This window comes from Streptomyces antnestii, assembly GCF_004005495.1.
Lineage (GTDB): Bacteria > Actinomycetota > Actinomycetes > Streptomycetales > Streptomycetaceae > Streptomyces > Streptomyces antnestii.
Genome location: NZ_RZYA01000020.1, coordinates 1 through 57671, shown reverse-complemented (window position 1 = coordinate 57671; position 57671 = coordinate 1). Strand labels below are relative to the sequence as shown.

Annotated in this window: 49 protein-coding genes; 31 read left to right on the top strand and 18 right to left on the bottom strand. The window is 71.2% G+C overall.

Going from position 1 to position 57671, the window contains the following annotated elements; translation table 11 throughout:
• Window positions 1-44 precede the first annotated feature (44 nt).
• On the top strand, window positions 45-590 hold the full coding sequence (locus EOT10_RS31565) for a VOC family protein (RefSeq protein ID WP_189492314.1): 546 nt from the start codon (window positions 45-47) through the stop codon (window positions 588-590).
• Window positions 591-610: 20 nt separating this feature from the next.
• Entirely contained in the window at window positions 611-1672 is a 1062-nt protein-coding gene (locus EOT10_RS31560) for a 2,3-butanediol dehydrogenase (protein ID WP_127831799.1), read from the top strand.
• 590 nt (window positions 1673-2262) lie between these two features.
• Here EOT10_RS31560 and EOT10_RS31555 read toward each other — a convergent pair.
• The 4 genes from EOT10_RS31555 to EOT10_RS31540 all read right to left on the bottom strand — a co-directional run bounded on the left by EOT10_RS31555 (window position 2263) and on the right by EOT10_RS31540 (window position 4382).
• Window positions 2263-2643: a PIN domain-containing protein gene (locus EOT10_RS31555; RefSeq protein WP_189492311.1), complete on the bottom strand. Its 381-nt coding sequence runs from the start codon at window positions 2641-2643 to the stop codon at window positions 2263-2265.
• Window positions 2640-2897 (bottom strand): hypothetical protein, encoded by a 258-nt coding sequence (locus EOT10_RS31550; protein ID WP_127831798.1) that lies wholly within the window; start codon window positions 2895-2897, stop codon window positions 2640-2642. The genes EOT10_RS31555 and EOT10_RS31550 overlap by 4 nt, the downstream gene beginning before the upstream one ends.
• Window positions 2898-2968: 71 nt before the next feature.
• Window positions 2969-4000: a hypothetical protein gene (locus tag EOT10_RS41445; protein ID WP_189492308.1), complete on the bottom strand. Its 1032-nt coding sequence runs from the start codon at window positions 3998-4000 to the stop codon at window positions 2969-2971.
• Window positions 4001-4142: 142 nt separating this feature from the next.
• The gene (locus EOT10_RS31540) at window positions 4143-4382 is read right to left on the bottom strand and encodes a hypothetical protein (RefSeq protein ID WP_127831797.1); all 240 of its coding nucleotides are present in this window, start codon (window positions 4380-4382) and stop codon (window positions 4143-4145) included.
• 81 nt (window positions 4383-4463) lie between these two features.
• On the opposite strand from EOT10_RS31540, the gene EOT10_RS31535 reads away from it, so the two are divergent.
• The 4 genes from EOT10_RS31535 to EOT10_RS31520 all read left to right on the top strand — a co-directional run bounded on the left by EOT10_RS31535 (window position 4464) and on the right by EOT10_RS31520 (window position 7877).
• Window positions 4464-5294, top strand: coding sequence for a helix-turn-helix domain-containing protein (locus EOT10_RS31535; RefSeq protein ID WP_127831796.1), 831 nt, complete (start codon window positions 4464-4466; stop codon window positions 5292-5294).
• Window positions 5281-5514: a DUF397 domain-containing protein gene (locus EOT10_RS31530; protein WP_127831795.1), complete on the top strand. Its 234-nt coding sequence runs from the start codon at window positions 5281-5283 to the stop codon at window positions 5512-5514. The genes EOT10_RS31535 and EOT10_RS31530 overlap by 14 nt, the downstream gene beginning before the upstream one ends.
• Before the next feature lie 241 nt (window positions 5515-5755).
• Window positions 5756-6988 (top strand): NAD(P)/FAD-dependent oxidoreductase, encoded by a 1233-nt coding sequence (locus EOT10_RS31525; RefSeq protein ID WP_127831794.1) that lies wholly within the window; start codon window positions 5756-5758, stop codon window positions 6986-6988.
• Window positions 6981-7877, top strand: a complete 897-nt coding sequence (locus tag EOT10_RS31520) for an RNA polymerase sigma-70 factor (RefSeq protein ID WP_127831793.1) — start codon at window positions 6981-6983, stop codon at window positions 7875-7877. The genes EOT10_RS31525 and EOT10_RS31520 overlap by 8 nt, the downstream gene beginning before the upstream one ends.
• A gap of 86 nt (window positions 7878-7963) precedes the next feature.
• On the opposite strand, the gene EOT10_RS31515 is transcribed toward EOT10_RS31520, so the two are convergent.
• Window positions 7964-9451, bottom strand: a complete 1488-nt coding sequence (locus EOT10_RS31515; RefSeq protein ID WP_127831792.1) for an oligopeptide:H+ symporter — start codon at window positions 9449-9451, stop codon at window positions 7964-7966.
• A gap of 390 nt (window positions 9452-9841) precedes the next feature.
• Here EOT10_RS31515 and EOT10_RS31510 point away from each other — a divergent pair, with 390 nt between their 5' ends.
• A complete protein-coding gene (locus EOT10_RS31510; RefSeq protein WP_100597941.1) occupies window positions 9842-10519 on the top strand; it encodes a response regulator transcription factor in 678 nt (225 codons plus the stop codon).
• A gap of 127 nt (window positions 10520-10646) precedes the next feature.
• Window positions 10647-11921, top strand: coding sequence for an ATP-binding protein (locus tag EOT10_RS31505; RefSeq protein WP_127831791.1), 1275 nt, complete (start codon window positions 10647-10649; stop codon window positions 11919-11921).
• Here the strand turns inward: EOT10_RS31505 and EOT10_RS31500 are convergent.
• A complete protein-coding gene (locus tag EOT10_RS31500) occupies window positions 11918-12427 on the bottom strand; it encodes a GtrA family protein (protein ID WP_127831790.1) in 510 nt (169 codons plus the stop codon). The two genes, EOT10_RS31505 and EOT10_RS31500, sit on opposite strands and share 4 nt — an antisense overlap.
• Before the next feature lie 124 nt (window positions 12428-12551).
• Between EOT10_RS31500 and EOT10_RS31495 the strand changes: the two genes are divergently transcribed.
• The 4 genes from EOT10_RS31495 to EOT10_RS31480 all read left to right on the top strand — a co-directional run bounded on the left by EOT10_RS31495 (window position 12552) and on the right by EOT10_RS31480 (window position 16713).
• Window positions 12552-13691, top strand: a complete 1140-nt coding sequence (locus EOT10_RS31495; protein WP_189492305.1) for a 5-(carboxyamino)imidazole ribonucleotide synthase — start codon at window positions 12552-12554, stop codon at window positions 13689-13691.
• Window positions 13692-13717: 26 nt separating this feature from the next.
• Entirely contained in the window at window positions 13718-14215 is a 498-nt protein-coding gene (purE, locus tag EOT10_RS31490) for a 5-(carboxyamino)imidazole ribonucleotide mutase (RefSeq protein WP_127831880.1), read from the top strand.
• A 5-nt stretch (window positions 14216-14220) separates the two neighbouring features.
• Complete coding sequence (locus EOT10_RS31485; RefSeq protein WP_127831788.1) at window positions 14221-15447, top strand: dipeptidase; 1227 nt, start codon at window positions 14221-14223, stop codon at window positions 15445-15447.
• A 162-nt stretch (window positions 15448-15609) separates the two neighbouring features.
• Window positions 15610-16713: a dipeptidase gene (locus tag EOT10_RS31480; protein ID WP_127831787.1), complete on the top strand. Its 1104-nt coding sequence runs from the start codon at window positions 15610-15612 to the stop codon at window positions 16711-16713.
• A 102-nt stretch (window positions 16714-16815) separates the two neighbouring features.
• Here EOT10_RS31480 and EOT10_RS31475 read toward each other — a convergent pair whose 3' ends face one another.
• Window positions 16816-18141, bottom strand: a complete 1326-nt coding sequence (locus EOT10_RS31475) for a UDP-glucose dehydrogenase family protein (RefSeq protein WP_127831786.1) — start codon at window positions 18139-18141, stop codon at window positions 16816-16818.
• A 174-nt stretch (window positions 18142-18315) separates the two neighbouring features.
• On the opposite strand from EOT10_RS31475, the gene EOT10_RS31470 reads away from it, so the two are divergent.
• Complete coding sequence (locus EOT10_RS31470; protein ID WP_127831785.1) at window positions 18316-19473, top strand: acyl-CoA dehydrogenase; 1158 nt, start codon at window positions 18316-18318, stop codon at window positions 19471-19473.
• A gap of 97 nt (window positions 19474-19570) precedes the next feature.
• Here the strand turns inward: EOT10_RS31470 and EOT10_RS31465 are convergent, their stop codons facing one another.
• Window positions 19571-20866, bottom strand: coding sequence for an LCP family protein (locus tag EOT10_RS31465; protein WP_127831784.1), 1296 nt, complete (start codon window positions 20864-20866; stop codon window positions 19571-19573).
• Between the two features lie 108 nt (window positions 20867-20974).
• On the opposite strand from EOT10_RS31465, the gene EOT10_RS31460 reads away from it, so the two are divergent.
• Entirely contained in the window at window positions 20975-21523 is a 549-nt protein-coding gene (locus EOT10_RS31460) for an acyl-CoA thioesterase (RefSeq protein ID WP_127831783.1), read from the top strand.
• Between the two features lie 124 nt (window positions 21524-21647).
• Here the strand turns inward: EOT10_RS31460 and EOT10_RS31455 are convergent, their stop codons facing one another.
• Window positions 21648-23117 carry an LCP family protein gene (locus EOT10_RS31455; protein WP_488803555.1) on the bottom strand — a complete coding sequence of 490 codons (1470 nt, stop codon included), beginning with the start codon at window positions 23115-23117 and terminating at the stop codon, window positions 21648-21650.
• A 135-nt stretch (window positions 23118-23252) separates the two neighbouring features.
• On the opposite strand from EOT10_RS31455, the gene EOT10_RS31450 reads away from it, so the two are divergent.
• Entirely contained in the window at window positions 23253-24281 is a 1029-nt protein-coding gene (locus EOT10_RS31450; protein WP_127831781.1) for a glycosyltransferase family 2 protein, read from the top strand.
• 49 nt (window positions 24282-24330) lie between these two features.
• Here EOT10_RS31450 and EOT10_RS31445 read toward each other — a convergent pair whose 3' ends face one another.
• The 4 genes from EOT10_RS31445 to EOT10_RS31430 form a co-directional block, all read right to left on the bottom strand.
• Window positions 24331-25947, bottom strand: a complete 1617-nt coding sequence (locus tag EOT10_RS31445; RefSeq protein ID WP_127831780.1) for an LCP family protein — start codon at window positions 25945-25947, stop codon at window positions 24331-24333.
• Window positions 25948-26031: 84 nt separating this feature from the next.
• Window positions 26032-27765, bottom strand: coding sequence for an LCP family protein (locus tag EOT10_RS31440; protein ID WP_127831779.1), 1734 nt, complete (start codon window positions 27763-27765; stop codon window positions 26032-26034).
• 226 nt (window positions 27766-27991) lie between these two features.
• On the bottom strand, window positions 27992-29344 hold the full coding sequence (locus EOT10_RS31435; RefSeq protein ID WP_127831778.1) for an LCP family protein: 1353 nt from the start codon (window positions 29342-29344) through the stop codon (window positions 27992-27994).
• A gap of 128 nt (window positions 29345-29472) precedes the next feature.
• Complete coding sequence (locus EOT10_RS31430; RefSeq protein ID WP_127831777.1) at window positions 29473-30228, bottom strand: TIGR03089 family protein; 756 nt, start codon at window positions 30226-30228, stop codon at window positions 29473-29475.
• 150 nt (window positions 30229-30378) lie between these two features.
• Here EOT10_RS31430 and EOT10_RS31425 point away from each other — a divergent pair, with 150 nt between their 5' ends.
• The 3 genes from EOT10_RS31425 to EOT10_RS31415 all read left to right on the top strand — a co-directional run bounded on the left by EOT10_RS31425 (window position 30379) and on the right by EOT10_RS31415 (window position 34012).
• The gene (locus tag EOT10_RS31425) at window positions 30379-31749 is read left to right on the top strand and encodes a peptidoglycan recognition protein family protein (protein ID WP_127831776.1); all 1371 of its coding nucleotides are present in this window, start codon (window positions 30379-30381) and stop codon (window positions 31747-31749) included.
• 83 nt (window positions 31750-31832) lie between these two features.
• On the top strand, window positions 31833-32915 hold the full coding sequence (gene manB / locus EOT10_RS31420; RefSeq protein WP_127831775.1) for a mannose-1-phosphate guanylyltransferase: 1083 nt from the start codon (window positions 31833-31835) through the stop codon (window positions 32913-32915).
• Window positions 32916-32974: 59 nt separating this feature from the next.
• Window positions 32975-34012: a DNA-3-methyladenine glycosylase family protein gene (locus tag EOT10_RS31415; RefSeq protein ID WP_127831774.1), complete on the top strand. Its 1038-nt coding sequence runs from the start codon at window positions 32975-32977 to the stop codon at window positions 34010-34012.
• Between the two features lie 74 nt (window positions 34013-34086).
• Here EOT10_RS31415 and EOT10_RS31410 read toward each other — a convergent pair whose 3' ends face one another.
• Genes EOT10_RS31410 through EOT10_RS31400 form a run of 3 tightly spaced genes read right to left on the bottom strand, consistent with a single transcriptional unit; the run spans window position 34087 to window position 36905 of the window.
• Complete coding sequence (locus EOT10_RS31410) at window positions 34087-35412, bottom strand: coenzyme F420-0:L-glutamate ligase (protein ID WP_127831773.1); 1326 nt, start codon at window positions 35410-35412, stop codon at window positions 34087-34089.
• Window positions 35409-36368, bottom strand: a complete 960-nt coding sequence (gene cofD / locus EOT10_RS31405; protein ID WP_127831772.1) for a 2-phospho-L-lactate transferase — start codon at window positions 36366-36368, stop codon at window positions 35409-35411. The genes EOT10_RS31410 and cofD overlap by 4 nt, the downstream gene beginning before the upstream one ends.
• Window positions 36369-36401: 33 nt before the next feature.
• Window positions 36402-36905, bottom strand: a complete 504-nt coding sequence (locus tag EOT10_RS31400; RefSeq protein WP_127831771.1) for a cysteine dioxygenase — start codon at window positions 36903-36905, stop codon at window positions 36402-36404.
• Between the two features lie 696 nt (window positions 36906-37601).
• Here EOT10_RS31400 and EOT10_RS31390 point away from each other — a divergent pair.
• The 3 genes from EOT10_RS31390 to EOT10_RS31380 all read left to right on the top strand — a co-directional run bounded on the left by EOT10_RS31390 (window position 37602) and on the right by EOT10_RS31380 (window position 43434).
• Window positions 37602-37865 carry a WhiB family transcriptional regulator gene (locus EOT10_RS31390; protein ID WP_127831770.1) on the top strand — a complete coding sequence of 88 codons (264 nt, stop codon included), beginning with the start codon at window positions 37602-37604 and terminating at the stop codon, window positions 37863-37865.
• A gap of 281 nt (window positions 37866-38146) precedes the next feature.
• Entirely contained in the window at window positions 38147-41920 is a 3774-nt protein-coding gene (locus tag EOT10_RS31385) for a glycosyltransferase family 2 protein (protein WP_127831769.1), read from the top strand.
• Complete coding sequence (locus EOT10_RS31380; RefSeq protein ID WP_127831768.1) at window positions 41917-43434, top strand: DUF5719 family protein; 1518 nt, start codon at window positions 41917-41919, stop codon at window positions 43432-43434. The genes EOT10_RS31385 and EOT10_RS31380 overlap by 4 nt, the downstream gene beginning before the upstream one ends.
• A gap of 168 nt (window positions 43435-43602) precedes the next feature.
• Here EOT10_RS31380 and EOT10_RS31375 read toward each other — a convergent pair whose 3' ends face one another.
• On the bottom strand, window positions 43603-44058 hold the full coding sequence (locus tag EOT10_RS31375) for a metallopeptidase family protein (RefSeq protein ID WP_127831879.1): 456 nt from the start codon (window positions 44056-44058) through the stop codon (window positions 43603-43605).
• Window positions 44059-44391: 333 nt separating this feature from the next.
• Here EOT10_RS31375 and EOT10_RS31370 point away from each other — a divergent pair, with 333 nt between their 5' ends.
• The 9 genes from EOT10_RS31370 (at window position 44392) to EOT10_RS31330 (ending at window position 55109) form a co-directional block, all read left to right on the top strand.
• A complete protein-coding gene (locus EOT10_RS31370) occupies window positions 44392-44769 on the top strand; it encodes a DUF3499 domain-containing protein (RefSeq protein WP_127831767.1) in 378 nt (125 codons plus the stop codon).
• 164 nt (window positions 44770-44933) lie between these two features.
• On the top strand, window positions 44934-46550 hold the full coding sequence (locus EOT10_RS31365; RefSeq protein ID WP_127831766.1) for an L-lactate permease: 1617 nt from the start codon (window positions 44934-44936) through the stop codon (window positions 46548-46550).
• Window positions 46551-46754: 204 nt separating this feature from the next.
• Window positions 46755-48119, top strand: a complete 1365-nt coding sequence (locus tag EOT10_RS31360) for a phosphomannomutase/phosphoglucomutase (RefSeq protein WP_127831765.1) — start codon at window positions 46755-46757, stop codon at window positions 48117-48119.
• 862 nt (window positions 48120-48981) lie between these two features.
• A complete protein-coding gene (locus tag EOT10_RS31355; RefSeq protein ID WP_127831764.1) occupies window positions 48982-49152 on the top strand; it encodes a Trm112 family protein in 171 nt (56 codons plus the stop codon).
• A 43-nt stretch (window positions 49153-49195) separates the two neighbouring features.
• Window positions 49196-50320: an SIS domain-containing protein gene (locus EOT10_RS31350; protein WP_127831763.1), complete on the top strand. Its 1125-nt coding sequence runs from the start codon at window positions 49196-49198 to the stop codon at window positions 50318-50320.
• A gap of 62 nt (window positions 50321-50382) precedes the next feature.
• On the top strand, window positions 50383-51534 hold the full coding sequence (gene manA, locus EOT10_RS31345) for a mannose-6-phosphate isomerase, class I (protein ID WP_127831762.1): 1152 nt from the start codon (window positions 50383-50385) through the stop codon (window positions 51532-51534).
• A gap of 147 nt (window positions 51535-51681) precedes the next feature.
• Complete coding sequence (locus EOT10_RS31340; RefSeq protein ID WP_127831761.1) at window positions 51682-52656, top strand: cation diffusion facilitator family transporter; 975 nt, start codon at window positions 51682-51684, stop codon at window positions 52654-52656.
• Between the two features lie 236 nt (window positions 52657-52892).
• Entirely contained in the window at window positions 52893-54356 is a 1464-nt protein-coding gene (gene ahcY, locus EOT10_RS31335; protein WP_127831760.1) for an adenosylhomocysteinase, read from the top strand.
• 138 nt (window positions 54357-54494) lie between these two features.
• Window positions 54495-55109, top strand: a complete 615-nt coding sequence (locus EOT10_RS31330) for a hypothetical protein (protein WP_127831759.1) — start codon at window positions 54495-54497, stop codon at window positions 55107-55109.
• Window positions 55110-55130: 21 nt separating this feature from the next.
• On the opposite strand, the gene EOT10_RS31325 is transcribed toward EOT10_RS31330, so the two are convergent.
• On the bottom strand, window positions 55131-56057 hold the full coding sequence (locus tag EOT10_RS31325) for an RDD family protein (protein ID WP_127831758.1): 927 nt from the start codon (window positions 56055-56057) through the stop codon (window positions 55131-55133).
• A 109-nt stretch (window positions 56058-56166) separates the two neighbouring features.
• On the opposite strand from EOT10_RS31325, the gene EOT10_RS31320 reads away from it, so the two are divergent.
• Window positions 56167-57174, top strand: a complete 1008-nt coding sequence (locus tag EOT10_RS31320; protein ID WP_127831757.1) for a stage II sporulation protein M — start codon at window positions 56167-56169, stop codon at window positions 57172-57174.
• Window positions 57175-57671 lie beyond the last annotated feature (497 nt).

The following is a 57671-nucleotide window of genomic DNA, read 5'->3' as shown; positions in this document are numbered from 1 at the left end:
GTTGGAGAGCACCCGGTCCGGCGCTCTCCCCCTCTGGAGGACAGATGCCACCCACGATCGGATCGATAGACCAGCTCGGCTATGTGGTGCGGGATGTCGAGGCCGCGATGCGGCACTGGACGACGAACCTCGGCGTCGGCCCGTTCTTCTACTTCCCGCAGGCCGCCATCGCCCGCACCTTCTACCTGGGCGAACCCACCGACGCCCGGATCGCCGTCGGCATCGCCCAGGCGGGCGGCGTGCAGATCGAACTGATCCAGCAGCTCAACCCGGAGGCCCCCAGCGCCTACCGCGACTTCCTGAAGGAGCGCGGCGAAGGGCTGCACCACCTGGGCCACTTCGCCAAGGGGGAAGGTGACGACACCTACGACGCGTTCCTCGCCCGTTTCGCCGAGGCCGACGTCGAGCCGTACCACTACGGCGACTCCGGTCCGGGCAGCCGCTTCGCCTATCTGCCCACGGAGGAGCACGGCGGCACGGTGGTCGAGGTGATCGAGACCGCGCAGTGGGGCGGCTTCTTCGACTCGATCAGGGAGGCCGCGCGGGGCTGGGACGGCAGCGACCCCGTACGCGAAATCAGCATCCCCTGACCGGAGAGGACCGACCGACCATGCGCGCACTGCGGCTGCACGGCCCCAAGGACCTGCGCCTCGAAGACATCCCCGAGCCCGGACTCCGCCCCGGCACGGTCAAGATCAAGGTCGAGTGGTGCGGGATCTGCGGCTCCGACCTGCACCTGTACCAGGCGGGCCCGGCCGCGTTCGGCCTCGACCGGCCGCACCCGCTGACCGGGGAGCAGGCGCCGCCGGTGATGGGCCACGAGTTCGCCGGCGTGATCACGGAGATCGGCGAGGGCGTCAAGGGCCTCGCGGTCGGCGACCGAGTCTGCGTCGAACCGGAAATCTACGACGACACGTGCGCGTACTGCCGTCAGGGCGACTACAACCTGTGCGAGCAGTCCGGCTTCGTCGGCATCAACGGCTGGGGCGGCGGCATGTCCGAGTACGTGGTGCTGCCGCCGCGGATGGTGCACCGGCTGCCGGAGGGCGTCGGCACGGACCTCGGCGCGCTCGTCGAACCGCTCGCGGTGGCGTGGCACGCGGTACGGGTGGCGGCGCTGCCGCCCGGTTCGGCAGCGCTGGTCGTCGGCGCGGGTCCGATCGGCTTGGGCGTCCTCTCCGCGCTGAACGCGACGGGCGCGCGCATGGTCGCGGTCAGCGAGGTCAGCACGGCCCGCAAGAAGCTGGCGGAACGCCTGGGTGCGGACGTCGTACTGGACCCGGCGCAGGACGATGTGGCAGCACGGGTAAGGGAGTTGACGGACGGCCTGGGAGTGGCGGCGGCCTTCGACGCATCGGGTCTCCAGATCACCCTGGACACGGCACTCGGCTCACTGCGCAAGCGCGGGACGGCGGTCAACCTCGCGATGTGGTCGCAACCCGCCCAGGTCGAGACGATCCAGCTGATGCGCACGGAGACGTCCCTGACCTCGACGATCGGCTACGCGGGCTCGGACTTCCCGTCAGTGATCGCGGCGATCCGCCGAGGCGCGATCGACGCGGACGCTTTCATCACGTCGCGCATCCCACTGGAGCGGGCGGTCCAGGACGGCTACGAGACGCTGCTGGGGGAGGGCCGCGACACTCAGGTCAAGATCCTTGTGCATCCCTGACGACCTGGCACTTCCTGGAAGGTCCCCGCGTCCCGGCAGCGCATCCGCAGCGCGCGGACCGTATCCAGCCGTCGTGCCGTGGCTGCGGGGTGATGCAGCAGCTCAGTGAAGGGCACGTTCTCGTGCGCCGTCGGCATGGCATCCAAGTACCTCGGAGTCAGGAGCGCAGGCGCCGCCGACCGGTGACCCAGGGCTCGTGTCAGGGACGGCCCTTGTCATTGTGGCTTCCGGTACTTCCTGCGCCCGCTGAGCGCGGCAAGCCAGAAGATCACCCCGATGACAGTTGCGAAGGGCAGCGTTCCCAGGGGGTCTCCCGTCGCCAGCACTTCCACCCCGTAGAAGATCGCCCCGACGAGTAGCCCCATGCGTACCGGGTGACGTGCTGCCCACTTGCGGGTGTGCACTCGTGGATCAGTGAACACGGACTGGCCCCTGTCTGCTGAGCGTGCTGCATGAATCCGGTCATGAGAACACGCGGGCCGTCTCGTCCCTGTCACCGGCCGCTGCAGCGCTTCCCGCGCGGCAGCCGCCCCCCGTTGCGCCGTGGCTGCCCAGGCTTGCTCCGGGCCTCGATCTCGTCAGCCCGGGGGTTACGGAGTGAGGTCCAGGACCCTGACCGGGCGGCCTTTCCACTGCTTCGGTGCGGTCGTGGCGACGATCGCGCCGTCCGGGCGGTCCGGTGTGGGCTGTGCCGCGTGCTGGGCATGGGCAGCCGCCCACGTCTCGTGGCGCGCCACCGCCAGGGCGGCGGGCAGGTCGAGGTCGAGGACTGTGACGCCAGGCAGAGCGGCGATGTGTTCGGCCGTTCCTGGCCTGTTTCGGTCCGCTTCGACCAGGACGCAGGCCGGGGCATACAGGAACCAGTCCGGTTCGGCGTGCGCGCGGTGGATCAATCGCGAAGCGAGGACGTTGCCCTGGCCGGCCGCCGCCACCGCCGTCTCGTCCAGAACGATGTGCACGGCGTCGCTCACCGGCCGGTCACCTTCGACAGGCGGCGGTCCAGCTCGCTGTCGAGCTCACGCTGCTCCGTGGCCGTCGGGGCGTATCCGTTCCACTCCGCGAGCGCGGCCCGGGCCTTCTCGGCCCTCTCCGCCCGCTCCTGCGGGGTCAGCAGCGTCTCGGCCAGGCGCGCCAGATAGGCCCGCAGTGACAGGCCCTCGCCGGACGCGATCGCCGCGAGGCGGTCTCTGGCTTCTTCAGGGATACGGATATTGGCATCAGGCATGGTCGTACTCCTCTCCCTGCTCCCAGGGTACGGGTACGTACCCGTGGTCGCGTGGGAGTCCTCCCGGCCCCTCACGCCCCCATCACTCCGATTCCCCGCATCGCCTCCCGCGCTGCGGTTGCCCCGCGGCGTGCCGTGTCCACCCAGGTCTGTTCCGGGTCTGCCGCTCCGGCGCGTGCGCGGCGGCAGTCGCCGCAGTGGTCCTCGTCGCCGAGGGGGCGGAACAGGAGGGGCTGGATGTGGCCCGGGCCCTCGCATTCGCGCATCGTGGCGACACGCGGGGGTGGTGGAGGTGTCGGAGCTTCGGGGGCTGTGGTGGGGGTGAGGGTGGGGACCTCCCGCCACAGGTACCGGACCAGGCCGCCTGGGCTGTGTACGCGTACGTCGGACGTCGGGAGATTGCGGCGTACCTCGGTGAGCAGCGCGTGGGCTGTGTGTCCGGCCGTGAGCCAGGCGGCGGCGAGGTCGGTCAGCTCCGGCAGTATGGCGCGCGGTACGCGGCCCAACCGGGTGTCCAGGTAGGCCAGTTCCTCGACGACGCGGCGCGCGTCCGCGAGGTCGTCGGCGGAGGCGGCGGGATCGGGCTCGGGTTCGAGCTCCGGCTCGGGTTCGAGCTCCGGCTCCGGATCCGGCTCGAGCTCCGGCTCCGGCTCGAGCTCCGGCTCAGCCGCCGGCTCCGGGGAAGGTTGGAGGGTGTTCCCCGTAGGGGGTGTGTCTGGAAGACCGCCGACGACCCGAACCGTCGGCTCACCGGCGGCCGGAATCCCGCCCGTCGGAGACATCCCGCGGATCAGCGCCGCCTCCTCCGCGCTCAGTGGCACGTTCGAGCAGAGCTGGCGTGTCCGCCAGTGGCCCCGCTCGACCTGTTCCCGCCATTCATGTACGTAGCCCTCGTGCTTCAACTGCCGCTTGGCGCTGAGGAATGCGCACTTTCCGATCGAGGCGCGGCGCGCGGTCGCGGAGAGAGTTTCGTCGTCGTCCGCCGGGAGCGAGAGCTGCCATGTGAGGAGGCGTACGGCGTCTGAGTTGAGCCGGGGGTGCCGGATGATCTCGTTCGAGGTCTGCGAGAAGAAACGAGTCGGCGGGATAACATGGCGCTGCATTTCGGGTGCCCTTCGTTGACACTCGTGGTGAAGGCCCTCGTTGCTGGTTCCAGCCGGCAGCGAGGGCCGCTTTGCGCTCACCGTACAGCAACTTCCGTACACGGACGGTTACTTCATGTGTTCGGGTGGGAATGGTGTGGCCTCACCACACACCCCCGTAGCGCGCCGCCTTCTCCCGTAGCCACGTTCGGATCATGACTGCCTCCCGCTCGTTCGCCTCGCGGAGGTCCCGCACCCGGATCGTCGCCACGAAGTGCACGAACCTGACTCGTCTCAACGCTCCCTCCGCGCTCAGGACTTTGCCCGGGCCGTACGCGTCCGTGCCGGTGTGGGCCACGAAGCTCCCGGGCCGGTGCTCTTCCGGTCCCTCTTCTACGTTCATGGGGTCAGCGTGCGGTCACTCTGGGTACGGTCGACAGAGGTTCGCGTGTGCCAATGCGGAACGCACAAAGGGGAGTTGGCGATGGCCATCGAGGACAACCCGGTCTCCCGCGTCAAGTACGGGGAGGAACTGCGGCGCAGGCGCGAGAGTCTGGGGCTCACGCAGGAGGAGTTGAGCGAGCTTTCGATCATCTCTCGCTCCCAGATCGCCCACATCGAGGCGGGGCGGCGTCGGCCGGATGCCGGGGATGCGCGCCGGCTCGACAAGGCGCTCCAGGCGGGCGGGTTCTTCGAGCGGTTCCTGCCCGTGCTGGACGGGAGGCTGGTTGCCGAGCATTTTGCGGAGGCATTGGAGTTTGAGGGGCAAGCGACGGCCATCAGGGTTTATGGGCCGAAGCTGGTTCCTGGCCTGCTTCAGACGGAGGCGTACGCGCGGGCGGTTCTGGATTCGGGGCTCCCGCCCAAGACTGATGAGCAACGTGACAAGCTCCTTGCCACACGCCTCGACCGCGCCAGCATTCTGGGCAACTTCCACTCGCCGGTGGTGTGGACGATTCTCGACGAGGCCGTGCTGCGCAGGCCCATCGGTGGCTCCGCCGTAATGTGCCAACAGCTTCGGCACATCGTGGAGTTGGGCGAGAGTCGCCGCATCCGCATCCGCGTCCACGTTCTCCCGTTCGCGGTGGGTGCCCACGCGCTGCTGGAGGGCGTCGTCTCGCTCATGTGGTTCGAGGAACTCCCGCCGATCGCCTACGTGGAAGGCTTGATGACGGGACGGGTCTGGGAGCTGCCGTCCGTCGTGCGGCAATGCCAGGTGGCCTACGATCACGCCCTGGGCGACGCGCTGTCGCACCGTAAGTCCCTGGCCCTGATCAGGTCCGTCGCGGAGGATTACGAGAATGAAGCGCAGTGAGCACACCATCCCCGTCGCCTCGGTGCTGACCGGCTGGCGCAAGTCGTCGTACAGCGGTGGCGAGAGCGGTGCCTGCCTGGAGGTCAACGACGCCGCCTGCCCCGCCCACCTCCCCGTCCGCGACAGCAAGAACCCGCATGGCCCCGCCGTCGCCTTTGCCACGCCCGCGTGGTCGGCCTTCGTTACGGCCGTTCGCGCCGGAGCGCTCCACGCGGGCTGAACCGGGGTGGGCTACATGGCGGCTCAGGATCCCTGGTCATAGCTGGTTCAGCGCCTCCGTCGTGATGTCCACGTCGATGATCGGCGGTCAAGGTTCCTCCCATGGACGGGATGATCGGCCCTGCTCTTTCGCGGTGGTCGCCAGACTTACCGAGTGATCTGGCTCACATGCTGTCACGGCGATCAGCCGCGCGGTGTCCTGATGGCGAACCCGGGAGCAAGCCAGCCGACAGGAGCAGCTCATGAAGCACCGCAAGCACCGCATCGTCGTCCTCGGTGCCGGCTATGCCGGGGCCTACGTGGCCGGGACCCTGGCCCGGCGGCTGTCCCCGGCGGACACCGAGATCACCGTGGTCAACGCCGAGCCGGACTTCGTGCAACGGCTGCGGCTGCATCAGCTCGCGGCCGGACGGGACATCGACGCCCCTCAGCTCGCCGACGTCTTCGTGGGCACGGGGGTAGCGCTGCGCCTGGCCCGCGTCACCGCCGTCGACCCCGAGCGTCAGGTCGTCGCCGTGGCCGACAGGGCCGACCAGGCCGACGAGCTCGGCTACGACACACTTCTCTACGCGCTCGGCAGCCACGGCGCCGACCACGGTGTCCCCGGCGTGGCCGAGCACGCCTTCGACGTATCCGCCCGGCCCTCCGCGCTGCGCCTGCGTGAGCGATTGGAGAGTCTGAGCAGCCAGCGCGGAGGCGCCGGCGTGCTCGTCGTCGGTGACGGGCTGACCGGCATCGAGACCGCCACCGAGATCGCCGAATCCCGGCCCGGGGTGTCGGTGACCCTGGTCGCGCGCGGCGAGCTCGGCGCCCCGCTCTCCGCCGGAGCCCGTAGCCACCTGCGCCAGGCCTGCGTACGGCTGGGCATCACCGTTCTGGAGCACACGAGCGTCGAGGCCGTCGAAGCGGAGCGCGTGGTGTGCGCCGACGGCACCGCGCTCGCGTCCGACGCGACCGTGTGGACGGCCGGGTTCGAGGTCAGTCCCCTCGCGGCCGCCGGCGGCATCGACGTCACCGAGGGCGGTCGGATCGTCGTCGATCGCACCATGCGGTCCGTCTCGCACCCGAACGTCTACGCCGCCGGCGACAGCGCCTACGTCATCGGCGACAACGGCCTGCCGCTGCCCATGTCCTGCGCCTCGGCCGGCTACACCGGCCGGCAGGCCGCGGCCGCGATCGTGGGACGCCTGACCGGCCGCACGATCGCGAACGTCAAGCTGGGCTACCTCGGCAACCACATCAGCCTCGGGGAGCGGGACGGAATCCTGCAGCTGGTCGACGGCGAGGCGCAGGCGAAGCCGACGTACGTGGGCGGTCGGAAGGCCGCGCGGGTCAAGGCCGGCATCGTCAGGATGTCCCTGTGGGCCACCTCGCACCCGACCTTCGGCCTCCCCACCCGCACGCACCGCCTGGAGGCAGAGAAGGTCGAGGAGACGGTCCCGCTCCTGGAGAACGGAGGGGCCACCCATGGCTGAGAGCAGCGACCACACGGCCACCGACACCTTCGTCGCCCACCGCAACCTGCTCTTCACAGTCGCCTACGAGATGCTCGGCTCGGCGGCCGACGCCGAAGACGTCCTCCAGGAGACCTGGCTGCGCTGGGTCAAGGCCGACCTCGGGCAGGTGCGCGACCAGCGGGCGTACCTGGTGCGGATCACGACCCGGCAGGCGCTCAACCGGCTGCGTACCGTGAATCGCCGCCGGGAGGCGTACGTCGGCCAGTGGCTGCCCGAACCGCTGCTCACGACGCCGGACGTGGCCGAGGACGTCGAGCTCGCCGAGAGCATGTCGATGGCGATGATGCTCGTCCTGGAGAGCCTCACCCCGACCGAGCGCGCGGTGTTCGTGCTGCGCGAGGTCTTCGAGGTCGAGTACGACGAGATCGCCGAGGCCGTCGGCAAGACCCCGGCGGCCGTGCGGCAGATCGCGCACCGCGCCCGCGGGCACGTCGACGAGCGCCGGCCCCGCCGGACGGCCTCCGCGAAGGAGACCCGGGCGGCCCTTGAGTCCTTCCGGCGCGCCCTGGAGACCGGGAACCCGCAGGACCTCCTCGACGTACTCGCCCCCGATGTCGTGCTGCTCAGCGACGGCGGCGGCGTCAAGCGCGCCGCGCTCAGGCCCGTCGTCGGCGCCGAGAAGATCGTCCGCTTCTACCTCGGCGGTTCCGCCAAGCTCGGGGTCACGATCACCTGCGAGCCCACCGTGGTCAACGGCAGCCCGGCACTCGCCGTACACGTGGGCGGCGAGCTCGACGGCGTGATCGCCGTCCGTTTCGAGGACGCCCGCATCACCGGCCTCTACTTCGTACGCAACCCCGAGAAGCTGACCCGCGTCACCTCCGAGACCCCGCTCACCCTGCGCTGACGCAGACCACGGGCAAAAAGCCGAAGGGCCGCCGCACCGATTCCGGTGCGGCGGCCCTTCGTACAGGTACCAGCAGAGCGCAGCGTCTAGTGGACGTCGCCCATCAGTTCCTTGACCTTCTTGCGGTACATGAACACCGCGCCGCCCGCGAGCACTGCGAGCGCGGCTTCCAGGCCCACGACGCCCGTGCCGTTGAGGTCGACGCCGGCCGTGGAGAGCAGGCCCGTGACCGCGTCGCCCGCGGTCACCGCGAGGAACCAGACACCCATCATCTGGGAGCCGTACTTCGCCGGCGCCATCTTGGTGGTGACCGAGAGGCCGACGGGGGAGAGGGTCAGCTCGCCGACCGTCTGGACGAAGTAGATCAGGACGAGCCACCAGGGGCTGACCTTGCCGCCGCCCGCGGCCGTCAGCGGCAGCAGGAAGACGAAGAAGGAGATGCCGATGAGGGCCAGACCGAGCGAGAACTTGGTGACCGTGCTCGGCTCCTTGCCCTTGCGGGCCAGCGCCAGCCAGATCATGGCGGCGACCGGGGCCAGGGCCATGATGATCACCGGGTTCACGGACTGGAACCAGGAGACCGGGAAGTCCCAGCCGAAGACGCTCGTGTTGGCGTGGCTGTCGGCGAAGATCGACAGGGTCGAGCCGCCCTGGTCGTAGATCATCCAGAAGACGGCGGCGGCCACGAAGAACCAGATGTAGCCGGAGACCTTGGACTGCTCGGTGGTCGTCAGTTCCTTGTCGCGCTTGATGCGCGCCAGGACGAAGATCGGGACGATCAGGCCGACCAGCATGAGCGGGACCATCACCCAGTTCAGGGTGTAGGTGCCGGTGCCCACGACGATGGCGTAGAAGACGACCGCGATGAGCAGCCAGATCATCGACTTCTTCAGCGTGGCGGCGCGCTCCGCGGGGTCCAGGGGCTTCGGGACGACCGAGGACTTCTCCGACAGGTGGCGGGTGCCCAGCAGGAACTGGCCGAGGCCGATCGCCATGCCGACCGCCGCGAGGGCGAAGCCGAGGTGCCAGTTCACGTTCTGGCCGACCGTGCCGATGACCAGCGGCGCGGCGAACGCGCCGAGGTTGATGCCCATGTAGAAGACGGTGAAGCCGCCGTCACGGCGCGGGTCGTCCGGGCCGTTGTAGAGGTGGCCGACCATCGTCGAGATGTTGGACTTCAGCAGACCCGAACCGACGGCCACGAAGAGCAGGCCGACGTAGAAGATGCCGCTGACGGGTACGGCCAGGAGCAGGTGGCCGATCATGATGATCGCGCCGGCGATGGCCGTCGTCTTCCGGGGACCCCACACGCGGTCACCGAACCAGCCGCCGGGCATGGCGAGCAGGTACACCGTTGAGACGTAGACGGAGTAGATGGCGATGGCCGTGCCCGCGTCGAGGCCGAGCCCCTCGGGGGCCACCAGGTACAGCGGAAGCAGGGCGCGCATGCCGTAGTAGGAGAAACGCTCCCACATCTCGGTCATGAACAGAGTGGCCAGACCGCGAGGGTGGCCGAAGAAGGTCTTGCCGCCGGAGGGTGCCCCGGTGGATTCCTTCGTCAGGCTGGTCGCCATGGAAGTTCCTTGCTGGTACGGGTCGCGGGTCGTGATTGACCGTGCGGCCAGTGCGGGGGGTTGTGGTGTGGCGCCGTCGTCGGCGGCCGGTCCACAGGTCATTCCTTGAACGCGCTGGTGAGAACCAGCTCGCACATAAAAAAGACCTTCGTCGCGCAGTGCGCTCCAAAGGTTGCTCTTTAGTGCATCGGGCGTTCATTCACCATACGACAGGACAGTGCGGCATATGGAAGGACTTGAGACATGGATCACAGGTCCACGCGGAACCATTCGCCCGGTTTCGAAGGCGCCTTCCAGGGTCTCATCCCACACCCGCAGGCCTGATCGGCCGGGTCGCGGCCATGCCGGATCACCCTCCGGGCGCCGTCCGGCGCGGACTACCATCACTGCATGACCCGTGTACTGCTCGCCGAGGACGACGCGTCCATCTCGGAGCCACTGGCCCGCGCCCTGCGCAGGGAGGGTTACGAGGTCGAAGTGCGTGAGGACGGCCCGACCGCGCTCGACGCGGGACTCCAGGGCAGCATCGACCTCGTCGTACTCGACCTGGGACTGCCCGGCATGGACGGCCTGGAGGTCGCCCGGCGGATGCGCGCCGAGGGGCACACGGTGCCCGTCCTCATCCTGACCGCCCGCGCCGACGAGGTGGACACCGTCGTCGGCCTGGACGCGGGCGCCGACGACTACGTCACCAAGCCCTTCCGCCTCGCCGAACTGCTCGCCCGCGTACGGGCCCTGCTGCGGCGCGGCGCCGCCGAGCCGCAGCAGCCGCCCGCCACGCACGGCGTCCGCATCGACGTGGAGTCGCACCGCGCGTGGATGGGCGACGAGGAACTCCAGCTCACCGCCAAGGAGTTCGACCTGCTGCGGGTCCTGGTGCGGGACGCGGGCCGGGTCGTCACCCGGGACCAGTTGATGCGCGAGGTGTGGGACACGACCTGGTGGTCGTCGACCAAGACTTTGGACATGCATATCTCGTGGCTGCGGAAGAAGCTCGGGGATGATGCGGCCAATCCCCGGTATATCGCCACGGTGCGTGGGGTCGGGTTCCGGTTCGAGAAGAGCTGAGGCTCTGCTTTTCGGCTGCGGGTTTCGTCGTGGCTGGTCGCGCAGTTCCCCGCGCCCCTTACGGGGCGCTGTTCCCCGCGCCCCTCTCAGGGGCGCGGGCTTCGGATGATCCTGGAGACTGGGACGCATGCGCCGCCGTCTGATCAACTCCACCCTCGCCGTCGTGCTCGTCGTGATCGCCGTCTTCGGGGTCTCGCTCGTCATCGTCGAGACCCGCACGATCACCAACAGCGCCCAGGAGCGGGTGGACTCCGAGGCGGTCCGGCTCGTCAGCATCGTCGACAGCCGGCTCCTCGGCGACGAACAGGTCAGCGGCGCGATCCTCAGGGACCAGGTCGGCCCCGACCGGCACGCCAGGATCGAGCTGCCGGGGCGGGCGCCCATCGAGATCGGCGCGCGCCCCAAGGGTGACGTCATCCGGGCCACCGCCAAGGGCGAGAAGGGCGAGACGGTCACCGTCGAGGAGCCCCGCTCCTCCGTCACCCGCGAGGTCGGCCGCACGCTGCTGATCATCGCCGGCGTCGCGCTGCTCGCCGTCGTCGCCGCGGTCCTGCTCGCCGTACGCCAGGCCAACCGGCTCACCTCCCCCCTCACCGACCTCGCCTCCACCGCGGAACGCCTCGGCTCCGGCGACCCCCGCCCGCGCCACCGCCGCTACGGGGTGCCCGAGCTGGACCGGGTCGCGGACGTCCTCGACTCCAGCGCCGAGCGCATCGCCCGGATGCTGACCGCCGAGCGGCGCCTGGCGGCCGACGCCTCCCATCAGCTGCGTACACCGCTGACGGCGCTCTCCATGCGCCTGGAGGAGATCACCGTCACCGACGACCTGGACACGGTGAAGGAGGAGGCGACGATCGCGCTCGCGCAGGTCGAGCGGCTCACGGACGTCGTGGAGCGGCTGCTCACCAACTCGCGCGACCCGCGCACCGGGTCCGCGGTCTCCTTCGACCTGGACGAGGTCATCAAGCAGCAGCTGGAGGAGTGGCGCCCGGCCTACCGCAGCGCGGGCCGCGCCATCGTCTCGTCCGGCAAGCGTCACCTGAGGGCCGTCGGCACCCCGGGAGCCGTCGCGCAGGTCCTCGCCGCGCTGATCGAGAACTCCCTCATGCACGGCGGCGGCACCGTCGCCCTGCGCACCCGCGTCACCGGCAACCAGGCCGTCGTCGAGGTCACCGACGAGGGGCCCGGCGTGCCGGGCGACCTGGGCGCGAGGATCTTCGAGCGGACCATCAGCGGCCGTAACTCCACGGGCATCGGCCTCGCCGTCGCCCGGGACCTCGCCGAGGCGGACGGCGGCCGCCTGGAGATGCTCCAGACGAACCCGCCGGTGTTCGGCCTGTTCCTGTCGCGTACGCCGCTCAGGAAGTCGCTGCCGGAGGACGGGCCGGAGACGGTCCGCTAGCGGGTCCGCTGTGAATCAGTGGGTTCGGGCCGCTCCTCCAGGAACGATTCCGCACGCGCGACGGTCTCCCGGGCGGGCAGCGCCTTGAAGACCCACGAGCGGTAGGACCAGAAGCGGAACAGGGTCGCGATGCCCATGCCGACGAACTTGAAGACGTTGCGCTGCAGCGAGCTGTCCCAGCCGAAGCCGTAGATCGCGGCGTACAGCACACCGTTCTCGATCACCAGGCCGACCGCGCTGAACGCCAGGAACAGCGTGAGCTCCTTCGTCCGGCCGCTCTTGTCGCGGTCACGGTAGGTGAAGTAGCGGAACCCCGCGTAGTTGAAGGCGATGGCGACGATCGTGGCGATGATGTTGGCCCGCACCGCCGCCAGGCTCGTCATGTGCCACAGGACGTTGGAGACGGCGAAGTTCACAAGGGTGCCGAGCGCGCCCACGGCCCCGAACTTGGCGACCTCGCGGCCGAGCAGGTCGAGCCGCGCGCGCCATGCGCCAGGTCCGTTCATCGTGCTCGCCCCAGCCCCCGTGGTTCCGGTCCATCGATCCGGCCCATGCTAACCAGGCGGCCCGCCGGGCACCCCCGGGACGCCGGTAATCCGGACACCGCGGGGCGGCCGATACTCTGGGGGTGTGACGTTCCCGGTAGTCGGCATGGTCGGCGGCGGTCAGCTCGCTCGTATGACACACGAGGCAGGCATCCCGCTCGGCATCAAGTTCAAGCTCCTCAGTGACACTCCACAGGATTCCGCGGCGCAGGTGGTCAGCGATGTCGTCATAGGCGACTACCGCGACCTCGGCACGCTGCGTGACTTCGCGCGGGGCTGTGACGTGATCACCTTCGATCACGAGCACGTGCCCACCGAGCACCTGCGGGCCCTGGAGGCGGACGGCATCCCCGTGCGCCCAGGACCGGAGGCGCTCGTGCACGCCCAGGACAAGGGTGTGATGCGTGCGAAGCTCACGGAGATCGGCGCTCCCTGCCCGCGCCACCGCCTCGTGAAGGACCCCGCGGATGTCGTGGCCTTCGCCGAGGAGGGTGACGGTTTCCCCGTCATCCTCAAGACGGTGCGCGGCGGCTACGACGGAAAGGGGGTGTGGTTCGTACGGTCCCCCGAGGACGCCGCCGAGCCCTTCAAGGCCGGCGTCCCCGTCCTCGCCGAGGAGAAGGTCGACTTCGTCCGCGAGCTCGCGGCCAACGTCGTCCGCTCCCCGCACGGCCAGGCCGTGGCCTACCCCGTCGTCGAGTCCCAGCAGGTCGACGGCGTGTGCGACACGGTGATCGCGCCCGCTCCCAACCTCGACGAGGGCCTCGCCCTGCGCGCCGAGGAGCTGGCCCTGCGGATCGCGAAGGAGCTCGGTGTCATCGGGCATCTCGCGGTCGAGCTCTTCGAGACCAGCGACGGCCGCATCCTCGTCAACGAACTGGCGATGCGCCCGCACAACTCCGGGCACTGGACCCAGGACGGCGCCGTGACCTCGCAGTTCGCGAACCACGTCCGCGCGGTCCTCGACCTCCCCCTCGGTGACCCGCGCCCGCGCGCCACCTGGACGGTCATGGCCAACGTCCTCGGCGGCGACTACCCGGACATGTACTCCGCGTATCTGCACTGCATGGCCCGCGACCCCAAGCTCAAGATCCACATGTACGGCAAGGACGTGAAGCCCGGCCGCAAGGTGGGCCATGTCAACACCTACGGCGACGATCTGGACGACGTGCTCGAGCGCGCCCGTCACGCAGCCGGCTACCTCAGAGGAACGATCACCGAATGAGCACGTCTCCCGTCGTCGGCATCGTCATGGGTTCCGACTCCGACTGGCCCGTCATGGAAGCCGCCGCCCAGGCCCTCGACGAGTTCGAGATCCCCTACGAGGTCGACGTCGTCTCCGCGCACCGCATGCCGCGCGAGATGATCGCGTACGGCGAGCAGGCCGCCGAGCGCGGCATCAAGGCGATCATCGCGGGCGCCGGGGGAGCGGCCCACCTGCCGGGCATGCTCGCCTCCGTGACCCCGCTGCCCGTCATCGGCGTCCCGGTCCCGCTGAAGTACCTCGACGGCATGGACAGCCTGCTGTCCATCGTGCAGATGCCCGCCGGCGTCCCCGTCGCCACGGTGTCCGTCGGCGGCGCGCGCAACGCGGGCCTCCTCGCGGCCCGCATCCTCGCCACCCACGACGAGGAACTCCTCGGCCGCATGCGGGAGTTCCAGCAGGAGCTGAACGACCAGGCCACCGAGAAGGGCAAGCGGCTGCGCGCCAAGGTCGAGGGCTCCAACGGCTTCGGCTTCGGGAAGTGACCGCGATGGCCACGTCGCTCTCGCCGGCACTGGAGCGGGCCCGCGCGGTCCTCGCCGACTTCCCCGTCGTCGACGGCCACAACGACCTGCCGTGGGCGCTGCGTGAGCAGGTCGCGTACGACATCGACGCGCGGGACATCGCCGTCGACCAGAGCGCGCACCTGCACACCGACCTGGCCCGGCTGCGGGCCGGCGGGGTCGGCGCGCAGTTCTGGTCCGTGTACGTCCGCTCGGACATGGCAGGCGACGTGGCCGTCAGCGCCACCCTGGAGCAGATCGACTGCGTCCAGCAGCTGATCGAGCGCTACCCGGACACCCTGCGCCGCGCGCTCACCGCCGCGGACATGGAGACGGCGCGCGCCGAGGGCCGTATCGCGTCCCTCATGGGCGCCGAGGGCGGCCACTCCATCAACAACTCGCTGGCCACGCTGCGGGCGCTGCACGCGCTCGGCGTGCGCTACATGACGCTCACGCACAACGACAACATCGCGTGGGCGGACTCGGCGACGGACGACCCGGGCGTCGGCGGCCTCTCGCCGTTCGGCCACGAGGTCGTACGGGAGATGAACCGGACCGGCATGCTGGTCGACCTCTCGCACGTGGCGGCCACCACGATGCGGGCCGCGCTCGACACGTCGGTCGCGCCGGTGATCTTCTCCCACTCGTCCTCGCGCGCCGTGTGCGACCACCCGCGCAACATCCCGGACGACGTCCTGGAGCGGCTGTCCGCCAACGGCGGTGTCGCGATGGCCACGTTCGTACCGAAGTTCGTCCTCCAGGCCGCCGTCGACTGGACGGCCGCCGCGGACGACAACCTGCGCGCGCACGGCCTCCACCACCTGGACACGTCCCCGGAGGCGATGAAGCTCCACCGCGCCTTCGAGGAGGCGCACCCCCGGCCGGTCGCCACGGTGTCCACGGTCGCCGACCACCTCGACCACATGCGCGAGGTCGCCGGCATCGACCACGTCGGCATCGGCGGCGACTACGACGGCACGGCGTTCCTGCCGGAGGGCCTGGGCGACGTCTCGGGTTACCCGAACCTGATCGCGGAGCTCGTGGACCGCGGCTGGTCGGACGCCGACCTGGCCAAGCTGACATGGCGCAACGCGGTGCGTGTCCTCGGCGCCGCGGAGGACGTGGCACGGGACGAGCAGTCCCGCCGCGGGCCGTCGAACGCGACGCTGGCTCAGCTGGACCAGCAGGACCAGCTGGACCGGCTCAGCGACTGACGGCTGACTGCCTGGTGACGGCCGGTGAGACCTCCGGAGTTCTTCCGCTCCGGAGGTTTCGATCGCCCGGTGTCGCCCGAACGCCGCGCCCACCGGGTGGCTGTCCGCCAGGCGTGTGACGGTGAACGGACTGCCGACACCGTCGATGTCCGGAGCTTTGCCATGGCAGAACTGCAGGAAGAACTGATCACCGCCGCCGAGACAGGCGAGCTCGACGAGCTCTCCTCACCGACCGAGGAGGCTCCCGAGCCCCCCGCGGACGACGCGCTCACCCGCGCCCGCGCCCTCCTCACGCACCACCCCGTCGCCGACGGCTACTGCGGTCTGCCCGCAACGCTGCGCACCCTGCCCTGGTACGACCTCGAACTCGGCGAGACGTCGGTCGACACCGACATACCCCGGCTGCGTGACGGAGGGGTCGGCGCCCTCCTGTGGACCCTGCGCCTGCCCGGAGCCGCCGCGCCCGAGCATCCGGTGACGGCGGTCCTGGAACAGCTCGACCTCGCCCGGCACGTCGTCGCCGAATACCCCGAGGGCCTGCGCCTGGCGCGCAGCGCCTCCGAGGCCTGCGACGCCCGCGCCTACGGGCGCGTCGCGGTTCTCATGGGCCCCGCGCCCGCCTCCGCGGCCGGGGACTCCCTCGCCACGCTGCGCGCCCTGTACGCGCTCGGCGTGCGCCTGCTCACCCTCTCCGGCACCTCGTGGGCCGGCGAGGCGGGGCTCACCCGGTTCGGGGAGGAGGTGGTGCGGGAGATGAACCGGCTCGGCGTACTGGCCGACCTCACCGGAGCCTCCGCCCGTACCGCGCGCAGGGTCCTGGAGATCACCAAGGCCCCGGTGATCCTCACCCACTCCGGGGCCCACGCCCTCAACGGCCATCCCGACAACGTCCCCGACGACCTGCTCGCCGAGGTGGGCGCCAACACCGGTGTGTGTCTCGTGCCGTGCTCCGCCGAGCACACGGGGCCCGCGCTCGGCGACGTCGCGGACCACCTGGACCATGTGCGGCGCGTCGCGGGCGCCAGGGCCGTCGGCCTCGCGGGCACGTACGACACCGGAGCCGTCCACCCCGAGGGCCTCGCCGACGTGTCCCGCTACCCGTACCTGCTCGCCGAACTGATCGAGCGGGGCTGGACGGAGACGGAGCTGGCGCTGCTCACGTGGGGCAACGTCCAACGGGTGCTCCAGGGAACGGAGTTCGCGGCCCGCGCCGCGGCGTTGCGGCGTCCGCCGTCTACCGCACGCATTGAGCCGTTGGACGCCTGATGTGCCGGGGTCGCGGGGCGCTGCCCCGGACCCCGCTCCTCAAACTCCCCCAGACTCCGTCCGGGGGGACCCCCAAGGGGCTGACTTGTGCGGAGGGGCTGACTATGCGGTCGGGCGGCCCATCGCGCGGTACGTCCACCCGGCCTCGCGCCACACCGCAGGGTCCAGCGCGTTGCGGCCGTCCAGGATCACCCGGGACGCCACGACCCCGCCCAGCAGCTCGGCGTCCAGCTCGCGGAACTCCCGCCACTCCGTCAGATGCAGCACGACATCCGCCCCGCGCACCGCGTCCAGCACGGAGTCGGCGAAGCCGAGCGTCGGGAAGAGGCGCCGCGCGTTGGCGTTGCCCTTCGGGTCGTAGACCGTGACCTGGCCGCCCTGGAGGTGGATCTGCCCGGCGACGTTCATCGCGGGCGAGTCCCGTACGTCGTCCGAGTCCGGCTTGAACGTCGCGCCGAGGACCGCGACCCGCTTGCCCAGGAACGAGCCGCCGCCCAGTGCCTCGCGGGTCATCTCGACCATCTGGCCGCGCCGCCGCATGTTGATGGAGTCGATCTCGCGCAGGAACGTCAGCGCCTGGTCGGCGCCCAGCTCACCGGCGCGGGCCATGAACGCCCGGATGTCCTTGGGCAGGCAGCCGCCGCCGAAGCCGATGCCGGCCCGCAGGAACTTGGAGCCGATCCGGTCGTCGTGGCCGATCGCCTCCGCGAGCTTCGCGACATCGCCGTCCGCGGCCTCGCACACCTCCGCCATCGCGTTGATGAAGGAGATCTTCGTCGCGAGGAAGGAGTTGGCGGCCGTCTTGACCAGCTCGGCCGTCGGGAAGTCGGTGACCACGAACGGCGAGCCCTGCCCGACCGGCGCCGCGTACACGTCCCGCAGGATCTTCTCCGCGCGCTCGCTGCGCACGCCGACCACGATGCGGTCCGGGTGCAGCGTGTCCTGGACGGCGAAGCCCTCGCGCAGGAACTCGGGGTTCCACGCCAGGTCGGTGCCCTCCGGCAGGAGCGTCGCGAGGCGGGCGGCGGAGCCCACCGGCACCGTCGACTTGCCCACGACCAGCGCGCCCGCCTTCAGGTGCGGTGCGAGGGAGGAGAACGCGGCGTCTACGTAACTCATGTCGCAGGCGTACTCGCCGTGCTTCTGCGGGGTGTTCACGCACACGAAGTGGACGTCGCCGAACTCGGCGACCTCGGCCCAGTCCATGGTGAAGCGCAGCCGGCCGGTGGAGCCCTCGATCCCGGCGACGTGCTTGCGCAGCAGCTCTTCGAGACCTGGCTCGTACATCGGGACCTCGCCCCGGGTGAGCATCTCGATCTTCTCGGGGACGACATCGAGCCCGAGGACCTCGAAGCCGAGCTCGGCCATGGCGGCGGCGTGTGTCGCGCCGAGGTAGCCGGTGCCGATCACGGTGATCTTCAAGGCCATGGGAGCTCCAGAGGTGTACGACTGCAATGCGGTGCCCGAGCATAGTCGGGCGTGGCACGGCCCTTCACCGGGCAGGTTTTCGCCTGTCGCGTAGCTCACGTATCCCTCTCGTGGGCAGAGGCCTAAAATTTGGGTTACTTAACGGTAATTAGCGTCCTTGGAGCGTGAGACACCTTGGCAGGATCGCCCGAATTCGACCTGTACCGTCCGGCCGAAGAGCACGACATGCTCCGCGAGTCCGTGCGGGCTCTGTGCGAGGCCAAGATCGCTCCGTTCGCCGCGGCGGTCGACGAGGAGGCGCGTTTCCCGCAGGAGGCCCTGGACGCGCTCGTCGCGAACGACCTTCAGGCGGTGCACGTCCCGGAGGCCTACGGCGGCGCCGGGGCCGACGCCCTCGCGACCGTCATCGTGATCGAGGAGGTGGCCCGCGTCTGCGCCAGCTCCTCCCTCATCCCGGCCGTGAACAAGCTGGGCTCGCTGCCCGTCATCCTCTCCGGCTCCGAGGAGCTGAAGAAGAAGTACATGACGCCTCTCGCCAAGGGGGAGGGCATGTTCTCGTACTGCCTCTCCGAGCCGGACGCGGGCTCGGACGCGGCGGGGATGAAGACCCGCGCGGTCCGCGACGGCGACTCCTGGGTGCTCAACGGCGTGAAGCGCTGGATCACGAACGCCGGCGTCTCCGAGTACTACACGGTCATGGCCGTCACCGACCCGACCAAGCGCTCGAAGGGCATCTCCGCCTTCGTCGTCGAGAAGTCGGACGAGGGCGTCTCCTTCGGTGCCCCGGAGAAGAAGCTCGGCATCAAGGGCTCCCCGACGCGCGAGGTCTACCTCGACAACGTCCGCATCCCGCTCGACCGCATGATCGGCGAGGAGGGTACGGGCTTCGCCACGGCGATGAAGACCCTGGACCACACCCGCATCACCATCGCGGCCCAGGCCCTCGGCATCGCCCAGGGCGCCCTCGACTACGCCAAGGGCTACGTCAAGGAGCGCAAGCAGTTCGGCAAGCCGATCGCCGACTTCCAGGGCATCCAGTTCATGCTCGCCGACATGGCGATGAAGATCGAGGCCGCCCGCGCCCTTACGTACCAGGCGGCGGCCAAGTCGGAGCGCGGTGACGCGGACCTCACCTTCCAGGGCGCCGCCGCCAAGTGCTTCGCCTCGGACGTCGCCATGGAGGTCACCACGGACGCCGTCCAGCTCCTCGGCGGCTACGGCTACACCCGCGACTACCCGGTCGAGCGCATGATGCGCGACGCCAAGATCACCCAGATCTACGAAGGCACGAACCAGGTCCAGCGCATCGTGATGGCGCGCAACCTGCCGTAACGCGCGCACCTGCCGTAACGCGCGCACAAGGGAAGGGCCCGGACGGAATCTCCGTCCGGGCCCTTCCCTTGTGACCGTGATCGTGATCGTGCGGTGGTCAGTTGCCCGACACCGTCACCTTGTCGTCGTTCTTGAGCTCGGCCACCAGCTGCTTGACCTTGGCCTTGTCCCAGAGCAGGTTGCCGCCGACGGAGCCGGAGACCGGCATGTTCATCGACTTGCCGTCGCCGCTCGTGACGCCCTTCATGGCCCAGAACATGGACCCCAGGTTGAACAGGCTCATGTCCTTGTCGACGACGAGCGAGTCGAGGCCCGCACCCATCGTCGGGTAGAGCTTGAAGGGGTTCATGACCGTCGAGGGCGTGGCCACCTGGTGGGCCAGGGCCGACAGGAAGGCCTGCTGGTTCTTGGTGCGCTGGAGGTCGCTCGCGGCGAACGCGTGGCGCGTACGGACGAAGGCGAGGGCCTGCTGGCCGTTCAGCGTCTGCTTGCCCGCCTTGAAGTCGGCGCCGGACCACTTGTCCTTGAAGCCCTGCTTCAGGTCCATATCGACGCCGCCGACCGCGTCCACGATCTTCGCGAAGCCGCCGAAGCCGATCTCCGCGTAGTGGTCGATGTGCAGGCCGGTGTTGTACTCGACCGTGCGCACGAGGAGTTCGGGACCGTCCTCGGCGTACGCGGCGTTGAGCTTCACCTGGCGGCCCTGGTTCGGGTAGAGCTTGCCGGAGGCCGAGCCCTTGTAGGACGGGATCGTGACGTTCGAGTCGCGCGGCAAGGAGATCATCGTGCTGCCATTGCTGCCGGTGTGCAGGATCATCATCGTGTCCGTGCGCTTGCCCTCGGCGGACCCGGTGTGGAGCCTCTTCTTGTCCGCGGCCGTCATGCCCTGGCGGCTGTCGGTGCCGACGATCAGGTAGTTCGTGCCGCTGCCCGTCTCGGGCCGTTCTATGACCTTGGAGAGGTCGACGTCACGGTGGAGCTTGGAGTCGGCCCAGAAATACGTGCCGATGCTCACACCGAGGAGGAGGACGACGAGCGTCACGAGGGTGCGTCTGATGCGACGGCCCCAGTTCGGGCGCGGCCGCGGGGGCGCGTACCCGTCGGCCGGGTCGTCGTCGTTCGGTACGTAGCCACCGCCGCGGCGTCCGCCGCCACCGCCGTAGACCTGACCGGTGTTGTAACCGCTGTCGTACTGGTCCCCGTAGCCGTCGCCGTACGACGGCTGCGCCGGGACTCCCGGCCGGGGCGGCGCCGAGCGGCCGGGGCCGCCCTGCCCGCGCTGCACGTGCGGCATCGCGCGGGCGCCCTCGGGACGCGCGCTGGCACTGCCGCGACCGTAACCGCGGTCGCCGCCGCCCTGACTCTCGCCCCAACCCTCTGGCCAATCATTCATGGCCCCAGTGTGCAGGGGTCGCCTGTGTGCCCCACAAGGGTGGGTGAGGAATCGCACCAGGGCTGTTGCAGAACAGACACAAACCCGGCCCGGCATAAGGTGGAGGCCATGACAGACCAGGCCCGCGGCGCGGAATCGGAAATTCCGGGTAAGCCGACCTCAGCTTCCCGTACGACGTTGTCGCACATCATGACCCACAACGACACCAACCTCCTGGGGACGGTGCACGGTGGCGTGATCATGAAACTGGTCGACGACGCGGCGGGCGCCGTGGCCGGCCGGCACTCCGGCGGCCCCGCCGTCACCGCCTCCATGGACGAGATGGTCTTCCTGGAGCCGGTGCGCGTGGGCGACCTCGTCCATGTGAAGGCCCAGGTGAACTGGACGGGCCGGACCTCCATGGAGGTCGGCGTCCGCGTCCTGGCCGAGCGCTGGAACGAGTCGACCCCGGCCCAGCAGGTCGGCTCCGCGTACCTCGTCTTCGCCGCGGTCGACGGGGACGGCAAGCCGCGCTCCGTACCTCCGGTGGTTACGGAGACGGAGCGGGACGAGCGGCGCTACCAGGAGGCGCAGATCCGCCGCCAGCACCGCCTCGCCCGCCGCCGCGCGATCAAGGAGCTGCGCGAGCGCCGCGCGGCGGACGGCATCGAGGACTGAGGGCCCGGCATTCCAGCCCTTGGGGGTCCCCCCGGACGGAGTCTGGGGGAGTTTGAGGACCGGGGCCCGGGGCGGAGCCCCGGAACTTCGGGAAGGGGCGGGCTGGGGGAGAAGAACCGGGACCTCAGCCGCACACCACCTGGTCCCCCGTGACCGTCCCGAACTCCCCCTGATGCGCGTCCTCCGCCCGCACCGCCTGCACGGCCTTGAAGTCGGGCCCGGCCAGCACCTTCAGCACCGGGCCCTGCCCGTTCACCGCCTGCAGCCGCGCGCCCGGGAGCGCCGCGGCGAGCGCCTTCGCCGACCGGTCCCAGCGCGGGTCGTAGAGGACGACGGTGTGCTGCGCGGTCCGCTGCGCCGCGTTCGCCGGCGCCCCGCTCGTGCGGAACCCCGTTCCCCGCAGCTGCGCGTCCACCGTCTTGCCGAGTCCGGGCGACATCGTGCCGTTCTCGACCTGGACGCGGATCTGCTCGGGCGCGACGCCGACGACCGTCTCCTCCTTCCTCTGGTGGTGGACGGCGAGGGGCTTGTCGTCGCGCAGGGTCTGGAACAGCTTCTTCGACTTCACCGGGTCCCACTTGACGGTCGAGCCGATGCCCTTGACGGGGAAGCTGACATTGCCGACCGGCACGGTCGTGAAATCCGACGACGAGGGCGAGAACCCGCGCATCGCCCGCGCGAGCTCGACCATCTGGTCCGTGCCGAAGCCCTTGTCCGCGCGGACGGAGCTGAGCAGAGTGCTCGCCACCTCACGGAACTTCACCGGGTTCAGGAGCACCCCGGACGACGTGGTCTTCGCGATGAGCGCGGCGAGGAAGCGCTGCTGGCGCTGCATCCGGCCCAGGTCGCCCGCCCCGTCGGTGTGCCGGGCGCGGACGTACTGGAGCGCCTGCCCGCCGTCGAGCCGGTGGGTGCCGACGGCCATGTCCAGCCCGGTGTACGAGTCCTTGAGCGGCTTGGCCGTGCAGATGTCGACGCCGCCGAGGACGTCCACCGTCTTCATGAAGCTGGTGAAGTCGACCTCCAGATAGTGGTCGATCTTCACGCCGGTCATGTGCTCGACGGTGCGTACGGTCAGGTGGGGGCCGCCCTCCGCGTACGCCGCGTTGAGTTTCACCGGGTGCTGCTGGTGCTGCTTGCCGGTCGTCTGGTCGGTGTGCGGGGGGATCTCGGCGTAGCTGTCGCGCGGCAGGCTGACGATGCTGGCGCGGTCCTGGTCGGCCGACAGGTGCACGATCATGATCGTGTCCGTGCAGTGGCAGGGCGCGCCGCCGAGCCGGTACTTCGCCCTCTCCGCCGGGGTGATCTTGTCGCGGCCGTCGGTGCCGACGAGCAGCACGTTCATCCCGTGACCGGCGGACGGCCGGTTCTTCATGTCCTTGAAGGGATCGACGCGGTTGATCTCCGTGTCGAGCCCGGAGACGACGGCGTGCCCGATCCCGGCGGCCGCGAGGACCGTCACCGAGCAGGTCGTCGCCACCCGCATGGCCCAGCGTGGCTTCTTCCTCCGTACGGCGGGTGCGGCGGGACGTCCGCGATCCTGGCGTGGGGGACGGGTCGGGCGGGCGGGCGAGCGGGGCGGGGGCGGCGGCATGGGCACGTGGGGGGACACCTCCGAGAAGGTGGGGCGTGGGATCGCGAGCACCGTAGGCCCATACGATCTCCTGCCCGCGGCAGCGACCACGGCGGCGCGCGACCGTGTCCCCCATTAGCGGTAACGTGACGCCTGATGAACGCGAATTCCGACAAGCAGCTTCCGCCCGTTTCCGTGATCATGCCCGTCCTCAACGAGGAGCGGCATCTGCGGGAAGCTGTCGAGGCGATCCTTGCGCAGGAGTACGACGGCGAGATGGAGGTCGTGGTCGCCCTCGGCCCGTCCGCCGACCGTACGGACGAGATCGCCGCGCAGCTCGTCGCCGAACACCCCCGCGTGGTCACCGTGCCCAATCCGACGGGCCGCACCCCCGCCGCCCTGAACGCCGCGATCAAGGCCTCCCGCCACCCGGTCGTCGTCCGCGTCGACGGCCACGCCGCGCTCTCCCCGGGCTACATCACGACCGCCGTGCGCCTCCTGGAGCAGACCGGCGCGATGAACGTGGGCGGCATCATGCACGCCCAGGGCACCAACGCCTGGGAGCAGGCCGTCGCCGCCGCGATGACGTCGAAGATAGGTGTGGGCAACGCGGCGTTCCACACCGGCGGCGAGGCGCAGCAGGCCGAGACGGTCTACCTGGGTGTCTTCCGGCGCGAGGCGCTGGAGCAACAGGGCGGCTACAACGAGGAGTTCATCCGCGCCCAGGACTGGGAGCTGAACTTCCGGATCAGGGAGGCCGGCGGGCTCATCTGGTTCTCGCCCGAGCTGAAGGTCTCCTACCGGCCGCGCCCCTCCGTGAAGGCGCTCGCCAAGCAGTACAAGGACTACGGGCGCTGGCGGCACGTCGTCGCCCGCTACCACGAGGGCTCCATCAACCTGCGCTACCTCGCGCCGCCGGCCGCCGTGTGCGCGATCGCCGCCGGTGTGGTCGTGGGCGCGTTCCTGACGCCGTGGGGCTTCGTGATCCCCGGCGGGTATCTCGCGGCGATCGCGGCCGGTTCGGTGCCGGCCGGCAAGGGGCTGCCGCTGAAGGCGCGCCTGCAGATCCCGGTCGCGCTCGCCACGATGCACATGTCGTGGGGCTGGGGCTTCCTGACGAGCCCGAAGGCCCTCGCGAAGAAGGTCATCGCGTCGCGCCGCCCCGCCGTCCTCAGCGAGGCGTGAGCCCGTCACCCGATCTCCGGGGCCGGCAGAACCGGCCCCGGAGCGGATGTCACCAGGTGAAGTTCCTGTTCACCTTCATGCAGGCCTTCTTGTCCGAGCCGTTGAGCGCGAGCGCCGTGTCCGGCGTCTTGTCGTCGTCCGCGGCCGTCTTGGGATAGGTGTTCCCGAGCCGCCAGTCGGCGCCCACGACGAGGGTCACCCCGGAGACGTCGGTCGACTGCTTCACCGAACTCAGCGGAATACCAAGGGACTTGGCGACCCGCTGGGCGTCACCCTCCAGGTCGACGCTGGGGAAGCGGATGACCGTCTTCTCCTCGCTCAGCAACTGCTGCTGGTCGGCGGTCGCCTTCGTGAAGCCCGCGCTGGTCAGGATCCCTGCCACCTGGTTCGCCCGCCCCTGCTGCGCGGGCTGCTGAGCCGTACGCGTGCCGTTCTCCACCTGTACGGCGATCTCGGCGTCGGGCGCGGCCGGGTCGTCGGACTCCTTGGGCGGCGACTTCTTCTTGTCCTTGCCGTCGAGCGCGATGTCGTCGCGCACCAGCCGGAACAGCTTGTCCGCGTCGCCCGGCTTCGGGGCCACGCGCGCGCCGACGTACACGAACGGCATCGTCGTCATGGTGATGCGGTCGGGCGCGGGCTTCTTCAGCTCGTTGCTCAGGTCGTAGAGCTTCTTGACGGTGTCGAGGCCCTCATCGACGTGCAGCGCCTTCGTGGCCTCCTCGGCGAGGCTGCGCAGCTTGCCCGGGTTGGTGATGGTGGCGTTCTCCCGCAGCTGGCGCACCATCGAGTTCATGTACATGTGCTGGGCCTTGGTGCGGGCGATGTCGCTGCCGTCCTCGAAGCCGTAGCGCGTGCGCAGCCACTGGAGGGCCTGCTTGCCCTTGACCGGGTGGGTGCCCTTCGCCAGCTTCAGGCCCGAGCCGTGGCCCGAGCTGTCCTTGGAGTAGATGTTGGCGTCCACGCAGACCGGTACGCCGCCGATGGCGTCCGCCATGGAGACGACGCCCGCGAAGTCGACCATCATGAAGTGGTCGATGTGGATGCCGGTGAGCTGTTCCCAGGTGGCCACCGTGCAGCCCGGGCCGCCGCGGCCGAGCGACTCGTTCGTCATCCGCCGCCCCAGCGTGGCCTGGTACTCCGTGCCCGTCTTCGGGTCGGTGCACTTGGGCAGCGTGAGCAGGGTGTCGCGCGGCATGCTCACCACCGACATGTTGCTGCGGTCCGCGGAGAGGTGGACGAGCATCTGCACGTCCGCGAGCGGGGTGCCGCCGAAGGTCTCCTTGGCCCCGCCGAGCTTCTGGTTCTCCTTGGAGTCCCGCGCGTCCGAGCCGATGAGCAGGATGTTCAGCGGCGTCTGGCCCGCCGCGTTCGGCGTCGGCTTCGCCGCGTGGTGCTCGCCGATGTTGAGCTTGTCCGTCTTGATGTTGCTGTTGAGATGCCGGTAGTAGAGATAGCCGGCGCCCGCGGTGCCGACTATCAGTACGGCGAGGATGGTCGCGAACCAGCGAAGTATCCGGTGTCTGCGGCGCCGTGGCGCTTTTCCTGCGCGCCGGTGCCCGTGCGGCGGCTCGCCGCCGTCACCCTTCCGCTGCTCCGGGATCCTTCCCCGTCCGCCGTCCGGCCCCCCGGCCGCACGGCGACTGTCCCGCACATCGCTCTGCCCCATGCCCCGCCCCACCCTCCCGCCCCGGCACCCGCCGCGGCCGCCCCTGTCCTGTCTGTCAGACAGTCAGGAGGCGGCCGGGGTTGGTCACTTGGCGCACACAGTTTTGTCGGCCGTCGATTTCTCCACGTTGGCCGGCGCCTTCGACGGCGCGGAGACGGGTGTCCCCGCGCCGTGGAAGTCGGCGCCGAGCGTGAGGATCATCGCCGGGAGACCCTGATCGTTCTTCTCGCTCCTGCCGGGCTTGAGCGCGGAGGCCGGCAGCCCCATGATGTCGGCCAGCCGCCGGGCCTGGTCGGCCTGGTCGGGCGCGTACTCGAGCGTCGTCTTCGGCAGCTTCTTGGGCGCGTTGCCCAGCTGGCTCGACTTGAGGACGCCCTCGGTGTTCTGCAGCCAGGTGAGGGTGTCCTGTGCGGCGCCCACGGTCTCGCTGCCGTTGTAGATGTCGACCCGCACGTCGGAGGCCGCGGACTTCGGGCCCTTGAGCTTGGCGGCCTCGGCCGCCTTCTCCTTCTTCTTCGTCTCCGTCATCGACACGTCGCTCTTGATCATCGAGAAGACCTGGGGTGCGAGTGTCGGGTTGACGATGACCGTCTTGTGGACGACTCCGTCGGCCGGGTTGTCGATCACCGGCGTCGTGATGAAGGAGATGTTCTTGGGCGGCACCTTCTTCAGCTCGAGCGCGATGTCCTTGAGGTTCGAGAGACTTCCTATGCCCTTGTCGACCGTGAGCGCCTTGGTCGCCGCCTCGGCGAGGCTCGTCAGCTTGGTGGGGCTGGTCAGCGTGTCACCCGAACTCATCTTGCGCGCAAGGGATCCGAGGAACTGCTGCTGCACCTTGATGCGGTCGAGGTCGCCCTGGTTGCCGAAGCTGTGCCGGGTCCGCAGGAAGGCGAGGGCCTGTTCGCCCTCGACGACGCTGTGCCCCTTCGGCAGCTTGAGGTGCGAGTCCGGGTCGTCGACGGGCTTGGCGACACAGACGTCGACACCGCCCACCGCGCTCGACAGCGTCTTCACCGCGTTGAAGTCGGCCATCATGAAGTGGTCGACGGTGATGCCCGTGACCTCCTTGACGGTCGCCATGGTGCAGCCCGCGTCGCGGCCGCCCTGGCCGAGGCTGGTGTTGAAGCGCTGGTTCGTCGTGCCGGCGATCGTTCGCACCGAGCCGTCCTTCTGCCGCACCTGACAGCTCGGGATGTTTACGACGAGGTCGCGCGGAATGCTCAGCGCGGTCGCGTTCGTACGGTCCTTGGAGACGTGGAGCAGGATGTTGGTGTCGGCATGGCCGACGCTGCCCTTGTCGCCGTAGCCCTCGTTGCCCTTACCGGTGCGTTTGTCGGTGCCGATGATGAGCAGGTTGAAGGCCTCGTCCTTGCTGAAGCCGTTCTTGCCGCCCACGACATCGGTGGTGCTGATGTTGCTGTCGAGGTGGCGGAGGTACAGGTACACCCCGCCCGCGGCGGCGACCATGACGAAGGCCATCGTGCCGCCCGTCCACAGAAGCGCCTTCTTCGCCCGCGACTTCTTCTTCGGCCGCGACCGGCGCCGGCCGGCCGAAGGGTCCGGCTCCGGGGCCCGGCGCCTGCGCTGCCCGGGCACCTCGCGGCTGTCCTGTTCCTCACGGGACCTGCCGTTCTGCCTGTTCTGTCCGGCCTGTCCCCGTCGGCCCGTGGGCCGCTGGGACGCCCTGCGCGGCCCCGGCACGGGCGACTGCCCAGCGGAAGGGCTCAGTCGCAGTTCGTAATCGCCGGTGTTCGGGTTGAGAACCCACTGGTCTGCGGGGTCGATATTGTCCGCCCGCCCACGGCCTTGCGCGTCCACGGTTGTCTGCATCCTCCGTCGGGGCCACGCGGCGCCTTGTCCCCCTCAAGAAGGCGCTCGGTCAGTCGGTAAGCAGTGCGCGGCCATCAGGGGCCGGGGGCACCGGATCGCTCACACTATCCGCCCAGTTCAGCGGCAAGCGACGGCGGTGACAAATTCCACTTCCCTACAACTGGGCAATCCGCCCCATTTCTTTGGAAGCGACTCCCACCCCTTGGGCATCGCTTTACCCACAGGCATCCTGCGCGGCCGTATTGCCGCGGAAAGTGGGTGCCGGAGAGGTGGGTGAGGAGGGCGTGGGAGAGGTGAGTGAGGGGGTTGTGGGAGAGGGCGACGCGGAGGTGGCGGCAGGGGTGCCGGAGCCCTGGGGGTCGTCGTACCCGTCGTGCTCGTACGCCGGGTCGCCGGTGCCCGCGCCGTCGGGGGCCGGGCTCGGGGAGGCGGACTGCTGAGGCGTGTGCCGGGCGACGACCACGGGGGCGTCCGTGCGCAGGCGCGTGAAGAGCTGCTCGGCCGCGGGCTGGAGGAGCTGGTCGCGGTTGGCGTTGTACACGTACGAGCGGCGGGGCACGGTCAGGAACTGGACGCGTTCGGTCGGGATGTCGCGCATGCCGCTCACCAGGGTGTAGAGGCCGCGCAGGCTGGCGAGACCGGGGTCCGTGGTCAGGGACGAGGTCGCCGCGTCGAGCACGGGGTACAGCTTCGTCGGGTTGAACAGCACCTGGTTGCTCTGCACCTTGTTCACGAGGGCGCCGAGGAATTCCTGCTGGCGGTCCATCCGGGCGGTGTCGCTGCCGTTGCCGAGGCTCTTGCGGGCGCGCACGAAGCCGAGGGCCTGCTCGCCGTCGAGGGTCTGCCTGCCCGCGGGCAGTTTCAGATGCGCCTCGGGGTCGTCCACGGGCTTCTTCAGGCAGATCTCTACGCCGTCGACGGCGTCGACCATCTCCTTGAACCCGTTGAAGTCGATGACCATCTGGTGGTCGATCCTGACGCCGCTCATTTTCTCGACCGTACGGATGGTGCAGGCCGAACCGCCCCGCTCGAAGGCGGAGTTGAACATCGCGAAGGTGGCGGCGGTGTGGGTGCCGTCGGGCCTGCTGCAGCCCGGCTGCTCGACCATCAGGTCGCGGGGCAGCGAGACCGCGGTGGCGCTTTTGTGGTCGGCGGATATGTGCAGCAGGATCGTCGTGTCGGAGCGCTGGGTGCCCGAGTCGTGGCCGTACTCGCGGTTGCCGGCCCCGGCCCGCGAGTCCGACCCGATCAGCAGGATGTTCTGCGCGCCGTGGACGAGCGAGGTCGGCCGCTCCTTCTCGTAACGGGCGAGTTCGCGGGCCGCGGCGGTGTCCTCGGTGATGTTCCCCTGGAGCTTCTCGTAGACGGCCCAGCCGGCGCAGGCCGCCCCGAGTACGACGACGGCCGCGCCGATCGCCGTGTACCGCAACCAGCGCCTGCGCCGCCGGGCCCGCCCCGCCCCGGTCGGCGACGAGCCCGCCCCGGGCCCGTACGTGACCGGCCGCCCCGCGCCCCTGTCGCCCGGACGCGGCGGCGGTCCCCCTGGCGTGCCTGCGGTATCGGTCACGTGTGAGTCCACCCCTCATACGGCGACGGTGCGCTGGTGCGTCCCTTCGACCATCGCCCCGCGCGGCGCCCGTGGCCTGTGGGAACGGGGGTGGACTGGGCCGAACGGGGGACGGACGGACAGCCGTCTCAGAGTGCGGTCGCCGAGACCCGCTCGTTCTCCACCCGCTTGGCCAGCGACTCCTCGCCGAGACCGTCGAGGTGGCGGCACAGGACGACGGACCCGCCTGTCGCGAGCGGCGCGTACAGACCGGCGCTCAGGCCGCGCCAGGTGTCGTAGGGGAGTCCGGACAGGAGGCGTGAGCCGGGGCCCGTCAGGCCGAGGTCCGTGGCGTCCGCCCGCGCCTTCTCGACGACCTCGGCGCCGGTGAGCTCGGCCCCCGCGACGACGAGCGCGGGCTCCTCCGGGTCCACGGGCGCGAACGGGGCGAACCGGTCGCCCTGCCCCGGCACCTCGACCGCGTAGTCGGCGAAACCCTCCGGCGGCTGCGGGAAGCGGCCGCCGAGCGGACGCAGCGCGAGCGCCACCCGCTCGCCGGAGCAGGCGCGTGCCGCGTCAAGCGAGTCGGGTCCGCTGACGACGAGGTCGGCCGCGGCCGGGTCGCCGCCGACGTCGGCGACCACTCCGACGGACGCGCACGCGAGCAGCCAGACGGCGGTCTGCCAGTGCGCGGGCAGCAGCAGCGCGAGCCGGTCGCCGGGCTGGGCGGCGAGATCGCCCTGGAGCAGATTGGCGGTCTTGGCCACCCAGTTGGCGAAGGTGGCCACGGACAATTCGACGCGTTCGCCCGTGGCGTCGTCGTAGAAGGTCACCAGTGGGCGTCCTGGATCGGCGGCCAGCGCGGATCGCAGCAGGTCGGCGGGGGTGCGGTCGGTGGCGTTCACGGGCGCAAGGGTACGCCGGGCGGCGGGGCGAGGGGCGGCCGACCGGGGGAACCGCGACGCCGCGTCGACCCGATGGCCCGTCAGTTCCCGTACCCACCAATGACACTTCCCGATAGACAGATATGTACGGCTATGTCCACGATCGTTGGCATGCGTGGATTCCTTGCTTCCTCGATCGGCGTCACGTGCGCGGCCGCCCTCGCCCTTCCGCTCGCCCTGTCCTCCGGAGCCGTGGCAGCCACGACACCTTCGGCCTCCGGGACCCGGGCCGCCGGAGCCGTCCCCGGCAGCACCCAGTCACTGCCCCTGTCCGTCCTGCCCTACGACCGTGCCCTGCGCGCACCGGGCGAACAGGGTCTGACCCGGCGTGAGGTGCGGCCCTTCTCGCTCGTCGGCGTCGTCTGGGACGACCCGGCAGCGGCCCTTGAGGGCCGGGTCCAGGTCCGTACGCGCGCCACCGGCACCGGCGTCTGGTCCGGCTGGCAGGACATCGAGACCCACAACGACGATCACGCCCCCGACCCCGGCACGGCCGAGCACGACGCGGGCCGGCTGCGCGGCTCCACGGCCCCGCTGTGGGTCGGCGACTCCGACGGCGTCGAGGTCCGCGTACGCGCCGAGTCCGTCCGGGTACACCGGGCCGCCGTCCCGCCGGCGTCCGCCGCGGTCCAGGCCCCGCTGCCCAAGGGGATGCGCCTCGAACTGGTCGACCCCGGCGCGGAGCCCCCGCCCGGCGGCGCCCCCGCCGAAGGCCCCCGCGCCGGCGCGCTGACCGCCCCGTCGGCGGCCGCGTCCGCCGTCAACGCGGACCTCGCCCCGCTGGGCGCGACCGCCATTCCCGCGCTCGGCAAGAAGCGCACGGAGGCCGAGCTGATCGAGGCCCGCGGCGGCGAGGCCGACGCGAGGGTGCGCCCGTTCATCGGCCCGCGCCCGAGCATCGTCACGCGCAAGGGCTGGGGCGCCGACGAGAGGCTCCGCGAGTCCGACTTCGTGTACACGTCCAAGGTCAAGGCGGCCTTCGTGCACCACAGCGCCACCGGCAACAACTACAGCTGCTCGCAGGCCCCTTCGGTCATTCGCGGTATCTACCGCTACCACGTGAAGAGCATGGGCTGGCGCGACATCGGCTACAACTTCGTCATCGACAAGTGCGGCACCATCTACGAGGGCCGGGCCGGAGGGGTGGCGAAGCCGGTCATGGGGGCCCACACTCTCGGGTTCAACACGAACAGCATGGGAATCGCGGTCCTCGGCACCTTCGGCTCCGCGAAGCCGCCGGCCGCCGCGGTGGACGCCATCGCCCGGCTGACCGCTTGGAAGCTCGGCCTCTACGGGGTGAATCCGAGCGGTAAGACATATCTCACGTCGGCCGGTGGCAATCTGTACGCCAAGGGAAAGAAAGTACGACTGAACGTGATCTCAGGCCACCGGGACGGCTTCGCGACCGAATGCCCCGGGCGCCTTCTGTACAACAAGCTCGGCACCGCCCGGACCGCGTCGGCCAGTCTCCAGGGCCGCTGACGCCCGGCCGGACCCCCCAGTCTGCATACACTGGCCGGCCGAAAGGCAGTTCGACCGGCCCCAGCAGGAAGCAGAGACGACAGGTGACAGAAGCGATCCTCCTGGTCGGCGGCAAGGGCACCCGACTGCGACCGCTCACCGTGAACACCCCCAAGCCGATGGTCCCGGCGGCGGGCGTCCCGTTCCTCACCCACCAGCTGGCCCGGGCGAGAGCGGCCGGCGTCGAGCACATCGTGCTCGCCACCTCGTATCTCGCCGAGGTCTTCGAGCCGTACTTCGGCGACGGCTCCCGCCTCGGACTGCATCTGGAGTACGTCACCGAGGAGGAACCCCTCGGCACCGGCGGCGCGATCCGCAACGTCGCGTCCCGGCTCCACTCCGGACCCGACGACCCGGTCCTCATCTTCAACGGCGACATCCTCACCGGCCTCGACATCCGCGCCCTGGTGCGCGAGCACGAGACCACCGGCGCGGACGTCTCCCTGCACCTGTCCCGGGTCGAGGACCCGCGGGCGTTCGGCCTGGTCCCCACGGACGCGACGGGCCGGGTCCAGGCGTTCCTGGAGAAGCCCCAGACGCCCGAGGAGATCGTCACCGACCAGATCAACGCGGGCGCCTATGTGTTCCGCCGCTCGGTCATCGACACGATCCCCACCGGCCGCCCGGTCTCCGTGGAACGCGAGACGTTCCCCGGCCTGCTCGCGGCCGGCGCCCACCTCCAGGGCATGGTCGACTCCACGTACTGGCTCGACCTGGGCACCCCCCAGGCCTTCGTACGCGGCTCCGCCGACCTCGTCCTCGGCCGCGCCCCGTCCCCGGCGGTCCCGGGCCGCCGCGGCGACAGCCTCACCCTGCCGGACGCCTCCGTCGCCGCCGGCGCGAAGCTCACCGGCGGCACGGTGGTCTGCGAGAACGCCACGGTCGGGGAGGGCGCCCGGATCTCCGGCAGCGCGGTCCTCGCGGGCGCGACGGTCGAGGCGGGTGCCGTCATCACCGACTCCCTGATCGGCCGCGGCGCACGCGTCGGCGCCCGCACGGTCCTGACGGGCGCGGTGATCGGCGACGGGGCGACGGTCGGCGCGGACAACGAACTGCTGGCCGGTGTCCGGGTGTGGTGCGACGCGGTGATCCCGGCGGGCGCGATCCGGTTCTCGTCGGACCAGTAGGGGCCGGCGGCCTCCACCCCCTACTCTCGAAGGCGCACCCCACCGCAACGAGGACCACCGTGGCCGGCCGATTCACCCCCCGCCCCACCCGCACCACCGTGCGAGGTGGCGAGGCCGCCGTGCCCGCGTCCGTCCCTCACCCCGCAACCGCGCCCGCAGCCGTCCCTCACCCCGCAACCGCGCCCAGGACCCGCACCTGGGTCCCGGGGGCCCCGACCGACCTCGGCCTGGTTCTGGACCCCCTGCGGAGGGGGCCCGCCGACCCCGCCTTCCGCATCACCTCCGACGGTTCCGTCTGGCGCACGGCCCGCACCCCGCAGGGCCCCGGAACCCTTCGCGTGGCCCAGCGCGGCGAAGCCGTCCAGGCGGAGGCATGGGGGCCGGGCGCCGACTGGCTCCTGTCCCAACTCCCGTCGCTCATGGGCGCGTTGGACGACCCCGCCGCGTTCGAGCCGCGCCACAGGATCGTCGCCCACGCGCACCATCACCGCCCCGGCCTGCGCCTGACCCGCACCGGCCTCGTCCTGGAATCGCTGATCCCGTCGATCCTGGAACAAAAGGTCACGACGGACGAGGCGTACCGCGCCTGGCGCCTCCTGCTCCACACGTACGGCACCCCGGCCCCCGGCCCGACCGGCCCGCTGCGACTGCGCGTCATGCCGGACCCGCGCACCTGGTCCCTCATCCCGTCCTGGGAGTGGCACCGCGCGGGCGTGGACAACAAACGCGCCTCGACGATCCTGCGCGCCGTGAAGGTGGCCCGGCGCCTGGAGGAGGCCGCGGCGATGAACCCGCCCGAGGCCAGGGCCCGCCTGGAACTGGTCCCCGGCATCGGCCCCTGGACCTCGGCCGAGACGGTCCAGCGCAGCAACGGCGCCGCCGACGCGGTGACCACCGGCGACCTCCACCTGCCCGGCATCGTCGGCTACGCGCTGGCGGGCAACCGTGACGCGGACGACGCCGAGATGCTGCGCCTCCTCGCCCCGTACGAGGAGCAGGGCCAACGCCACCGCGCGGCCCGCCTCATCCTGCTGAGCGGCCGCACGCCCGCGCGCCGGCAGCCCAAGATGCGCCGCACGAACATCGCGAACTGGTAGCTACCGCACCATCGCCAACTGGTGGCTACCGGACATCGCGAACTGGTAGCTACCGCACCATCGCCAACTGGCAGCTAGCGCACCACGAGGAAGTCCGCGGCGTCCCGCGCGGGCCGTGCCGCCGGTTCGTTCGCCGCGTGGCCCACCGCCACCGCCCCCATCGGGTCCCAGTCCTCCGGAAGCCCGAGCACGTCCCGTACGACGTCGCGGCAGAACATCGTCGACGACACCCACGCCGAGCCGAGCCGCTCACCGGCGAGCGCGACCAGGAAGTTCTGCACGCCCGCGCCGGCCGCGACCACGAACATCTCCCGCTCGGCGGCGTCCCGGCGCGCGTGCCCGTACGTGTGCGAGCCGTCCATGACCATGCAGGGCACGACCAGGTACGGCGCCTGACGCAGCACGTCGCCGCGCTTCACGCGCTTGGCGATCGACTCCTCGCTCTTGCCGTCCCGCCGCAGGTCCTCGACCCACGCGTCCCGCATCGCGCTCAGGAGCCGGGTCCGCGACTCCTGCGACTCCAGCAGAACGAAGCGCCACGGCGTCGTGTGGTGCGGAGCGGGCGCGGTCGCCGCCGCGGCGACCGCGCGCCGGACGGCCCCGGGGTCGACGGGCTCGTCCGTGAAGGCGCGCACCGTGCGCCGCTGCGTCACGGCCTCCCGCACGGCCTCGGACGTGCCGAGCCGGAACATGTCGTCGCGCGCGACCCGCACCAGGTCCCGCGCACCCGCACCCGCGCCCGCGCTCTCGCCCACCACGTGCGGCAGGCCGCGCACGACGGCGACGGGCAGCCCGTCCGCCTTGCCCTTGACCAGGTCCCCGGCGGCGGCCAGCTCGTCCGCCGTGGCGACGACGGTGGCGCTGAGCGGATTCCCGTACGCGTCCGTGCCGCCGCGCAGGTCGTCCAGGACGCGGACGCCCGCGGCGCCGATGGCGACGTCGGTCAGTCCGGTGCGCCAGGGGCGGCCGAAGGTGTCGGTGACGACGACCCCGACGTCCACGCCGAGCGTGTCCCGCAGCCCGTCGCGGATCGCGGCGGCGGACGCGTCCGGGTCCTCGGGCAGCAGCAGCACCGTGCCCGCCGGTGTGTTCGACGCGTCGACGCCGGCCGCGGCCATGACCAGGCCCAGCTTGTTCTCGACGATGCGCAGGGTGCCGCGGCGCGCGACGACCCGCACGGTCTCGGCGTCGATCGCCGCCTCGCGGTCGGTGGCCTCGACGATCCGGCCCTCCGCCTTGCTGACGATCTTCGAGGTGACGAGCAGGACGTCCCCGTCGACGAGCCCCGGCTCGGCGGCGGCGATCAGCTTGGCGAGGTCGTCGCCCTCGCGCACCTCGGGGATCCCGGGGAGCGCCCAGACACGGAAGGAGGGGGTGTCGTTCAGGGGACCGTCACTCACGCGCGCACCTCCTCCGCCAGCGCGAGCGCCTCACACGCCATCCGCGTCGTCGCGTCCAGGTCGGACATCATCAGCGGCACCGCGCGGCAGCGGATGCCCGCCGCCTCGACACGCTCCACGGCGCCCGCGTCCACGGTGTCGACGAGCCACCCGTCGAGCAGCCCCGAGCCGTAGTGCTCGGCGACCGCGGCGGCCGTCGAGTCGACGCCCACGGCGGCGAGGACCTTGTCGGCCATGCCCCGCACGGGGGCGTCCCCGACGATGGGGGACAGCCCGACGACGGGCACGCCCGCCTCGGCGATGGCCTCACGGATTCCGGGCACGGCCAGGATGGTCCCGACGCTGACGACGGGGTTGGACGGCGGGAAGAGGATGACGTCCGCCTCGGCGATGGCCTCCAGGACGCCCGGCGCGGGCTTGGCCTGCTCGGCCCCGACGGGCACCACGGCGTGCGCGTCCACGGAGGCGCGCAGCTTCACCCAGTACTCCTGGAAGTGCACCGCCCTGCGCTCCCCGTCGAGGGTCACCGCGACATGCGTCTCGACGCGGTCGTCGGACATGGGGATGAGGCGTACGCCGGGCTTCCAGCGCTCGCACAGCGCCTCGGTGACCGCGCTGAGCGGATAACCCGCGTCCAGCATCTGCGTACGGACGATGTGCGTCGCGAAGTCCCGGTCGCCGAGGCCGAACCACTCGGGTCCGACCCCGTAGGCGGCGAGCTCCTCCTTGACGTGGAACGTCTCGTCCGTACGTCCCCAGCCCTGCTCCTCGTTGATGCCGCCGCCGAGCGTGTACATCACCGTGTCGAGGTCCGGACAGACCTTCAGGCCGAAGAGGTGGATGTCGTCGCCGGTGTTGCCGATGACCGTGATGGCCGCGTCGTCCGGGACGGCCTGCTTGAGACCGCGAAGGAACCGGGCACCACCGATACCGCCTGCCAGAACCACAATGCGCATGTGCCCAGCATCGCAGGCGGGTACGACGGTGCGTCAGGCGGTCACGGCATCCCGCGTGGCGTCGCTCACGCAGCGGGGCGCGTGCATGGGCATCTCGGTCAGACCGGGGTAGTACACGTGGAGGCTGACGGCCGGCTCAAGGGTGTCGTTGACCACCTCGTGGACGTAGCCGGGTGCGAAGACGCGCTGGGCGCCCGCCGCGAGGGTGCGGTCGGCGCGCTCCGTACGCTCCGTCAACTCGCCCTGGAGGACGGTCAGTATTCCGGAGGACCGGCCGTGGTCGTGCGCTCCGCTGCCCTGTCCCGGCACCCAGGACAGCAGCCACACCTCGTAGCCGGGGCCGGTGCGCAGGCGGTGGTACCAGCGGCTGGTGGCGTCGTACTCGACGAGGTGTTCCCACTGGGAGGGGTCGGCGGCGATGGAGCGGGCCAGGCCGGCGAACTCGGCGACGGTGGCCGGGTGCTCACGCGGGGGCTGGAGCAGGTGGGGTACTTCGAGGATGTCGCCGGCGATCTGGAGGTCGCTGTCGCTGTTCATGGGTACGGGGGTTCCTCGGCGGGGTGCGGTGTGCTGGGGTGACGCCGGACGTCGCGCGCGTCGGTGACGACCGACGGGCAAGGTGGAGCGTGGGGGGTTCAGCCGGAGCGCGGTGGGCTCAACAGCTGGGACAGCAACAGCGACAGCGCGCGGGGGCAGCACCGAGGGACCCGGGGCGGGTCACGGAAAGCGCCAAGTTCGCGAGCATGCCCACCAGAAGACCGGTTCATTCCTGCCCTGTCAACTAGGTGTCCGGATTGTGGGATATGTTTCACCTCATCCGGTTGCCCTGCCAGGCGAAAGGTTTGTTCACTCTCCGGCCGGGACACATGGCGCATCAACCGGGCGCGCAAACGCCGTCGCACTCCCGTGATCCACATGTGATCCGGAACGCTCCGGCGCCGCTCCCGGAACGGGATCAACTCCCGAGGCGTCCTTCCTCGTAGAGGCCCCGCGTGAGGTGTGCGGGAGCTCTGGGGGAGTGGTGGCCGGGATGGGCCTCTGGCAAGTGTCAAGGTTTAGGCCGATTTGAACACTTTCCGCATACCCTTGGTTCCGCAGAGTGAATAAGGGACCCAATAGCAGATCTCGGCTTGACTGGCCCGGATCGGCACACTTGTAATTTCACTCGTGTCGTTCAGCCGAAATCGGTAACGGCAGCATCACGGGGACGCACAGACGGACGAGGGGCGCACTATGACCGAGTCGTTTCAGGATCTGCTGGTCGAGGACGCGGAAGAGGAGCTCGGCTGGCAGGAGCGCGCGCTGTGCGCCCAGACCGACCCCGAGTCCTTCTTCCCGGAGAAGGGCGGCTCCACCCGCGAGGCCAAGAAGGTCTGCCTCGCCTGCGAGGTCAGGTCCGAGTGCCTCGAGTACGCGCTCGCCAACGACGAGCGGTTCGGCATCTGGGGCGGGCTCTCCGAGCGGGAGCGCCGCCGGCTGAAGAAGGCCGCTGTCTGACGCGGTCCCGGCGCGGTCGCGGCGCGGTCTCGGACGCGCTTCCCGGTGAGCAAGCCTTCCGAAGCGCTTTCCTGCCCCAGCTTTCCGGCGCAATGGCGCAATAAGGACACTGTCCGAAGACTCGTCCGAGCGTAGCGATCGGCCCGTCGCCCTGGGTTGTCCACAGGGGGCGGGCCGCGTTTGTTGTCAGCCGTTAGTGTGGGGCCCCGTCCGAGACGCCCCGGCGCCCCCGTGGGGCACAGGCGTCCACCGCAGTCCAACGAACCGGGGCCCGTACCTCGATGTCCGTGCACAGCCATTCGGCAGGCCGATCCGACACTGCCGCAGCCGCGTTCAACCCGGGGCACGCCGCAGAGCAAGACCCGGCCAGGCCACCCGAGTTCCCCAGGCATGTCGTCACCGCCGTGCTCGTCTCCCACGACGGAGCGCGCTGGCTGCCCGACGTCCTGTCAGGACTGCTCGGCCAGGAACGCCCCGTACAGAACGCCGTCGCCGCCGACACCGGCAGCGCGGACGACTCCGCCGCCCTGATCGCCGGCGCGATCGGTGACGAGCGCGTGCTCCACCTCGCCCGACGCACCGGCTTCGGCCAGGCCGTCGACGAAGCGACGCGCACCGCGGGCGTCCTGACCCCGGAGGAACTCCCGTACCTCAAGCGCCCCAGCGGCTGGGATCCCGTCAGCCGCAGCTGGCGCGACGACGCGTACGACCTTCCGGACCTGCCGCACGGCGAGCCCGAGCAGTGGCTGTGGCTGCTGCACGACGACTGCGCGCCCGAGCCCGACGCCCTCGCCGAACTCCTGCGCGTCGTCGAGAACGAACGCGAGATCGGCAACCAGGTCGCGGTCGTCGGACCCAAGCTGCGCGGCTGGTACGACCGCAGGCAGCTCCTCGAGGTCGGCGTCTCCATCGCCAACTCGGGGCGCCGCTGGACCGGCCTCGACCGCCGCGAACAGGACCAGGGCCAGCACGACCAGGTGCGGCCCGTCCTGTCCGTGTCCACCGCCGGCATGCTGATCCGGCGTGATGTCTTCGAGCAGCTCGGCGGGTTCGACCGCAGGCTGCCCCTGATGCGTGACGACGTCGATCTGTGCTGGCGCGCCCAGGCCGCCGGGCACCGCGTCGTCATCGCGCCCGACGCCATCGTCCGGCACGCGGAGGCGGCCTCGCGCGAGCGCCGCACCGTCGACTGCGTGGGCCGCACGGCGACGTCCCCGCACAAGGTCGACAAGGCCGGCGCCGTCTACACCCTGCTCGTCAACGCCCGTGGGGCCGTGCTGCCGTGGGTGCTGATGCGCCTCGTCCTCGGCACGCTCGTGCGAACCGTCGCGTACCTCGTCGGCAAGGTGCCCGGCCAGGCGTTCGACGAGATCACCGGGCTGCTCGGTGTCCTGCTGCGGCCCGAGCGGGTCCTCGCGGCCCGCCGCCGGCGCGGCAAGGGAGCCGTCGACGCCAAGGAGCTGAGGCCGCTCTTCCCGCCGCCCGGCGCCACCGTCCGGCTCACCGTCGAACAGGTCGCCGGCAGCGTCTTCGGCGCCTCAGACCCCGAGATCAACGCCGCCGGACGGCACGGCGGAGCCGTCGAGTCCGGGCCCGGCGGGGACGACGCGGACTTCTTGCAGGTCGAACAGTTCGCCCGGCTCAAGCGCATCGGCCGCAAGCCCGGACCGATGCTGTTCGCCGTCCTGCTCTTCGTGTCCCTCATCGCCTGCCGCGCGCTGCTCGGCGGCGGGGCGCTCGCGGGCGGCGCGCTGCTGCCCGCGCCGGCCGACGCGTCCGAACTGTGGTCGCGCTACCTCGACGGCTGGCACCCGGCGGGCACCGGCGGCACCCAGTCCGCGCCCCCGTACCTGGCGTTCGTCGCGGCGCTCTCCACCCTCCTGTTCGGCTCCACCGGACTCGCCGTCACGGTGCTCCTCGTCTGCTCGGTGCCGCTCGCCGGCTTCACGGCCTACTTCGCCTCGCGGCCCCTGGTCGGCTCGCGCCTCCTGCGCGCGTGGGCCTCGGTCGCGTACGCGTTCCTGCCGGCCGCCACCGGAGCGCTCGCCGGCGGCCGCATCGGCACCGCGGTCCTCGCGATCCTGCTGCCGCTCATCGCGCGCGCCGGTCTGTCCGCGGGCGGACTGATGAACGAGGGGGCGCGCGGCAGCTGGCGCGCCACCTGGGCGTACGCCCTCCTGCTCACGATCACCACGGCGTTCACGCCGATCGTGTGGCCCCTCGCTCTCGTCCTCGGCATCGCGCTCCTCGCCATCCGCCGCACCGACATCACGGCGTACGGGCTCCGCTTCCTCGCCGCGCTCGGGACCCCGCTCCTGATGCTCGCGCCCTGGTCGCTGACCCTGCTCCCGTTCGGCTTCTTCCAGGAGGCGGGACTCCCGTACGGGAAGGGGTCGGCGTCCGCGCTCGGACTGCTCGGCACCTCTCCCGGCGGCTCGGGCACCCTCGGCGGACTGCTCCTCATCGGCGTCGTCCTCGCCGGGCTCGCCGCGCTCCTGCGCACCGAGCGCCGCCCCGCGATCCTCACCGCCTGGGCCATCGCCCTGGTGGCCCTCGTCTTCGCCGCCCTGTCGAACAGCTCGGCCTGGGCCGGACCCGCGACCCTCGTCTACGGCATCGCCCTCCTCGCCGCCGCCGTGCTCGGCGCCGAGGGGGCACGCTCGCGCGTGGCCGAGCAGAGCTTCGGCTGGAAGCAGCCCGTGGCGGCGCTCATCGCGTTCGCCGCGGCGGCGGGACCGCTGCTCGCCGCGGCCGGCTGGATGATCCGTGGCGCCGATGGCCCCCTGGAGCGGCGCGACCCCACCCAGGTGCCCGCGTTCGTCGCCGAGGAGAGCGACACGCAGGACCAGGCCCGCACCCTCGTCATGGACAGCGACTCGCCCGCCAAGGTGTCGTACACGCTGGTGCGCGGCGCCGGCGCGCGGCTCGGTGACGCCGAACTGACGGAGGCGGGCGGCAGCAACGGCCGGCTCGACAAGGTCGTCGCCAACCTCGTCGCCGGCTCCGGCGCCGACCAGGCCGACCAGCTCGGCGGGTTCGCCGTCCGCTACGTCCTCGTACGCGACGGCGCGCCCCGCGAGATGAGCCGCGTCCTCGACTCCACCCCCGGCCTGTCCCGGCTCAGCCAGCAGGACGGCACCGCCCTGTGGCGCGTGGACCGGCAGGTCTCGCGCGCGGCCATCGTGTCCGGCTCCGACGAGCCGCAGCCCGTCGCCGCGGGCCCCGTCGAACTGCACACGAAGATCCCGCCCGGCAAGGCGGGCCGCGTCCTGCGCATCGCCGACACCGCCGACGACGGCTGGACGGCGACGCTCGACGGCACGCCCCTCACCAAGACGACCGTCGACGGCTGGGCCCAGGGCTTCGAACTGCCCGCGACCGGCGGCCGCCTGGACGTCACCTTCGACGCGCCCGTCTCGCACACGGCCTGGCTGTGGGCGCAGGGAGCGCTCGCTCTCGTCCTCGTGGTGCTGGCCCTGCCGGGCCGCCGCAGGGACGTGGACGACGACCTCCCCGAGGAGCCCGTCGTGCCCGCGCAGGCGGTCGAGGGTGAGGGCCGCAGGGCCCGCCGCCTGCGCGCCCAGGCGGAGGCCGAACAGGCCGCGGCCGCCGAGTCCGCGGACGCCGCGGCCCCGCCCGCGCCTCCCTCGGAGGAGGAACTGGCGGCGGCCGGCATCCCGCAGCAGCAGTCGTACGGCGAGTGGGACACCCCCTCGCACGCGGCCGCCGGCTACGGCCAGTACGCCACGGGCGAGCAGGAGCAGCAGCACCAGGAGCAGCAGTACCAGGACCAGTACCAGGGCGGGGCCTACCAGCCCGGCGCCTACGACCCGGCCCAGCAGGCGGACCCGTACCAGGCCGACCCCTATCAGGCCGACCCGTACCAGGCGGGTCAGTACGACCCGTACGCCTACGGGGGCCCGTACGACCCGCAGCAGCAGCACCAGTACGGGCAGCAGCCGTCGTACGACCCCGCGTACGAGGAGCCGCAGCCGCCGCACGGCACGGACCCGCACGGCACCGACAGTGAGCGCCCCGACGGGAGCCAGCAGTGAACCGCACCACCCTGTCCCTGATCGCCGCCACCGCGGTCCTCGCCGCCGTCACCGGCTTCGCGGCGGCCACCGCGCCCGGCGGCGGCGACACCGTGAAGGCCGCCGCGCGCCTCCCGGTGGAGCGCTCCAGCCTGCTGTGCCCCGCGCCCAGTACGTCCGACCTCGCCGACACCTCGTACACGTCGTTCACGCCCGCGTCGAAGGCGGCGGGGAGTTCCGGCAAGGCCGCCCTGTCGCCCGCCACGCGCGAGCTGAAGGACAGCGCCGGGAGCGGCCAGGGCAAGGGCCAGGGCCAGGGAAAGAGCAAGGCCGACAAGCCCGTGCTGTCCCCGGGCAAGCCGGGGGAGCCGGTCGCCGCGGAGGCGTCGGGCGCCGAGTCGCCCGCCCTCGTCGGGACCGCCGACGGGAACCTCGCGCCCGGCTGGACCGTGCAGCAGACGACGACGGTGGCCGCCGGCACCGGCCGCGGCCTCCTCGGGGTGAACTGCTCGGCGCCCGACACCGACTTCTGGTTCCCGGGCGCCAGCACCGCCAAGGAGCGCAGCGACTACATCCACCTCACCAACCCGGACGACTCGGCCGCGGTCGTGGACGTCCAGCTCTACGGCCCGAACGGCGCCCTCAAGTCGGACCTGGGCGAGGGCGTCCAGGTCGATCCGCACTCCAGCGTGCCGGTCCTCCTCTCCACCCTCACCGACAAGCCGCAGACGAACCTCACGCTCCATGTGACCGCCCGCAGCGGCCGGGTCGCGGCCACCGTCCTCGCCGCCGACGACAAGCTCGGCGGCGACTGGCTGCCGGCCTCCGCCGACCCCGCGAGCACGGTCGTCCTGCCCGGCATCCCCAAGGACGCCACGAGCGTGCGTCTGGTCGCCTACGCGCCCGGCGACAACGACGCCGACCTGAAGATCCAGCTGGCCTCCCCGAGCGGCCGGATCACCCCGGCCGGGCACGAGAGCCTGCACGTCAAGTCCGGTATGACGGCCGCCGTCGACCTCGGTGACGTGACGCGCGGCGAGGCCGGATCCCTCGTCCTGACGCCCACGGAGAACGCCGTTCCCGTGGTGGCCGCCCTCCAGGTCGTGCGCGGCAAGGGCAGCCAGCAGGAGATGGCGTACATCCCGGCGACCCGGCCCGTCGGCGAGCGCGCGACGGTCGCCGACAACCGCGCGAAGGGCTCGACCCTGTCCCTGACGGCCCCCGGCAAGTCGGGCACGGTCAGGGTGACGGCGTCGGCGGGCACCGAGGGCGGGACCCCGGTCACCAAGACGTACACGGTGAAGGGCGGCACGACCACGTCCGTGCGGCCACCGGTCCCGGCCGGGCTCAAGGGGACGTACGCGCTGACGGTCGAGCAGGTGTCGGGCGGTGAGGTCTACGGCTCGCGGATGCTCGACGTGCCGGACCCGGACGTCCCGGGCCTGCCGATGTTCACGGTCCAGACGCTCCCGGACGACCGGGGGACGGTCTCGGTGCCGCAGTCGGACCAGGATCTGTCGGTCCTGCAGAAGTGACGGTGTCTGCCGGTCCGGCGGAAGTGACGGTGTCTGCCGGTCCGGCGGAAGTGACGGTGTCTGCCGGTCCGAGTCTGTCGGTGCGAGTGAGGGTGTCTGTCGGTCCGGCGGTGTGAATTCCGCCGGTCCGGCGGTGTGAATGGGGTGTGATCCGGTTAGCTCACCGGGTCACTCCTCGTCGCCGTAGCGCGGGTCGACCGCCTCCGGGGACAGGCCGAGGAGTTCGGCGACCTGCTCGACGACGACCTCGTGCACCAGGGCCGCGCGCTCGTCGCGGCCCTTGGTGCGGATCTCGACCGGGCGCCGGTAGACGACCACGCGCGCGGGACGGCCCTCGCGCGCCGCGATCGTGCCGCCCAGGGGCACCGACTCGTCGCTCCAGCCCGCGCCGGGTTCACCCAGGGAGGGCACTTCCAGGACCAGGAAATCGATGTCGGCGAGCTGCGGGAAGCGCCGCTCCAGACGCTCCACGGAGTCCTGCACCAGATCGGCGAACCCCTCGGCCCGGCTCGCGGAGAGCGGCACCTGCGGCGGCGCCACGGGCCCGCGCATGCCCCTGCCGTGCCGGTCTCGGCGGCGGGGAGGCTTCGGCTCGGCGGCGGGGGGCGGTACGGGGTTCTCCATCACTGACGCAGCGTAGACCTCCCGCGGACGCCGCCGCCCGCGACCGGGCGGCCGTGACCGGCACGGAACCGGCATGTCGCTTCCTGACCGATCCAGCCGAACTCGGGCGCGATTCCGCGCCTTTCCCGGACCGGTGACCTCGCGGCTCCTGTCACTTTTTGCCCCGAGTGGTGACCGCGTTCAGTACCGCGCGGGGGCGCACCACCCCCGGTCCGCGCAGGTCAGCGGGGCGCTCCCGGAGACCCGTCCGCGCCCCTTCACCCCGCGACACGGTGGGGTGACCTCCGGGGGAGTCGTCGCGGCCCGCTCAAGAGTGCGGTACCGTCCAACGCTGTGAGCCCTGTACGTCGCTGTTCGCGCACCGCTTGCGGCCGTCCCGCCGTCGCGACGCTGACGTACGTCTACGCCGACTCGACCGCGGTCCTCGGCCCCCTCGCCACCTACGCCGAACCTCACTGCTACGACCTGTGCGCCGAGCACTCCGAGCGCCTCACCGCCCCGCGCGGGTGGGAGGTCGTCCGGCTCGCCAACGCCTCCGGCCCCTCGCGCCCCAGCGGCGACGACCTGGAGGCCCTGGCGAACGCGGTGCGTGAGGCGGCCCGCCCGCAGGAGCGCGTGGCCGAGGCGGGCGGTTCGGGGCCCCGCACGGCGGACCCCGTGGAGGTCGCCCGCCGGGGCCACCTGCGGGTGCTGCGCTCGCCGGACAACTGAGCCGGCGCGCCTGTCGTTCTGAGACGGCGGGGCTGGGCTCAACTTTCGTCCGGCGGCCGGATCCGGAGTTTGTTTTCCCCGTTACGGAATCTCCTCCGTCCCACGCATTGACCTGAGTTTGTTGCGGACACAACAATTTCGCCACCCACTGCCCGGGAGGCGCCTTGTTCGTCCAGCAGCTGGAACCGGTGGCCGGATCGCTCGGCCTGTCCGCACTCGTCGCGACCCTGCCCCTCGTCACCGTCCTCGTCCTGCTCGGCGTCGTCCGTATGAAGGCCCACCTCGCGGGCCTCACCGGCCTCGCCGTGGCCGCCCTCGTCGCCTGGCTCGCCTACGGCATGCCCCTGGGCCAGACCGTGTCGAGCGCCGCGCAGGGCGTGCTGTTCGGCCTCTTCCCCATCATGTGGATCGTCGTCAACGCCCTGTGGGTGTACCGGATGACCGTCCGCACCCGGCACTTCGACATCCTGCGCCGCTCTTTCGGACGCCTGTCCGACGACCCGCGCATCCAGGCCCTCGTCATCGCGTTCTGCTTCGGCGCCCTCCTGGAGGCGCTGGCCGGGTTCGGGGCGCCCGTCGCGATCTGCTCCGTGATGCTCGTCGCGCTCGGCTTCGACCCCGTAAAGGCCGCCGTCGTGGCCCTCGTCGCCAACACCGCGCCCGTGGCCTTCGGTGCGATGGGCACGCCCGTCGTCACGCTCGCCCAGGTCACCGGGCTCCCGCTGGACTCCGTCGCCTCCGTGGTGGGCCGTCAGACGCCGCTGCTCGCCCTGGTGGTGCCGCTGATCCTCGTCTGGCTCGTGGACGGGCGGCGCGGCCTGCGTGAGACGTGGGTGCCCGCGCTCGTCTGCGGAGTCGCCTTCGCCGCCGCCCAGTTCGCCGCGTCCAACTACGTATCCGCCCAGCTCGCCGACATCGGGGCCGCGCTGATCGGCGCGGGCGCCCTCGTCGCCGTTCCGCACGCGCGCAAGCCCGCCGCCGAACCCGTACGCGCCGCGGTCCTCACCGGCGTACGCAGCGAGGAGCTCGACGAGGACGACCCGCGGCCCGAAGTCCTGCGCGCCTACGCCCCGTACGCGCTCATCGTCGTCATCTTCTCGGTCGCGCAGATTCCCGCGGTCAAGAACTGGATCGCCGGCGCGACCCGGGTCTTCGACTGGCCCTTCCTGGACGTCGCGAACCCCGACGGCAAGCCCGTCGGCGCCAACCTCTTCACCCTGCCGCTCGTCGCCACCGGCGGCACCCTGGTCCTCCTCGCGGGGATCGTCACCGCCGCCGTCATCGGCGTGCACGCGCGCGTGGCCGTACGCGAGTGGCTGGCCACCGTCCACGAACTGCGCTTCGCGATCCTCACCGTCACCAGCGTCCTCGCCCTCGCCTACGTCATGAACCTGTCCGGGCAGGCCGCCACCATCGGGCACTTCGTCGCCGCGGCCGGCGCGGGCCTGGCGTTCCTCTCGCCGGTCCTCGGCTGGTTCGGCGTCGCCGTCTCCGGCTCCGACACCTCCGCCAACGCCCTGTTCGGCGCGCTCCAGGTGGCGGCGGCCCAGCAGTCGGGCCTGTCACCCGAACTGCTCGCCGCCGCGAACAGCTCCGGCGGCGTCCTCGGCAAGATGATCTCGCCGCAGAACCTGACCATCGCGTGCGCGGCCGTGGGCCTCGCGGGCCGGGAGGGGGACCTGTTGCGCAAGGTGTTGCCGTGGAGTGCGGGGCTGCTGCTCGTGATGTGCCTGATCGTGATGGCGCAGAGCTCCCCGGTCCTGGGCTGGATGCTGCCGTGAGTGCGGGTGTGAGGGTGAGTTTGGGTGTGAGTGGGACTGTGAGGGCGGGTGCGGGTTTGAGCGTGAGTGTGAATGCGCGTGTGAATGCGGGTGTGAGTGTGGTGTGAGTCCGTGTCATGGCGGTGGGGGCGCCCGGGACCGGCTGTCGGATCGTGCGGGTAGTTTGTGGTGACCGAAGCGGACTTCAGGAGAGTTGGGTGACCCGTGGCTGCTGATCTGTCGCAGATCGTCAAGGCGTACGACGTACGGGGAGTGGTCCCGGACCAGTGGGACGAGCCCCTCGCCGAGCTGTTCGGCGCCGCCTTCGTGCGCGTGACCGGCGCCACGGCGATCGTCGTCGGACACGACATGCGGCCCTCGTCGCCCGGCCTGTCGCGGGCCTTCGCGCGGGGCGCGGCCGCCCTCGGCGCCGACGTGACCGAGATCGGCCTGTGCTCCACGGACCAGCTGTACTACGCGTCGGGCGCCTTCGACCTGCCCGGCGCGATGTTCACGGCCTCGCACAACCCGGCCCAGTACAACGGCATCAAGATGTGCCGCGCGGGCGCCGCCCCCGTCGGCCAGGACACGGGCCTCGCCGAGATCCGCGAACTGGCCGAGCGGTGGCTGGAGTCGGGCGCCCCCGAGCCCGCCGCCACTCCGGGCACGCTCACTCGGCGCGACACCCTCGACGACTACGCGGCGTACCTGCGTTCCCTCGTCGACCTCACGGAGATCCGCCCCCTGAAGGTCGTCGTCGACGCGGGCAACGGCATGGGCGGCCACACCGTCCCCACCGTCTTCGCGGGCCTCCCGCTCGACCTCGTACCGATGTACTTCGAGCTCGACGGCACGTTCCCCAACCACGAGGCCAACCCGCTCGACCCGGCGAACATCGTCGACCTGCAGAAGCGGGTCCGCGAGGAGGGCGCCGACCTCGGCCTCGCCTTCGACGGCGACGCGGACCGCTGCTTCGTCGTCGACGAGAAGGGTGACCCCGTCTCGCCGTCCGCGGTCACCGCGCTCGTCGCCTCCCGCGAGCTGGCGAGGAACGGCGGCAAGGGCACCGTCATCCACAACCTGATCACGTCCTGGTCCGTCCCCGAGGTGGTGAAGGAGCACGGCGGCACCCCGGTGCGCACGCGCGTGGGCCACTCCTTCATCAAGCAGGAGATGGCCACCTCCGGAGCGATCTTCGGCGGCGAGCACTCCGCGCACTACTACTTCCGCGACTTCTGGAACGCGGACACGGGCATGCTCGCCGCGCTCCACGTCCTCGCCGCGCTCGGCGGCCAGGCGGGCCCGCTGTCCGCGCTCGTCTCCTCCTACGACCGCTACGTCGGCTCCGGCGAGATCAACTCCACGGTCGCCGACCAGGCCGCCCGCCTCGCCGCGATCAAGGCCGAGTACGCCGGCCGGGACGGCATCACGCACGACGAACTCGACGGCCTGACGATCACCTCCGCCGACTGGTGGTTCAACGTCCGCCCGTCCAACACGGAACCCCTCCTCCGCCTGAACGCGGAAGCGAGGGACGAGCCCACGATGACAAAGCTCCGCGACGAGGTACTGGCCCTGATCCGAGCGTGACCTGACGCCGGACTCTCCTGGCGGGGGCTCTCCCGGCGGGGGCTCTCCTGACGACGGGCTCTCCTGGCGGCCGGGGCCGTGCTTTCCCCTGGCCGGGGGCGGGCTTCCTAGGGCCGGGAGTCCGGCTGCTCTGCCGCAGCCGTGGGTCCGCCTTGCGCCGTGGCCGGGGGTGGGCACTCCCGTAGGCGGGGCTCGACACTTCCTTTGCGGCTGGGGGCCTGGCTCTGCCACGGCCGGAGGCCCGGCTCTCCCGTAGCCGGGGCCTGCCGCTGCCGCTGCCGCTGCCTCTGCCGCAGTCGGAGCGCGCCTCGCCTGTGGCGGGGCTCGACACTTCCGTGGCCGGCGGCCCGCTTCTGCGCGGCCGGGGGGCTCGCCTCCCTCGTTGCCGGAGGTCGGTGCTTCCTCGGACCGGGGCCAGCCGCTGCCGCACTCGGAGGTCCACCTCGCCTGTGGCGGGGGCCTAGGTCTCCCCCCCCTTAACCGGAGGGCCCGCCTGCCGCAACTGGGGCCCGCTTTTGCCGTGGCCCGGGAGCCGGCTCTGGCGCAGCCGGCGGCCCGCCTCCCCCACCGCCTGTGGCCCGCACCTCCCGCAACCGGAACCTGCCACCTCCCGCGACCGGAACCCGCCTCCCCTCGCGACCGGAACCCGTCACTTCCCGCAACCGGAACCCGCCTCCCTCCGCAACCGGAGCCCCCGCCTCCCCGCCCCCCGGAGCCCCCGTCCCCCGCGAAGGCCCCGTCCGAGCAGCCCCGGCGCTCGCCCGGCGGTACCCTGACCAGGCCGCACGCACCACCAATCCGAACCCTGAAAAGCCCCACCCGAACCCCGAAAAGCCCCACCCGAACCCCGAAGGGACACCACATGCCGCTCGAAGCCGGCCTTCTGGAGATCCTCGCCTGCCCGGCCTGCCACGCCCCCCTCAAGGAGGCGGACACCGAGCTGCTCTGCACCGGATCGGACTGCGGCCTCGCCTACCCGATCCGCGACGGCATCCCCGTACTCCTCGTGGACGAGGCCCGCCGCCCCGCATAGGTCCCACCCAGGCCCCGCACCGGCCGTCCCGGAGGCTGACACCATGCTCGACGAATCGCTGCTCGACGCCCCCGACGCCCTCGCCAGGGCCGACCGCCGCGGACTGCTGCGCGGCGCCGCCGACGCAGGCGCCCGCGTCCGCACCGCGGTCCGGCACGCGGCCGAGGCAGGAATCACCGCACTCGAACCGGACGGCCGCCCGCGCGCCGTCCTCTTCGCGGGATCCGGCCTCGCCGCCGGCTGCGTCGCCGACCTGCTCGGCAGGCTCGCCGGCGCCTCCTGCCCGGTGACCCGGCTGCACCCCACCGGGGTTGCCCCCGCCGCGGGCGCCCTGCGCTGGGAGCTGCCCGGCTGGGCGGGCCCCGTGGACCTGCTCCTGATCGCGACCACCGACGGCACCGAGCCGGGCCTCTCTCTCCTCGTGGACCAGGCCTACCGGCGCGGCTGCACCGTCGTCGCCGTCGCGCCGTCCAGCGTCCCGCTGACCGAGTCCGTCGCCGGCGCGCACGGCCTCTTCGTACCGATGGCGACCGCCCCGTACGAGGAGGACGAACCCGCCGCGGCCTCCGCCCCCGGCGCCCTGTGGGCCCTGCTCACGCCGCTGCTCTCCCTCCTGGACCGCACCGGCCTGCTGACCGCGCCTGCCGACGCCCTGGAGAAGGTCGCCGACCGCCTCGACCACACCGCCGAACGCTGTGGCCCGGCCATCGCCACGTACAGCAACCCCGCCAAGACCCTCGCCGCCGAGCTCGCCGACGCACTGCCCCTGATCTGGACCGAGGGGCACGCCGCGGGCCCGGCCGGGCGCCGCTTCGCCGCCGCGCTCGCCGAGCTGGCGGGCCGCCCCGCCCTCGCCGCCGACCTGCCCGAGGCACTGCCCGCCCACGGCCGGCTGCTCCTCGGCGACCTGGCCGCGGGCGCCGACCCCGAGGACTTCTTCCGCGACCGCGTCGACGAGACGCAGCCGATGCACGCCCGCGTCGTACTGCTCCGCGACCGGCCCGGCGGCCTCACCGCCGCACCCGCCGCCCGCGAACTCGCGCTCGGCCACGACACCCCCATCAGCGAGATCGAACCCGAAGAGGGCGACGATCTGGAAACACTCGCCGAACTGATCGCCGTCACGGATTTCGCCGCCGTTTACCTCGCGCTCGCCTCGGGCGCATGACGTGGACCCGGCCGGTCCGAACGCCGGCCGGCCCCTGACCCGCGTACGGAGAAGAACACCTGATGGACCGCCTCACCAACACCGTCCGGCCCTACGCCTGGGGCTCGACCACCGCCATCCCGCACCTCGTCGGCGTCGAGCCGACGGGCGAGCCGCAGGCCGAGATGTGGATGGGCGCCCACCCCGGAGCGCCGTCGCGGACCGGGCGCGGCCCGCTCAACGAGGTGATCGACGAGGCACCCGAGCGCGAACTGGGCGCGGCGGCCGTCGCCAAGTTCGGCCCCCGCCTGCCCTTCCTCCTCAAACTCCTCGCCGCGGGCGCCCCGCTCTCCCTCCAGGTGCACCCGAACCTCGCCCAGGCCAAAGAGGGTTACGAGGCCGAGGAGCGCGCCGGCGTGCCCATCGACGCCCCGCACCGCAACTACAAGGACGCCAACCACAAGCCCGAACTGATCTGCGCCCTCACGCCGTTCGAGGGCCTGTGCGGCTTCCGCGAGCCCGAGGAGGCCGCGCGCCTCATCGAGGGCCTCGGCGTCGACTCCCTCAAGCCGTACGCCGACCTGCTGCGCGCCCACCCCGAGGAGGCCGCGCTGCGCGAGATGCTGACGGCCGTACTGAGCGCGGGCCACGAGGACATGGCCGCCACCGTCACCGAGGCCGCGGTCGCCGCCGAACACCTCGGCGGCGACTACGCGCCCTACGCCGCGCTCGCCCACCACTACCCGGGCGACCCCGGCGTCATCGCGGCCATGCTGCTCAACCACGTCCGCCTCAACCCCGGAGAGGCCCTGTTCCTCGGCGCCGGAGTCCCGCACGCCTACATCGACGGCCTCGGCGTCGAGATCATGGCCAACTCCGACAACGTCCTGCGCTGCGGCCTCACCCCCAAGCACGTCGACGTCCCCGAACTCCTGCGCATCGTCCGCTTCGAGGCCACCGACCCCGGCATCCTCCGCCCCGAGGCGTCCCCCGAAGGTGAAGAGGTCTACGAGACCCCCATCGACGAGTTCCGCCTGTCCCGCTTCGTCCTGCCCGAGGGCACGGCCCCGCACGACGTCACCGCCGCGACGCCGCAGATCCTGCTCTGCACCGCGGGCACCGTCCGCGCCGGTGAACTCGACCTCACCGCCGGGCAGTCGGCGTTCGTCCCCGCCGGAGAGAAGGCCCAGGTGTCCGGCGCCGGCACCCTCTTCAGGGCCACCGTGGTGGCCTGACGCGCCCTCGCCGTCCCGTGCTGCAACAATGACCCACCGCAAAGGGTGGGCAAAGCCCGGGACGGCGTACACGGACAGACCCGTAGAAGACGGGCAGATCCGTGCGAGCCGGGTCCGGGACGGCGTACGAAGGGACTTCGGGAACACATGAGCGCTTCAGGCGGCACAAAAGCGATCGTGGCGGCACTCTCCGCCAACCTCGCGATCGCGGCGGCGAAATTCGTGGCGTTCCTCTTCAGCGGCTCGTCCTCGATGCTCGCCGAGAGCGTCCACTCGCTCGCCGACTCCGGCAACCAGGGCCTCCTCCTGCTCGGCGGCAAGAAGGCCCAGCGCGAGGCGACCCCCCAACACCCCTTCGGCTACGGCCGCGAGCGGTACATCTACGCCTTCCTCGTCTCGATCGTCCTCTTCTCCGTCGGTGGCATGTTCGCCGTCTACGAGGGCTACGAGAAGATCAAGCACCCCCACGCCCTCGAGAACTGGTACTGGCCGATCGGCGTCCTCGTCTTCGCGATCATCGCCGAGGGCTTCTCCTTCCGGACCGCCATCAAGGAGTCCAACGAGCTGCGCGGCGGCCTCTCCTGGTCCCAGTTCATCCGCCGCGCCAAGGCGCCCGAGCTGCCCGTCGTCCTCCTGGAGGACTTCGGCGCGCTGATCGGTCTGGTCCTCGCCCTCGCCGGCACCGGCCTGGCCCTCGCCACCGGCGACGGCCTCTGGGACGGCATCGGCACCCTGTGCATCGGCATCCTCCTCATCGCCATCGCGCTCGTCCTGGCCGCCGAGACCAAGTCGCTGCTCCTGGGCGAGGCCGCCGGCGCCGACCAGGTCAAGAAGATCGAGACCGCGCTCGTCGACGGCGACACCGTCACCCGCATCATCCACATGCGCACGCTCCACCTCGGCCCCGAGGAACTCCTCGTCGCCGCCAAGATCGCCGTCCAGCACGACGACACGGCCGCCGAGATCGCCGCCGCCATCGACGCCGCCGAGGCCCGCATCCGCGAGGCCGTCCCGATCGCCCGCGTCATCTACCTCGAACCCGACATCTACAGCGAGGCCGCCGCCTCCGCCGGCTCCCACCCCGCCAGCACCCCCGGCGGCCCGGGCCCGGACGCCCACTGACGTCTGCGCCGACGCCGGACCCGGAGGCGGGCTGGGTCCGGCTGGGCCGATCGGTGTAGATTCGTCACCGAGCCAGACGTCGCTGCTGATGGCGGTCGGGCGGCCCGCACGACGGGCCGGCCGAGGGAGAGAGGGCCTCCGACGGACTGCGCTGCGAGCGCCCGGGCACCCGTATGTCCGCCGCCGCAGACCAGCCATGCCCACCTCGACCCACCACCACGAGGAGCACGCTCCCTATGACCACGCTCGACAACCGGCAGACCCAGGACTTCAAGGTCGCCGATCTCTCCCTCGCCGCCTTCGGCCGCAAGGAGATCACCCTCGCCGAGCACGAGATGCCCGGCCTGATGTCCATCCGCAAGGAGTACGCGGCCACGCAGCCGCTCGCCGGCGCCCGCGTCACCGGCTCCCTGCACATGACGGTGCAGACCGCCGTCCTCATCGAGACGCTCGTCGCCCTCGGCGCCGAGGTCCGCTGGGCCTCCTGCAACATCTTCTCGACCCAGGACCACGCCGCCGCGGCCATCGCCGTCGGCCCGAACGGCACCCCGGACAACCCCCAGGGCGTCCCGGTCTTCGCCTGGAAGGGCGAGACCCTCGAGGAGTACTGGTGGTGCACGGAGCAGGCCCTGACCTGGCCGAACACCCCCACCGGCGGCCCGAACATGATTCTCGACGACGGTGGTGACGCCACCCTCCTCGTCCACAAGGGCGTCGAGTACGAGAAGGACAGCAAGGTCCCCTCGCCCGACACCGCCGAGTCGGACGAGCACCGCGTCATCCTCGAGCTCCTCGGCCGCACCATCTCCGAGGGCTCGCAGAAGTGGACCCAGCTCGCCTCGGAGATCCGCGGCGTGACCGAGGAGACCACGACCGGCGTCCACCGCCTCTACGAGATGCACCGCGACGGCACCCTGCTGTTCCCGGCGATCAACGTGAACGACGCCGTCACCAAGTCGAAGTTCGACAACAAGTACGGCTGCCGCCACTCCTTGATCGACGGCATCAACCGCGCCACCGACGTCCTCATCGGCGGCAAGACCGCCGTCGTCTGCGGCTACGGCGACGTGGGCAAGGGCTGCGCCGAGTCCCTGCGCGGCCAGGGCGCCCGCGTGATCATCACCGAGATCGACCCGATCTGCGCCCTGCAGGCGGCGATGGACGGCTACCAGGTCACGACGCTCGACGAGGTCGTCGACAAGGCCGACATCTTCGTCACCACGACCGGCAACAAGGACATCATCATGGCCGCCGACATGGCCAAGATGAAGCACCAGGCGATCGTCGGGAACATCGGCCACTTCGACAACGAGATCGACATGGCCGGCCTCGCGAAGACCCCCGGCATCGTCAAGGACGAGGTCAAGCCGCAGGTCCACACCTGGACCTACCCCGACGGCAAGGTCCTCATCGTCCTCTCCGAGGGCCGCCTCCTGAACCTGGGCAACGCGACGGGCCACCCGTCCTTCGTGATGTCCAACTCCTTCGCGGACCAGACCCTGGCCCAGATCGAGCTGTTCACGAAGCCCCAGGAGTACCCGACCGACGTCTACGTGCTCCCCAAGCACCTCGACGAGAAGGTCGCCCGCCTCCACCTCGGCTCCCTCGGCGTGAAGCTGACGACGCTCCGCCCCGAGCAGGCCTCGTACATCGGCGTAGAGGTCGAGGGCCCGTACAAGCCGGACCACTACCGCTACTGATCCCGAGCGGACCCCGGTTCCCAGCAGGCCCCTCGCACTCCGGTGCGGGGGGCCTGCCCCGTACCGGCCCGGCTCCCCGCACCGACCGACGTCCCCACGCCGATGACCGCACGACCCGGAAGGACCACGAGAGCCCCCATGCCCCGCGGCCGCTACTCGCTCCATGACACCCACGACCACACCCCCCTCGGCGAAGAACACTTCCACTGCGCCCCCGGCCCCTCCGGCTGGCGCTACGTCTCCCAGACCACCACCCCCTCCGGCGACCACGCCGGCTCCGTCGACCTCGCCATCGACGAACTCGGCCGCCCCATCCGCCTCGAACTCCACGCGGGCGGCTGGCAGGTACGAGGAGCCGCCATCGACGGCGTCACCTGGGTACGCACCGACCCCGCCGGCGAACAGGCCACCGAGGGAAACGCCCCCGCCCACGCCTTCACCGGCACCTCGCCGGCCTTCCTCGTCGCCACCGCCCGCCTGCTGCGCCTCACCCCCGCTTCCCCCGCGACCCGCGTCCGCCTCGTCCGCTTCACCGACCCGGTCCTGGCTCCCCTCACCGTCGACCAGTCCTGGGCCCTGCTGAAAACGGAAACACACGCCACTGACAACGGCCCGCTGAGCGTCGACGAATACCAGGTCACCGACCTGAACACGGGGGAGCAGCACGCCGTCCACCTCGCCGGCGACGTGGTACTCGCCGCCCCCGGCATCGAGCTGGAACACCTCGAATCCCCACCGTCGGCCTTCGCCTGAGCGACGGGGCCGGGGCCCGCGTCAGGCGGGCGGCACGAACCCGGTGCCCTGCGAAGGCGTGACGGGGGGCGCCGCAACGGACGGAGGCGTGACGGCCGGCGGAGCGACATGCGGCGACGCGGCTGCCGGACCGGCCGGATCATTCAGGCTGTTCGGACCATTCAGACCGTTCGAACCGGCGTGAGCGCCCCCGACTCCCACCCCGCCGAACGCCCGCTGCGCATCCCGCGACTGCCGCTCGTGCACCACGGCGGCCAGATACGCGGCCGGCGGCACATCCCGCGGAGCCGGCGCCCCCGTACACGCCCCCAGATCACCCGCGAGCCGCTCCGCCATCGCCTGGCCCACCTGCGGATCCAGCTGCCCCATCCGCGTCAGGTACGACCGGATGGCCAGCCACAATCCGTCCGGCACCCCCGACAGATCAAGGCCGGCGAACCGCCCCACCAGCCACGGCGGCGGAGGCGGCACGAACCGCGCCGGCCCCGCGGGCACCCGTTCCCGTACGACAAGCGTCCCCGCGAACACGTCCCCGAGCCGCCGCCCCCGCTCGGACACCAGCGATGCGATGCACGCGACCACCCCGAACGTCAGCAGGATCTCCACGACCCCGACAGCCCCGCGCACCAGCGCGTGCCGGAACCGGATCGGCCCCCCGTCGTCCCGCACCACCCGCAGCCCGCACGCCAGCTTACCCAGCGAACGCCCGTGGCTCAGCGTCTCCACCGCGATCGGCACCCCGACGAGCACGAGCACGAACGTCGCCACCATCACCGCGGCCGCAGCGGCCTCGTCCAGGGACGACGTCGACGCGACGACGGCCAACGTCACCAGGATGTACACGGTGAACGCCACGACGAGATCGATCAGCACCGCCAACGCCCGACTGGGCAGCTTCGCGGGGCGCAGCTCGAGAGCCACCGCCTCGCCCGTCACAAGCTCACTCACGCCGGCCGCCCTTCCCTGCCCTGCCCTAGGAACCGCCAGTCTGCCAAGCTGAGGGCACATCGCGCCGCAGAGCAGCCACAGCAACAGCAGCCGAGGAGCAGCCGCCCCGATGGACCTCGACGTCTTCGTGTCCGCCCACCGAGCCGAGTGGGACCGCCTGGACGCCCTGTTGCGCCGCCGACGCCGCCTGACCGGCGCCGAAGCCGACGAACTCGTCACGCTCTACCAGCGGGCCGCGACCCACCTCTCCCTGATCCAGTCCAGTGCTCCGGACCCCCAGATATCCGGCCGCCTCACACAACTGGTGGCACGCGCGCGTAGTGCCGTGACAGGCACCCGCCGCGCCTCCTGGCGCGACGTCACCACCTTCCTCACCCAGGGCTTCCCCGCGGCGGTCTACCGCTCGCGCCACTGGTGGGTCCCCACCGCACTCCTCTCCACGGCGATAGCCGCACTCCTGGGCTGGTGGATAGGCACCCACCCCGAAGTACAGGCCTCCATCGCGGCCCCCGCCGAACTGCGGGACCTCACCCGCCCGGGTGGCCAGTACGAGACGTACTACTCGAGCCACCCGGCCGCGTCCTTCGCGGCCCAGGTGTGGACGAACAACGCTCAGGCGGCGGCGATGTGCCTGGTCCTGGGCATCTTCCTGGGGCTCCCCGTCCTCTGGATCCTGTTCCAGAACATGCTCAACCTGGGAGTCGGCATCGGCCTGATGTCTTCAGCCGACCGCCTCGACACCTTCCTGGGCCTGGTCCTGCCACACGGTCTTCTGGAACTGACGGCCGTCTTCGTAGCAGCCGGTACGGGCCTGCGCCTCGGCTGGACCGTCATCGACCCGGGCCCCCGAACACGCCGCGCAGCCCTCGCAGAGGAGGGCCGCGCAGCCCTGGGAATGGCGATCGGCCTCGCTCTCGTCCTCTTCGTCTCGGGCGCCATCGAAGGCTTCGTCACCCCCTCGGGCCTCCCCACCTGGGCCCGCATCACCATTGGTATCGCCGCTGAGCTGGCATTCCTCGTCTACGTCTACGTACTCGGCGGCCGAGCGGCCCGGGCCGGCGAGACGGGCGACGTGGACAAGACCGAGCGCAGCGCGTCCGTACTCACGGCCGCCTGATGTGCCTTCGGCCCCTCTGACCTGCTAGTCTTCACGACGCCCCACAAGAGCCGTTGACACGGACGGAGTGGGGAGGTAGATTCGAACAGTTGTCACGGATTCGACAGGATCGGTCGCAACGACTAGGGTCTAGCTCGCTTCCGAGAATTCTTCTCCAGAAGCACACCCCCCGATAAATCGGAAACGAACGCCGGTCAATCCGGCCGAGAACTTCTGATAAAGTCGGAACCGCCGAAAAGGGAAACGCGAAAGCCGAAAGGCCGGAGCAAAAACCTGAAAGGCGCCGAGGAAATCGGATCGGAAAGATCTGATAGAGTCGGAAACGCAAGACCGAAGGGAAACTGCCCGGAGGAAAGCCTGAGAGAGTCTCTCGGGTGAGTACAAAGGAAGCGTCCGTTCCTTGAGAACTCAACAGCGTGCCAAAAGTCAACGCCAGATTGACAACCCCGGCCCATCTTCTCGATGGGTTGGAGGTTCCTTTGAAAAAGTCCTCGCCC

Excerpts from the sequence above, each read along its gene's own strand:
- EOT10_RS31515 (WP_127831792.1), bottom strand. The coding sequence starts at position 9,451 with ATGGCGACCAGCCTGACGAAGGAATCCACCGGGGCACCCTCCGGCGGC.
- EOT10_RS31475 (WP_127831786.1), bottom strand. The coding sequence starts at position 18,141 with ATGGCCTTGAAGATCACCGTGATCGGCACCGGCTACCTCGGCGCGACA.
- EOT10_RS31520 (WP_127831793.1), top strand. The coding sequence starts at position 6,981 with ATGGCTGAGAGCAGCGACCACACGGCCACCGACACCTTCGTCGCCCAC.
- EOT10_RS31560 (WP_127831799.1), top strand. The coding sequence starts at position 611 with ATGCGCGCACTGCGGCTGCACGGCCCCAAGGACCTGCGCCTCGAAGAC.
- EOT10_RS31485 (WP_127831788.1), top strand. The coding sequence starts at position 14,221 with ATGGCCACGTCGCTCTCGCCGGCACTGGAGCGGGCCCGCGCGGTCCTC.
- EOT10_RS31375 (WP_127831879.1), bottom strand. The coding sequence starts at position 44,058 with ATGGAGAACCCCGTACCGCCCCCCGCCGCCGAGCCGAAGCCTCCCCGC.
- EOT10_RS31550 (WP_127831798.1), bottom strand. The coding sequence starts at position 2,897 with ATGCCTGATGCCAATATCCGTATCCCTGAAGAAGCCAGAGACCGCCTC.
- EOT10_RS31385 (WP_127831769.1), top strand. The coding sequence starts at position 38,147 with ATGTCCGTGCACAGCCATTCGGCAGGCCGATCCGACACTGCCGCAGCC.
- purE (WP_127831880.1), top strand. The coding sequence starts at position 13,718 with ATGGGTTCCGACTCCGACTGGCCCGTCATGGAAGCCGCCGCCCAGGCC.
- EOT10_RS31445 (WP_127831780.1), bottom strand. The coding sequence starts at position 25,947 with ATGGGGCAGAGCGATGTGCGGGACAGTCGCCGTGCGGCCGGGGGGCCG.
- EOT10_RS31530 (WP_127831795.1), top strand. The coding sequence starts at position 5,281 with ATGAAGCGCAGTGAGCACACCATCCCCGTCGCCTCGGTGCTGACCGGC.
- EOT10_RS31525 (WP_127831794.1), top strand. The coding sequence starts at position 5,756 with ATGAAGCACCGCAAGCACCGCATCGTCGTCCTCGGTGCCGGCTATGCC.
- EOT10_RS31330 (WP_127831759.1), top strand. The coding sequence starts at position 54,495 with ATGCCCCGCGGCCGCTACTCGCTCCATGACACCCACGACCACACCCCC.
- EOT10_RS31460 (WP_127831783.1), top strand. The coding sequence starts at position 20,975 with ATGACAGACCAGGCCCGCGGCGCGGAATCGGAAATTCCGGGTAAGCCG.
- EOT10_RS31350 (WP_127831763.1), top strand. The coding sequence starts at position 49,196 with ATGCTCGACGAATCGCTGCTCGACGCCCCCGACGCCCTCGCCAGGGCC.
- EOT10_RS31450 (WP_127831781.1), top strand. The coding sequence starts at position 23,253 with ATGAACGCGAATTCCGACAAGCAGCTTCCGCCCGTTTCCGTGATCATG.
- EOT10_RS31425 (WP_127831776.1), top strand. The coding sequence starts at position 30,379 with ATGCGTGGATTCCTTGCTTCCTCGATCGGCGTCACGTGCGCGGCCGCC.
- EOT10_RS31320 (WP_127831757.1), top strand. The coding sequence starts at position 56,167 with ATGGACCTCGACGTCTTCGTGTCCGCCCACCGAGCCGAGTGGGACCGC.
- EOT10_RS31500 (WP_127831790.1), bottom strand. The coding sequence starts at position 12,427 with ATGAACGGACCTGGCGCATGGCGCGCGCGGCTCGACCTGCTCGGCCGC.
- cofD (WP_127831772.1), bottom strand. The coding sequence starts at position 36,368 with ATGCGCATTGTGGTTCTGGCAGGCGGTATCGGTGGTGCCCGGTTCCTT.
- EOT10_RS31510 (WP_100597941.1), top strand. The coding sequence starts at position 9,842 with ATGACCCGTGTACTGCTCGCCGAGGACGACGCGTCCATCTCGGAGCCA.
- EOT10_RS31505 (WP_127831791.1), top strand. The coding sequence starts at position 10,647 with ATGCGCCGCCGTCTGATCAACTCCACCCTCGCCGTCGTGCTCGTCGTG.
- EOT10_RS41445 (WP_189492308.1), bottom strand. The coding sequence starts at position 4,000 with ATGCAGCGCCATGTTATCCCGCCGACTCGTTTCTTCTCGCAGACCTCG.
- EOT10_RS31390 (WP_127831770.1), top strand. The coding sequence starts at position 37,602 with ATGACCGAGTCGTTTCAGGATCTGCTGGTCGAGGACGCGGAAGAGGAG.
- EOT10_RS31400 (WP_127831771.1), bottom strand. The coding sequence starts at position 36,905 with ATGAACAGCGACAGCGACCTCCAGATCGCCGGCGACATCCTCGAAGTA.
- EOT10_RS31465 (WP_127831784.1), bottom strand. The coding sequence starts at position 20,866 with ATGAATGATTGGCCAGAGGGTTGGGGCGAGAGTCAGGGCGGCGGCGAC.
- manA (WP_127831762.1), top strand. The coding sequence starts at position 50,383 with ATGGACCGCCTCACCAACACCGTCCGGCCCTACGCCTGGGGCTCGACC.
- EOT10_RS31535 (WP_127831796.1), top strand. The coding sequence starts at position 4,464 with ATGGCCATCGAGGACAACCCGGTCTCCCGCGTCAAGTACGGGGAGGAA.
- EOT10_RS31480 (WP_127831787.1), top strand. The coding sequence starts at position 15,610 with ATGGCAGAACTGCAGGAAGAACTGATCACCGCCGCCGAGACAGGCGAG.
- EOT10_RS31355 (WP_127831764.1), top strand. The coding sequence starts at position 48,982 with ATGCCGCTCGAAGCCGGCCTTCTGGAGATCCTCGCCTGCCCGGCCTGC.
- EOT10_RS31455 (WP_488803555.1), bottom strand. The coding sequence starts at position 23,117 with ATGCCGCCGCCCCCGCCCCGCTCGCCCGCCCGCCCGACCCGTCCCCCA.
- EOT10_RS31540 (WP_127831797.1), bottom strand. The coding sequence starts at position 4,382 with ATGAACGTAGAAGAGGGACCGGAAGAGCACCGGCCCGGGAGCTTCGTG.
- EOT10_RS31340 (WP_127831761.1), top strand. The coding sequence starts at position 51,682 with ATGAGCGCTTCAGGCGGCACAAAAGCGATCGTGGCGGCACTCTCCGCC.
- ahcY (WP_127831760.1), top strand. The coding sequence starts at position 52,893 with ATGACCACGCTCGACAACCGGCAGACCCAGGACTTCAAGGTCGCCGAT.
- EOT10_RS31565 (WP_189492314.1), top strand. The coding sequence starts at position 45 with ATGCCACCCACGATCGGATCGATAGACCAGCTCGGCTATGTGGTGCGG.